This is a genomic window from Micromonospora noduli (genome assembly GCF_003264365.1).
In the GTDB taxonomy this organism is placed as follows: Bacteria; Actinomycetota; Actinomycetes; order Mycobacteriales; family Micromonosporaceae; genus Micromonospora; species Micromonospora noduli.
This window is the reverse complement of record NZ_PYAK01000034.1, coordinates 1-55,220: the sequence shown is the minus strand read 5'-3', so window position 1 is coordinate 55,220 and position 55,220 is coordinate 1. Positions and strand designations below refer to the sequence as shown.

At 72.3% G+C, this 55,220-nt stretch carries 57 protein-coding genes (1 of these 57 running past the window's edge); 30 read left to right on the top strand and 27 right to left on the bottom strand.

All coding sequences use genetic code 11. The annotated features are described in order from the left end of the window. A protein-coding gene (locus GUI43_RS22715) for a GNAT family N-acetyltransferase (RefSeq protein WP_112583395.1) crosses the window boundary here: on the top strand, positions 1-63 show its final stretch. 225 nt of this gene lie to the left of the window's left edge; 63 of the gene's 288 nt are visible here — the last part of the coding sequence; the start codon falls outside the window, past its left edge; the stop codon is at positions 61-63. A 9-nt stretch (positions 64-72) separates the two neighbouring features. On the opposite strand, the gene GUI43_RS22710 is transcribed toward GUI43_RS22715, so the two are convergent. Then, positions 73-1,563, bottom strand: a complete 1,491-nt coding sequence (locus GUI43_RS22710) for a glycoside hydrolase family 3 protein (RefSeq protein WP_112583396.1) — start codon at positions 1,561-1,563, stop codon at positions 73-75. A 217-nt stretch (positions 1,564-1,780) separates the two neighbouring features. Between GUI43_RS22710 and GUI43_RS34960 the strand changes: the two genes are divergently transcribed. From GUI43_RS34960 to GUI43_RS22695, 4 genes are all read left to right on the top strand, one after another. Further along, a complete protein-coding gene (locus tag GUI43_RS34960) occupies positions 1,781-1,906 on the top strand; it encodes a hypothetical protein (protein WP_255750123.1) in 126 nt (41 codons plus the stop codon). 99 nt (positions 1,907-2,005) lie between these two features. Beyond that, positions 2,006-2,956, top strand: a complete 951-nt coding sequence (locus tag GUI43_RS22705) for a TIGR03557 family F420-dependent LLM class oxidoreductase (RefSeq protein ID WP_112583397.1) — start codon at positions 2,006-2,008, stop codon at positions 2,954-2,956. Positions 2,957-3,058: 102 nt separating this feature from the next. Further along, the gene (locus GUI43_RS22700; RefSeq protein ID WP_112583449.1) at positions 3,059-4,690 is read left to right on the top strand and encodes a RecQ family ATP-dependent DNA helicase; all 1,632 of its coding nucleotides are present in this window, start codon (positions 3,059-3,061) and stop codon (positions 4,688-4,690) included. A gap of 88 nt (positions 4,691-4,778) precedes the next feature. Then, entirely contained in the window at positions 4,779-5,282 is a 504-nt protein-coding gene (locus tag GUI43_RS22695; protein ID WP_091401689.1) for a hypothetical protein, read from the top strand. On the opposite strand, the gene GUI43_RS22690 is transcribed toward GUI43_RS22695, so the two are convergent. Further along, positions 5,272-6,861: an MFS transporter gene (locus GUI43_RS22690; RefSeq protein WP_112583398.1), complete on the bottom strand. Its 1,590-nt coding sequence runs from the start codon at positions 6,859-6,861 to the stop codon at positions 5,272-5,274. The two genes, GUI43_RS22695 and GUI43_RS22690, sit on opposite strands and share 11 nt — an antisense overlap. A gap of 82 nt (positions 6,862-6,943) precedes the next feature. Between GUI43_RS22690 and GUI43_RS22685 the strand changes: the two genes are divergently transcribed. After that, positions 6,944-7,705 carry a TetR/AcrR family transcriptional regulator gene (locus GUI43_RS22685; protein ID WP_112699746.1) on the top strand — a complete coding sequence of 254 codons (762 nt, stop codon included), beginning with the start codon at positions 6,944-6,946 and terminating at the stop codon, positions 7,703-7,705. Positions 7,706-7,714: 9 nt separating this feature from the next. Continuing rightward, the gene (locus GUI43_RS22680) at positions 7,715-8,749 is read left to right on the top strand and encodes an AraC-like ligand-binding domain-containing protein (protein ID WP_112699745.1); all 1,035 of its coding nucleotides are present in this window, start codon (positions 7,715-7,717) and stop codon (positions 8,747-8,749) included. 155 nt (positions 8,750-8,904) lie between these two features. On the opposite strand, the gene GUI43_RS22675 is transcribed toward GUI43_RS22680, so the two are convergent. The 8 genes from GUI43_RS22675 to GUI43_RS22640 are packed head-to-tail and all read right to left on the bottom strand — an operon-like array spanning position 8,905 to position 17,583. Continuing rightward, positions 8,905-9,888, bottom strand: a complete 984-nt coding sequence (locus tag GUI43_RS22675) for a DNA topoisomerase IB (RefSeq protein WP_112583401.1) — start codon at positions 9,886-9,888, stop codon at positions 8,905-8,907. Then, a complete protein-coding gene (locus GUI43_RS22670; protein ID WP_112699744.1) occupies positions 9,872-10,825 on the bottom strand; it encodes a glycosyltransferase family 9 protein in 954 nt (317 codons plus the stop codon). The genes GUI43_RS22675 and GUI43_RS22670 overlap by 17 nt, the downstream gene beginning before the upstream one ends. After that, on the bottom strand, positions 10,822-11,523 hold the full coding sequence (locus GUI43_RS22665; protein WP_112583403.1) for an SDR family oxidoreductase: 702 nt from the start codon (positions 11,521-11,523) through the stop codon (positions 10,822-10,824). The genes GUI43_RS22670 and GUI43_RS22665 overlap by 4 nt, the downstream gene beginning before the upstream one ends. Further along, entirely contained in the window at positions 11,520-12,980 is a 1,461-nt protein-coding gene (locus tag GUI43_RS22660) for a PfkB family carbohydrate kinase (RefSeq protein WP_112699743.1), read from the bottom strand. The genes GUI43_RS22665 and GUI43_RS22660 overlap by 4 nt, the downstream gene beginning before the upstream one ends. Before the next feature lie 40 nt (positions 12,981-13,020). Continuing rightward, on the bottom strand, positions 13,021-13,737 hold the full coding sequence (locus GUI43_RS22655) for a D-sedoheptulose-7-phosphate isomerase (protein ID WP_112583450.1): 717 nt from the start codon (positions 13,735-13,737) through the stop codon (positions 13,021-13,023). Further along, positions 13,734-14,951, bottom strand: a complete 1,218-nt coding sequence (locus GUI43_RS22650; RefSeq protein WP_112699742.1) for a glycosyltransferase — start codon at positions 14,949-14,951, stop codon at positions 13,734-13,736. The genes GUI43_RS22655 and GUI43_RS22650 overlap by 4 nt, the downstream gene beginning before the upstream one ends. Then, entirely contained in the window at positions 14,936-15,910 is a 975-nt protein-coding gene (locus GUI43_RS22645; RefSeq protein WP_112699741.1) for a glycosyltransferase, read from the bottom strand. The genes GUI43_RS22650 and GUI43_RS22645 overlap by 16 nt, the downstream gene beginning before the upstream one ends. Further along, entirely contained in the window at positions 15,907-17,583 is a 1,677-nt protein-coding gene (locus GUI43_RS22640; protein WP_112602191.1) for an HAD-IIIA family hydrolase, read from the bottom strand. Before GUI43_RS22640 ends, GUI43_RS22645 begins: the two co-directional genes overlap by 4 nt. 174 nt (positions 17,584-17,757) lie before the next feature. Here GUI43_RS22640 and GUI43_RS22635 point away from each other — a divergent pair, with 174 nt between their 5' ends. From GUI43_RS22635 to GUI43_RS22625, 3 genes are all read left to right on the top strand, one after another. Continuing rightward, entirely contained in the window at positions 17,758-18,186 is a 429-nt protein-coding gene (locus GUI43_RS22635; RefSeq protein ID WP_341866358.1) for an SRPBCC family protein, read from the top strand. Continuing rightward, positions 18,183-19,184 (top strand): SDR family oxidoreductase, encoded by a 1,002-nt coding sequence (locus tag GUI43_RS22630; protein ID WP_112699740.1) that lies wholly within the window; start codon positions 18,183-18,185, stop codon positions 19,182-19,184. The genes GUI43_RS22635 and GUI43_RS22630 overlap by 4 nt, the downstream gene beginning before the upstream one ends. Before the next feature lie 147 nt (positions 19,185-19,331). Next, positions 19,332-20,099, top strand: a complete 768-nt coding sequence (locus tag GUI43_RS22625; RefSeq protein ID WP_091402208.1) for a polyprenol monophosphomannose synthase — start codon at positions 19,332-19,334, stop codon at positions 20,097-20,099. A 137-nt stretch (positions 20,100-20,236) separates the two neighbouring features. Here the strand turns inward: GUI43_RS22625 and GUI43_RS22620 are convergent, their stop codons facing one another. Then, positions 20,237-21,844 (bottom strand): phytoene desaturase family protein, encoded by a 1,608-nt coding sequence (locus GUI43_RS22620; protein ID WP_112583410.1) that lies wholly within the window; start codon positions 21,842-21,844, stop codon positions 20,237-20,239. A 72-nt stretch (positions 21,845-21,916) separates the two neighbouring features. Between GUI43_RS22620 and GUI43_RS22615 the strand changes: the two genes are divergently transcribed. Next, positions 21,917-23,350: an aldehyde dehydrogenase family protein gene (locus GUI43_RS22615; protein WP_112583411.1), complete on the top strand. Its 1,434-nt coding sequence runs from the start codon at positions 21,917-21,919 to the stop codon at positions 23,348-23,350. A 72-nt stretch (positions 23,351-23,422) separates the two neighbouring features. On the opposite strand, the gene GUI43_RS22610 is transcribed toward GUI43_RS22615, so the two are convergent. Continuing rightward, positions 23,423-23,824, bottom strand: a complete 402-nt coding sequence (locus GUI43_RS22610) for a ChaB family protein (protein WP_112583412.1) — start codon at positions 23,822-23,824, stop codon at positions 23,423-23,425. A gap of 175 nt (positions 23,825-23,999) precedes the next feature. Between GUI43_RS22610 and GUI43_RS22605 the strand changes: the two genes are divergently transcribed. The 4 genes from GUI43_RS22605 (at position 24,000) to GUI43_RS22590 (ending at position 26,389) form a co-directional block, all read left to right on the top strand. Next, a complete protein-coding gene (locus GUI43_RS22605) occupies positions 24,000-24,986 on the top strand; it encodes a YihY/virulence factor BrkB family protein (RefSeq protein WP_112699739.1) in 987 nt (328 codons plus the stop codon). A gap of 100 nt (positions 24,987-25,086) precedes the next feature. After that, a complete protein-coding gene (locus tag GUI43_RS22600; RefSeq protein ID WP_091401660.1) occupies positions 25,087-25,503 on the top strand; it encodes a DUF2795 domain-containing protein in 417 nt (138 codons plus the stop codon). Positions 25,504-25,555: 52 nt separating this feature from the next. After that, entirely contained in the window at positions 25,556-26,017 is a 462-nt protein-coding gene (locus tag GUI43_RS22595; RefSeq protein ID WP_112583414.1) for an SRPBCC family protein, read from the top strand. 108 nt (positions 26,018-26,125) lie between these two features. Further along, the gene (locus GUI43_RS22590) at positions 26,126-26,389 is read left to right on the top strand and encodes a hypothetical protein (RefSeq protein WP_112583415.1); all 264 of its coding nucleotides are present in this window, start codon (positions 26,126-26,128) and stop codon (positions 26,387-26,389) included. Here GUI43_RS22590 and GUI43_RS22585 read toward each other — a convergent pair. Further along, a complete protein-coding gene (locus tag GUI43_RS22585; protein WP_112699738.1) occupies positions 26,344-27,657 on the bottom strand; it encodes an MFS transporter in 1,314 nt (437 codons plus the stop codon). The genes GUI43_RS22590 and GUI43_RS22585 overlap by 46 nt on opposite strands. A gap of 158 nt (positions 27,658-27,815) precedes the next feature. On the opposite strand from GUI43_RS22585, the gene GUI43_RS22580 reads away from it, so the two are divergent. Then, positions 27,816-28,025 (top strand): hypothetical protein, encoded by a 210-nt coding sequence (locus GUI43_RS22580; protein ID WP_091401653.1) that lies wholly within the window; start codon positions 27,816-27,818, stop codon positions 28,023-28,025. Here GUI43_RS22580 and GUI43_RS22575 read toward each other — a convergent pair. After that, positions 28,022-28,471: a hypothetical protein gene (locus GUI43_RS22575; protein WP_112583417.1), complete on the bottom strand. Its 450-nt coding sequence runs from the start codon at positions 28,469-28,471 to the stop codon at positions 28,022-28,024. The two genes, GUI43_RS22580 and GUI43_RS22575, sit on opposite strands and share 4 nt — an antisense overlap. A gap of 162 nt (positions 28,472-28,633) precedes the next feature. Between GUI43_RS22575 and GUI43_RS22570 the strand changes: the two genes are divergently transcribed. Further along, the gene (locus GUI43_RS22570) at positions 28,634-28,987 is read left to right on the top strand and encodes a DUF6401 family natural product biosynthesis protein (RefSeq protein WP_112583451.1); all 354 of its coding nucleotides are present in this window, start codon (positions 28,634-28,636) and stop codon (positions 28,985-28,987) included. Between the two features lie 67 nt (positions 28,988-29,054). Here the strand turns inward: GUI43_RS22570 and GUI43_RS22565 are convergent, their stop codons facing one another. Then, on the bottom strand, positions 29,055-29,864 hold the full coding sequence (locus GUI43_RS22565; RefSeq protein ID WP_091401646.1) for a mechanosensitive ion channel family protein: 810 nt from the start codon (positions 29,862-29,864) through the stop codon (positions 29,055-29,057). A 198-nt stretch (positions 29,865-30,062) separates the two neighbouring features. On the opposite strand from GUI43_RS22565, the gene GUI43_RS22560 reads away from it, so the two are divergent. The 3 genes from GUI43_RS22560 to GUI43_RS22550 all read left to right on the top strand — a co-directional run bounded on the left by GUI43_RS22560 (position 30,063) and on the right by GUI43_RS22550 (position 34,308). Further along, positions 30,063-32,201, top strand: a complete 2,139-nt coding sequence (locus tag GUI43_RS22560; RefSeq protein ID WP_112699737.1) for an ATP-binding SpoIIE family protein phosphatase — start codon at positions 30,063-30,065, stop codon at positions 32,199-32,201. A 25-nt stretch (positions 32,202-32,226) separates the two neighbouring features. After that, a complete protein-coding gene (locus GUI43_RS22555; protein ID WP_112583419.1) occupies positions 32,227-32,904 on the top strand; it encodes an HAD family hydrolase in 678 nt (225 codons plus the stop codon). 108 nt (positions 32,905-33,012) lie between these two features. After that, positions 33,013-34,308, top strand: coding sequence for a cation:proton antiporter domain-containing protein (locus tag GUI43_RS22550; RefSeq protein ID WP_112699736.1), 1,296 nt, complete (start codon positions 33,013-33,015; stop codon positions 34,306-34,308). A 9-nt stretch (positions 34,309-34,317) separates the two neighbouring features. On the opposite strand, the gene GUI43_RS22545 is transcribed toward GUI43_RS22550, so the two are convergent. Beyond that, the gene (locus GUI43_RS22545; protein WP_167457732.1) at positions 34,318-35,256 is read right to left on the bottom strand and encodes an NAD(P)/FAD-dependent oxidoreductase; all 939 of its coding nucleotides are present in this window, start codon (positions 35,254-35,256) and stop codon (positions 34,318-34,320) included. 104 nt (positions 35,257-35,360) lie between these two features. On the opposite strand from GUI43_RS22545, the gene GUI43_RS22540 reads away from it, so the two are divergent. Next, on the top strand, positions 35,361-35,579 hold the full coding sequence (locus GUI43_RS22540; RefSeq protein WP_091402204.1) for a DUF3072 domain-containing protein: 219 nt from the start codon (positions 35,361-35,363) through the stop codon (positions 35,577-35,579). A 109-nt stretch (positions 35,580-35,688) separates the two neighbouring features. On the opposite strand, the gene GUI43_RS22535 is transcribed toward GUI43_RS22540, so the two are convergent. The 3 genes from GUI43_RS22535 to GUI43_RS22525 form a co-directional block, all read right to left on the bottom strand. Beyond that, a complete protein-coding gene (locus GUI43_RS22535) occupies positions 35,689-36,189 on the bottom strand; it encodes a metallophosphoesterase family protein (RefSeq protein WP_112699735.1) in 501 nt (166 codons plus the stop codon). A 131-nt stretch (positions 36,190-36,320) separates the two neighbouring features. Next, positions 36,321-39,197, bottom strand: a complete 2,877-nt coding sequence (locus GUI43_RS22530) for a ricin-type beta-trefoil lectin domain protein (RefSeq protein ID WP_211326747.1) — start codon at positions 39,195-39,197, stop codon at positions 36,321-36,323. Positions 39,198-39,350: 153 nt separating this feature from the next. Further along, positions 39,351-41,183 (bottom strand): glycoside hydrolase family 15 protein, encoded by a 1,833-nt coding sequence (locus GUI43_RS22525; RefSeq protein ID WP_112583424.1) that lies wholly within the window; start codon positions 41,181-41,183, stop codon positions 39,351-39,353. Positions 41,184-41,294: 111 nt separating this feature from the next. Here GUI43_RS22525 and GUI43_RS22520 point away from each other — a divergent pair, with 111 nt between their 5' ends. Further along, positions 41,295-41,882, top strand: coding sequence for a YflT domain-containing protein (locus tag GUI43_RS22520; RefSeq protein ID WP_112583425.1), 588 nt, complete (start codon positions 41,295-41,297; stop codon positions 41,880-41,882). A 47-nt stretch (positions 41,883-41,929) separates the two neighbouring features. Here GUI43_RS22520 and GUI43_RS22515 read toward each other — a convergent pair whose 3' ends face one another. Both GUI43_RS22515 and GUI43_RS22510 read right to left on the bottom strand, forming a co-directional pair. Further along, a complete protein-coding gene (locus GUI43_RS22515; protein WP_112602183.1) occupies positions 41,930-42,517 on the bottom strand; it encodes a DUF1684 domain-containing protein in 588 nt (195 codons plus the stop codon). 33 nt (positions 42,518-42,550) lie between these two features. Then, complete coding sequence (locus GUI43_RS22510; protein ID WP_112583427.1) at positions 42,551-43,120, bottom strand: TetR/AcrR family transcriptional regulator; 570 nt, start codon at positions 43,118-43,120, stop codon at positions 42,551-42,553. A 60-nt stretch (positions 43,121-43,180) separates the two neighbouring features. Between GUI43_RS22510 and GUI43_RS22505 the strand changes: the two genes are divergently transcribed. After that, positions 43,181-43,669, top strand: coding sequence for an FBP domain-containing protein (locus tag GUI43_RS22505; protein ID WP_112583428.1), 489 nt, complete (start codon positions 43,181-43,183; stop codon positions 43,667-43,669). 61 nt (positions 43,670-43,730) lie between these two features. On the opposite strand, the gene GUI43_RS22500 is transcribed toward GUI43_RS22505, so the two are convergent. Further along, positions 43,731-44,264, bottom strand: a complete 534-nt coding sequence (locus tag GUI43_RS22500; protein ID WP_112699733.1) for a GNAT family N-acetyltransferase — start codon at positions 44,262-44,264, stop codon at positions 43,731-43,733. Positions 44,265-44,421: 157 nt separating this feature from the next. Here GUI43_RS22500 and GUI43_RS22495 point away from each other — a divergent pair, with 157 nt between their 5' ends. Further along, on the top strand, positions 44,422-44,904 hold the full coding sequence (locus GUI43_RS22495) for a MarR family winged helix-turn-helix transcriptional regulator (protein ID WP_112583452.1): 483 nt from the start codon (positions 44,422-44,424) through the stop codon (positions 44,902-44,904). A 10-nt stretch (positions 44,905-44,914) separates the two neighbouring features. Further along, on the top strand, positions 44,915-45,901 hold the full coding sequence (locus tag GUI43_RS22490; RefSeq protein WP_112699732.1) for a pirin family protein: 987 nt from the start codon (positions 44,915-44,917) through the stop codon (positions 45,899-45,901). 64 nt (positions 45,902-45,965) lie between these two features. On the opposite strand, the gene GUI43_RS34955 is transcribed toward GUI43_RS22490, so the two are convergent. Further along, on the bottom strand, positions 45,966-46,094 hold the full coding sequence (locus GUI43_RS34955; RefSeq protein ID WP_256441970.1) for a hypothetical protein: 129 nt from the start codon (positions 46,092-46,094) through the stop codon (positions 45,966-45,968). Positions 46,095-46,227: 133 nt separating this feature from the next. On the opposite strand from GUI43_RS34955, the gene GUI43_RS22485 reads away from it, so the two are divergent. Then, positions 46,228-47,817 (top strand): phospholipase D family protein, encoded by a 1,590-nt coding sequence (locus GUI43_RS22485; protein ID WP_112699731.1) that lies wholly within the window; start codon positions 46,228-46,230, stop codon positions 47,815-47,817. On the opposite strand, the gene GUI43_RS22480 is transcribed toward GUI43_RS22485, so the two are convergent. Beyond that, positions 47,766-48,515, bottom strand: a complete 750-nt coding sequence (locus tag GUI43_RS22480) for a hypothetical protein (protein WP_112583453.1) — start codon at positions 48,513-48,515, stop codon at positions 47,766-47,768. The two genes, GUI43_RS22485 and GUI43_RS22480, sit on opposite strands and share 52 nt — an antisense overlap. Before the next feature lie 388 nt (positions 48,516-48,903). Between GUI43_RS22480 and GUI43_RS22475 the strand changes: the two genes are divergently transcribed. Further along, positions 48,904-49,728: a SigB/SigF/SigG family RNA polymerase sigma factor gene (locus tag GUI43_RS22475; protein WP_091401616.1), complete on the top strand. Its 825-nt coding sequence runs from the start codon at positions 48,904-48,906 to the stop codon at positions 49,726-49,728. Between the two features lie 105 nt (positions 49,729-49,833). On the opposite strand, the gene GUI43_RS22470 is transcribed toward GUI43_RS22475, so the two are convergent. Genes GUI43_RS22470 through GUI43_RS22460 form a run of 3 tightly spaced genes read right to left on the bottom strand, consistent with a single transcriptional unit; the run spans position 49,834 to position 52,605 of the window. Next, complete coding sequence (locus GUI43_RS22470) at positions 49,834-50,424, bottom strand: GNAT family N-acetyltransferase (protein ID WP_112583432.1); 591 nt, start codon at positions 50,422-50,424, stop codon at positions 49,834-49,836. Continuing rightward, positions 50,421-51,932, bottom strand: a complete 1,512-nt coding sequence (locus tag GUI43_RS22465; protein WP_112583433.1) for an APC family permease — start codon at positions 51,930-51,932, stop codon at positions 50,421-50,423. Before GUI43_RS22465 ends, GUI43_RS22470 begins: the two co-directional genes overlap by 4 nt. 46 nt (positions 51,933-51,978) lie before the next feature. Beyond that, the gene (locus tag GUI43_RS22460) at positions 51,979-52,605 is read right to left on the bottom strand and encodes a GOLPH3/VPS74 family protein (RefSeq protein WP_112602179.1); all 627 of its coding nucleotides are present in this window, start codon (positions 52,603-52,605) and stop codon (positions 51,979-51,981) included. A 183-nt stretch (positions 52,606-52,788) separates the two neighbouring features. On the opposite strand from GUI43_RS22460, the gene GUI43_RS22455 reads away from it, so the two are divergent. The 3 genes from GUI43_RS22455 to GUI43_RS22445 all read left to right on the top strand — a co-directional run. Further along, on the top strand, positions 52,789-53,613 hold the full coding sequence (locus GUI43_RS22455; RefSeq protein ID WP_258397738.1) for a helix-turn-helix domain-containing protein: 825 nt from the start codon (positions 52,789-52,791) through the stop codon (positions 53,611-53,613). A 41-nt stretch (positions 53,614-53,654) separates the two neighbouring features. Then, complete coding sequence (locus GUI43_RS22450) at positions 53,655-53,855, top strand: DUF397 domain-containing protein (RefSeq protein ID WP_112583435.1); 201 nt, start codon at positions 53,655-53,657, stop codon at positions 53,853-53,855. A 28-nt stretch (positions 53,856-53,883) separates the two neighbouring features. Continuing rightward, on the top strand, positions 53,884-55,220 hold a 1,337-nt coding region (locus GUI43_RS22445), incomplete at its 3' end, for a helicase-related protein (protein ID WP_283016240.1).

Here is a 55,220-nt window from a genome sequence, read left to right as displayed (position 1 = left end):
TTCATGTCCGCGTTCATCGACAAGCACCCCGAGTACGCCGACCTGGTCGCCGACCTCCCGTAGGGCGGGCCGTCAGCGGGCGCCGGTGAGCACCTCGGCGGCAGCCTGTCCACTGGCCCGGGTGGCGCCGTGGGTGGCCAGGTGCACCGCCCCGTTGACCAGCTCGGGCACGCCCAGCTCGACCACGACGGCGTCCGGCCGGGCGGCCAACGCGCGGTGCACGGCGGCGCGCATCCAGTCGTGCCGATGCTGGTCGCGGACAACCAGGACCAGCGGGCGGCTGCCGGCACCGGCGCCCGGGTCAGCCGGCACATCGGGTTCGGCGTAGCGGACCGTGCTGGTGCCGGGCAGCAGCTCGGTCAGCGGTCCGCCGATGCCCCACGGGGTCTCGGCGCCGATGGCGATGTTGCGCAGCGGCTCGAACTCGACGACGTGTGCCGCGCGGGTCAGGGGCAGCGCGACCGTCGTGCCCGGGGCGGCGGTGACCCGGACGGCCCGACGGGCGGCGACCAGACCGACGTCGGTGGCGGCGCGCGCTCCGGCCGAGCCGGCGCTGCGGGCGGCCACCGTCCAGGCGGCGAGTTGACCGACGCGCTTGGCGGCCTCGGCGAGGCGTTCCTCGGGCAGTTCACCGGAGACGACGGCGGCCACGATGGCGTCGCGCAGCTCGCGGGCGGCCTGTTCGTCGGCCCGTTCGCCGCCGATGCAGATGGCGTCGGCCCCGGCAGCGAGTGCGCGGACCGTCGCCCCGGCGAAGCCGTACCGGTCGGCGACCGCGCGCATCTCCACCGCGTCGGTGACCACCACGCCGGAGAAGCCCAGCTCGTCGCGGAGCAACCCGCCCAGGATGCGCTGACTCAGCGTCGCTGGCAGGTGCGGGTCGAGGGCGGGCACCAGCAGGTGACCGGTCATCACCGCCTGCACGCCGGCGGCCACGGCGGCGCGGAACGGGGCCAGTTCGCAGGCGTCCAGCCGGTCCCGGTCGGCGGTGATCCGGGGCAGGTCGTGGTGTGAGTCGACACGGGTGTCGCCGTGTCCGGGGAAGTGTTTGGCGCAGGCCGCGACGCCGCCGGCCTGGAGCCCGCGAACCCAGGCGGCGGTGTGCCGCGCGACCAGCACCGGGTCGGCACCGAAGGAACGGACGCCGATCACCGGGTTCGCCGGATTGGAGTTGACGTCGGCGTCCGGGGCGTAGTTCAGGGTGATTCCCGCCGTGGCCAGCTCGGCGCCGAGGTCCCGGGCGACGGCTTCGGTCAGCTCCGGGTCGTCGACAGCGCCGAGGGCGAAGTTGCCGGGCCGGGAGCTGCCGTGCACCGACTCCAGTCGGGTGACGTCGCCGGCCTCCTCGTCGATCGCCACGATGACGTCCGGCCGTTCCGCACGCAGCGTCGCGGTGAGCGCGGCCACCTGCTCGGTGTCGACGACGTTGCGGGCGAAGAGCACCACCGAGCCGAGACCCTCGCCGAGCCAGCGGCACACCCATGGTGGTGGGGTGGTGCCGACGAAGCCGGGTTGCAGGACGGCGGCGGCGAGCGCCGAGAGGTGCCCGTTGGCAGTGGTCACTCCGCCCCCTCGCAGTGATCGATGTCGATCACCGGCGACGGTGCGCCCCCGTCGACCCGCTGGTTGCGCTCGCTCATGCGGCCCCCGTACCCCATCTCTCGCGCGCCCTCGGCGCACCGCCACCGGCAGGCGGTCCTGCCATGGTCACACTGAGCGATTCAATAGTCAATAAACCTTACAGTTGCCTGGCGGCCCGCTCTCCGGGGAGAGTGCGGGGATGGATCCCGTCCTGCTGGCCGACGCGACGAGCCCGGCCGACATCCCCGGCGTACGCCTGCTCGGCCTGGTGGTCGGCGCCCTGCTGCTCCTCGCCGCGATCCGGGCGATGTTCGGTCGACGCTGAGCGACCGCGCCGATCCGGGCCCGACGGGCCGGGTGTGGTCGACCGCGACCGGGGTACGGCTCTCCCCATCAGCAGGTTCGCGTGCCGAAGGGGTAAGCCATGAAGATCGGTTATTTCCTGTCCAGTGAGGAGTTCACGCCAGCCGAGTTGCTGGAGCAGGCGCGCGGCGCCGAACGGGCCGGCTTCGAGGCGCTGTGGATCTCCGACCACTACCACCCCTGGGTGGACGCACAGGGCCAGAGCCCGTTCGTCTGGTCGATGATCGGCGCGCTCAGCCAGGTCTGTTCGCTGCCGGTGACCACGGCGGTGACCTGCCCGACAGTGCGGATCCACCCAGCCGTGATCGCTCAGGCGGCGGCGACCAGCGCGGTGCTGCACGGTGGGCGGTTCGTGCTCGGCGTCGGCACCGGCGAGGCGCTCAACGAGCACATCTTCGGCGACGCCTGGCCGCAGGCCGACGTCCGGCTGGAGATGCTGGAGGAGGCCGTCGAGGTGCTGCGCGCGCTGTGGGGCGGCGGCTTCGTCAACCACCACGGCAAGCACTACACAGTGGAGCAGGCCCGGATCTACACGCTGCCCGACACTCCCCCGCCGATCTACGTCTCCGGCTTCGGGCCGAAGTCCATCGACCTGGCCGCGCGGATCGGTGACGGCTACGTGAGCACCATGCCCGACGGCGAGATGGTCCGGCGCTTCCGCGAGAACGGCGGCGGCGACAAGCCGTGCCAGGCCGGCTTCAAGGCGGCGTACGCCGACAGCGAGGACGAGGGCATGCGCATCGCGTACGAGCGCTGGCCGAACGCGGGGGTGCCGGGTGAGCTGTCCCAGGTGCTCCCCTCACCGCGCCACTTCGAGCAGGCCGCCGAGCTGGTCAAGCCGGAGATGGTCAGGGACGCGTTCGTCTGCGGCAACAGCGTCGACGCGCACCTGGAGATGATCGACAAGTACGCCAAGGCCGGCTTCGACGAGGTGTACGTGGCCAACACCGGCCCGCACTACCAGGGTCTGTTCGACCTCTACCAGCGCGAGGTCCTGCCCCGGCTGCGCTGAGTAGCGGATCGGCGAGCCGCCGTCGCGGGCATGGCGGGTGCCCCGCCTGTGATCGTCCGAACGCGTTTCGGCGGTCACGGGCTCGGGTACCTCCGGCCCTCGATGAAACTGTCCACGCACTCGATGACGTTGCGCCGCGCGGCCCGCAGCCTTTTCGGCTGGAAGGCGCTACGGCCCAACCAACTGGCCGCCATGCGCGCCGTGATGAAGCGGCGAGACGCCCTGGTGGTGTTGCCCACCGGAGCCGGCAAGTCGGCGATCTACCAGATCCCGGCCAGCCTGATCCCCGGCCCCACCGTGGTGATCTCCCCACTGCTGGCCCTTCAGCAGGACCAGATCGCCTCCCTCAACGAGCGGCAACGCCCGGAGCTGCGGGCGGTGCGGATCAGCTCGAACGAGTCGCCCACCCAGCAGGCCGAGGCGATCACCGAGATCCGCGAGGGCCGGGCGGAGTTCCTCTTCATCACCCCGGAACAGCTCAGCAACCCGGACCGGATGGCCGAGGTCGCCGAGCTGAAGCCAGCCCTGGTGGCGATCGACGAGGCGCACTGCATCTCGGCGTGGGGGCACGACTTCCGCCCCGACTACCTGGCGCTCGGGCACCTCATCGACGGCATCGGTCGGCCGCCGGTGGTCGCGCTGACCGCCACCGCCTCCCCTCCGGTACGCGACGACATCATCGCCCGGCTGCGGCTGCGCGACCCGGAGGTGGTGGTCTCCGGGCTGGACCGGCCGAACCTGTTCGTCGAGGTAGCGCACTGCCCCACCGAGGACTACCGGTGGCGGCGACTGATCGCGCTGCTGAGCGACGACGAGCGACCCGGGATCATCTACGTGCCCACCCGCCGTGCCGCCGAGGAGCTGGCCACCCGGTTGACCGACGCCGGCTACCCGGCGCAGTTCTACCACGGTGGGATGGCGGCCGGCGCACGCCACGAACTGCACGAGGCGTTCCTTGCCGACCAGGTGCCGATCATGGTGGCGACCTCGGCGTTCGGCATGGGCATCGACAAGCCGAACATCGCCTGGGTGGTGCACATGGCGCTGCCCGACTCGCCGGACAGCTACTTCCAGGAGATCGGCCGGGCCGGCCGCGACGGGCAACCGGCCCGGGTGCTGCTGCTCTGGCAGGCCGAGGACGTCGGCCTGCAACGGTTCTTCAGCGGCGGCCTGCCCGACGTCGACGAGCTGCGCGACCTGGCCGCGCTGCTGCGCAAGAAGCCGGCCACCAAGACCGAGCTGCGCGAGACCACCGGCCTCGGGCCGCGCAAGCTGGGCCAGTACCTCTCCCTGTTGGAGCAGGTCGGTGCGGCCGAGCCGCGCGCCCGGCAGCGCATCGGCGCGCCCCGTTACTCCCCCGCCCCGACCGACGCCGCCGCGGCGGCGCTGGCCGAGGCGGAGCGCCAGCAGACGGTGACCCGGTCCCGCACCGACATGATGCGGGCCTTCGCCGAGACCACCGCCTGCCGTGGGCAGACGTTGCTGGCCTACTTCGGCGAGCAGATGACGCAGGTCTGCGGCCACTGCGACAACTGCCACAACGGCACCAGCGTGGCCGACCAGGGCGCGGTCGGGCCGTTCCCGGTGCACAGCCAGGTGCGGCACCCGGAGTGGGGGTCCGGCATGGTGCTCTCCTACGAGGAGGACAAGATGACCGTTCTCTTCGAGGAGGTCGGGTACAAGACGTTGTCGGTGCGCGTGGTGTCCGAACAGGGCCTGCTGACCCTGGACTAGCCTGACCCGGGTGCCGCTTTCGGGCCCGGTGGATCGAGCAAGCAGAGCACCGATTGACCAAGCAGAGCAGGGCGGAAGGGGCATTGCCGTGATCGAGCAGCCGGCGTACACCGGTTTCGGTTTCTCCGACGGGGAGTGGGGGTTGCTTGTCGGCCTGCCGCAGTCGGTGCTGACCGCGGCGAGCGCCGCCGAGTCCGACGGCACCCGCCGGACCATGGCGGAGAACGCGGCCGGGTTGGAGACCATCGCCGCCGGCCGGGAGTCGGCCAGCCCGCTGGTCGCCGCCGTGGCCGGGGAGATCGTCACCCGGGTCGGTGACCCGGACACCGGCGAGGAGTTGCCGGTCATCGCGCCCTCCGACCCCGGGGCGTACATCGACGACGTGCTGCTGCGGGCCGGCGAGGCCGGCGCGTTGCTGGCGGCGCGGGTCGACGAGGGTGAGGCTGGCGCGTACAAGCACTGGCTCGTGAAGATCGCCGAGCAGGTGGTGGGCGCCGCGTCCAGCGGTGGGCTGCTGGGCATCGGTGGCGAGTCGGTCAGCGACTCCGAGCGGCGTTTCCGCGACCGGCTCGCGCACGTGCTCATCGACTGATCGACGACAACGAGGTATCGGCCGGACCGGTCGGCTCGACGGCCAGCGCCGTGGGGTCGGCCGGTCGGACGCCGCGCAGCGCGAGAAGCGCGGTGACCCCGCCGAGCAGCATCACCACCATGGCGGCGTACGCGGCCAGGTGCAGCCCGTCGGTGAACGCGACGCCGGCGGCGTGCCGCACCGCGTCAGCCAGCTCCGCCGGCAGCCCTTGGGCGACCGCGAGCGCACCACCCAGGGTCTCCCGGGCCACGGCGGTGGTGTCGGCGGGCAGCCCGGCCGGCAGTCCGTCGACGATCTCGCGGCGGTAGACCGCCGCGCCCACGCTGCCCAGGATCGCCATTCCCAGCGCACCGCCCAGCTCGCTACTGGACTCGGTCAGCGCCGACGCGACACCCGCCTGCTCGGGCGGCGCCGCGCCGAGGACCAGCTCGGTGACGAGGGACATCACCATCACCAGGCCGCCCGCGTAGACACTGGCGCCGACGAGCAGCAGCCACAGCGGCGTCTCCGGGGTGACCTGGGTCAACACCACGAAGCCGACCACTGCGATGCCGAACCCCGCACCGATCAGGTACGCCCGTTCGACGCGCTGGGCCAGGGCGGCCGCGGCCGGCGCGACTCCGCCCACGGCGAGGGACGGCACGAGGCTCCACAGCGCCGCCCGTAGCGGGCTCAGGCCGAGCACCAGTTGAAGGTGCTGGGTGGTGAAGATGGCGAAGCCGACGATGGCGAACATCGCCAGCAGGTTGACCGCGAGCGACCCGGCGAAGCCGCGACGGCGGAACAACGCAAGGTCGACCATCGGGTACGCCCTGGTCCGCTGCCGGTGCAGGAAGAGCGCCCCCACCAGCAGACCGGCGACGATGGCGAGGACCCGCACCGGGCTGAGGCCGTCGCGGGCCATCTCCTTGATGCCGTAGATCACCGGCAGCAGCGCGCCGAGCGACAGTGCCGCGCTGATCAGGTCGAACCGCCCGGTCGCCGGGTTGCGGAACTCGGGCACCAGGAGCGGCACAAGCAGGAGCAGCATCAGCATCGCCGGGATGTTGATCAGGAAGATCGAGCCCCACCAGAAGTGCTCCAGCAGGATCCCGCTGAGCACCGGGCCGATGGCGATGCCACCGGTGAGGGTGGCGGTCCAGATGCCGATGGCGGTCCCGCGCTGCTTGGCGTCGTGGAACATGTTGCGCACCAGGGCGAGCGTCGAGGGCATCAGGGTAGCCCCACCGACGCCGAGCACCGCACGCGCGGCGATCAGCGTCGCGGTGCTGTCGGCGTACGCGGCCAGCAGCGACGCCGCGCCGAACGCGGTGGCGCCGATCAACAGGAGCCGGCGTCGGCCGATCCGGTCACCCAGAGCGCCCATGGTGATGAGCAGCCCGGCCAGCACGAAGCCGTAGATGTCGAAGATCCAGAGCTGTTCAGTGGCGGTGGGACGCAACTCCGCGCTGATGAACGGGACGGCGAAGTAGAGCACCGACACGTCCATCGAGACCAGGAGCAGCGGCAGCATCAGCACCGTGAGCCCGATCCACTCCCGTCGGCCCGCTCGCGGTGCCGGTGTGGTGGTGATCGTCATGGTCAGTTCCTTTTCTGCGTAGGGCGTACGCTGTTATGCGTAGACCATACGCAGAACTAGGATGGCGGGGCAAGGAGGAAATGTGGCGGCGAAGACAGACGGCAGCGGTCCGGTAATCCCAGCGGCCATCGAGAGCGCGTGGGGGCTGCGGGAGCGGCCACCCAAGGGCCCCCGGCCGGGAATGAGCGTGCCCGCCATCGTGGACGCCGCCGTACGCGTGGCCGACGCCGACGGCCTCGCGGCCGTCTCGATGAGCCGGGTGGCCAAGGAGTTGGGCGCCGCGACCATGGCCCTCTACCGGTACGTCGGCTCGAAGGACGAGCTGCTGATGCTCATGGTCGACACCGGGTACGGCCCCTCCCCCGGCCCACCCGCCCCGGAGGACGACTGGCGCGCCGGCCTCACCCGGTGGGCCTGGGCCGAGCACAAGGTGCTGCGGCAACGGTCCTGGCTGCTGCACGTGCCGATCAGCGGCCCACCGATCACCCCGCAGCAGCTCGGTTGGATGGAGGACGGGCTGCGCTGCCTCGACGGCACCACCCTCGGCGAGGGCGAGAAGATGTCGGTGCTCCTGCTGATCACCGGGTACGTCCGCAACGAGGCCACCCTCACCTCGCAGATCGCCGAGGGCAGCCGGGCCGCCGGCGTCGACCCCAGCGAGATGATGCCGGCGTACGGTCGACTGGTGGCCCGGCTCATCGACCCGGCCCGTTTCCCCGCGCTGCACCGGGTACTGAGCGCCGGTGTGCTCTACCAGGACGACGACCCCGACGACGAGTTCGTCTTCGGCCTGGACCGGATCCTCGACGGCGTCGAGGCGCTGATCCAACGCCGGGCGGGCTGAGGGAGCCCCATGCTGCCGAGAGACATCATCGACACCACCGTCCTGCCACCCGGCGAACGGTTCGGCATGTGGCTGGACCTGGTCGCACGCACCTCGGTGCCGCTGCGCATCCAGTCCGCGCACAGCGACGACTTCGCCGCCCGCGCCAATTTCATCGCGCTCGGCCCGATCCAACTGGCGCAGTACGAATACCCGTCCCTGGACGCCACCCGGACCCCGAAGCTGGTCCGTCAGTCCGACCCGGAGCTGTACATCCTCGCCCTCACCACCGGCGGCATCGGCACGTCCAGCCAGGACGGTCGCCGCAGCGAGATCCTGGCCGGCGAGTTCACCTTCTACGACGGGTCCCGCCCGCACGACGTCTGCCACCACGCCACCGAGCCGGACCGGGACCAGGCCACCTCGATCGTCACGATGATCCCGCACGCCGCCCTGCCCCTACCGCCGCAGCGGATGGCCGCGCTCTACGGCGGCCGGATGTCCGGCAGCGAGGGGATCGGGGCGCTGCTGGCGCAGTTCCTGCTCCAGGTGACCGGGCACCCCGAGCAGTACCATGCCGCCGACGCCAGCCGGCTCGGCGCGGTGGGGCTCGACCTGGCCACCACAATGCTCGGCCGGCACCTCGTCGCCGAGGACGCCGTGCCCACCGAGGTCCGCCGCCGGGCGCTGCTCACCCAGGTGCAGTCGTACATCCACCGCCACCTCGGCGAGGCGACACTCGGCCCGCAGGTCGTGGCCGACGCCCACCACATCTCGGTGCGGTCCCTGCACCGGTTGTTCGAGGCCGAGGACGTCACTGTGGCGTCGTACATCCGGGATCTGCGGCTGGCCCGGTGCCGGCGCGACCTGGCCGACCCGGCGCTGCGCACGCAGCCCGTGCAGACCGTGGCGGCGCGGTGGGGTTTTTCCGACAAGGCCCACTTCAGCCGGGTATTCCGGGCCGCGTACGGCACCACCCCGCAGGAACACCGCGACAGTGGTTCGGATTTGGCGCGGATCGTCAACCGCCAGGCGTCCACGGTCAACTCGCTGCCGGCAGACTGACACCAACGCGGCCGGCCGCCACCTGGTGGGCCGCCAACGGGGGCCGTGGCGAGGCGCCCGCCGCGCGAGCGGCGGGCGGCCGCCCGGTGGCGCCCCACTGACGCCCGAGGCTCCGGCTCCGTCGCGCTTCCCCCCAGAACCGCCGACGGGGCCGGTCAGGCCCCCTCCAGCAGCTTCAGGACGACCTGCTCCGCCTCCTCGCGAGGCGCCTGCGGGTCCACCGACGCCACCACCCCGTCGTGGTAGAGGTCGACCACCCGGGGGTCCACGTACGACGCGCGAGCCACCGTCGGCGTGTTGCCCAGCAGCTCCGCCACCTCACGCATCACGGCGACCACCGCCTTCCGCCGGGCGGTCATCGAGCGGGCCGGGCCGACGGTGGCCAACTCGGTGGCCGCGAGCACTGTGGCGTGCCAGGTACGGAAGTCCTTCGCGGTCATCTCCCCACCGCTGGCGTCGCGCAGGTAGCCGTTGACCTCGTCGCTGCGCACGTCGCGCCACTCCCGGCCGTCCCAGTAGCCGAACAGCCGCTCCGCCCGTCGCCGACGACGGCGCAGATCCACCAGCACCTGGCACAGCTCCGGGTCCTCGATCCGGCGTACCTGCTCGATGCCTCCCTTCGCCGGAAACACGAACACCACGCAGCCGCGCCGGGACCGGGCATGCTCGGGGCGCAGGGTCGCCACCCCGTACGTCGGGTCGTCGCCGTTCGCGTACTGGTCGCTGCCGACCCGGAACATCCCCATGTCCAGCAGTCGGGTCACCGTCGCCAGCACCCGGTCCCGGCCCAGCCCACGGCCGTCAAGGTCGCGCCCCACGCGCTCGCGCAGCGCCGGCAGCCGCCGGGCCACCTCCAGCATGTGGTCGAACTTCGCCTCGTCCTGCTTCTCCCGCCACCGCGGGTGGTAGATGTACTGCTTTCGCCCGGCCGCGTCGATCCCGATCGCCTGGATGTGCCCGTTCGGGTGCGGCGCGATCCACACGTCCTGCCAGGCCGGCGGGATGACCAACTCCCGCAGCCGGGCCAGGACATCCGGATCCCGCACCGGAGCCCCGGACTGGTCGACGAAGAGCCAACCCCGTCCGCGCCGACGCCGTCCGTACCCCGGTCGACCCGGGTCGCTACGCCGCAACCGCACCGGAGACCCGCACCACCCTCTCCACCTCGGCCACGGCGGCCAGCACCTCGTCAAGGCGCAGAGCCGCCATCGTCGGGTGGCTTCCTACCCCGTCCCACCTGGGCCAATCCGCCTCGCCGGCCCAGAGCACCCGGTGCCGCGGCCGATCCGGTGGAGGCCCCCAGTGCGCCGGTGGCACCGGCCCGAAGAGGACGACCGACGGGGTGCCGTACCCGGTGGCCAGGTGGGCGACCCCGGTATCCCCGCTGACCACCAGCCGGGCGTCGGCCACCAGCGCGGCGAGCGCGCCGAGGTCGGTCCTGCCGGCCAGCACGGCGTCCGAGCTCAGGCCCGCCGCCTCCGCCACCCGGGCCGCCAACGCCCGTTCGTCGGCCGAGCCGGTGAGCAGCACCCGGTGCCCCTGGTCGGTCAGCGCCCGGGCCAGCGCGGCGAACCGCTCGGCGGGCCACCGCTTGGCCGGGATCTTGCTGCCCGGGTGCAGCACTGTGACACCGCTGGGCAGCCCCGCCGCCCCGGGCCGACGCAGGCTGAGGTCGGCGCGGTCGGCCGGGATGTCGTACCAGGACAGCAGCCGGCACCACCGGTCCACCTCGTGCTCGTCGACGGCCCAGCGCGGGCCGTCGGCGCAGCCGGCGTCCGGGCTGGCGAAGGCGAGCAGCCGACCGGGCCGGGTTGCCGCGAGCAGCCGGTGCGACTGCGGGCCGCGCCCGTGCAGGTTGACCGCGACCCGCGGGGCCGACCCCACCCGGAGAGGGCGATCCAGCCCGGCGGTGTCCACCAGCCGGTCGACGCCACCGACCAGGTCGACCAGCGGGGCCAGCCAGCCGGGCGCGGCGAGCGCCAGCTCCCGCGACGGGTACGCGGCCCGCAGCGCCCGCAGCGCGGGCACCGCGGTCACCAGATCGCCGACGCCGAGGGCGCGCAGCACGAGGATCACGGGTACGAGGTCTCCTGCTCGGCGCAGACCACCATCTCGCGCACCGCGCAACCGGGCGGCTGGTTGAGCGCGAACATGATCGCGGCAGCGGTGTCGGCGGGCTCGTTGAGGTTCGCGTCCGGCCCCGGCTTGTACTGCGGGTCACGTTCGTCGAAGAACGCGGTACGCATCCCACCCGGAATGAGCAGGGTGACGCCGACCTGACCGGCCAGCTCGGCGGCGAGGGCTCGGGTGAACCCCACCACGCCGAACTTCGCCGCGCAGTACGCGGTGGCGTCACTGACCGCCTTGACGCCCAGGGTTGAGGCGACGGTGACGATGCGGCCCCGGGAGGTCAGCAGGAACGGCAGCGCGGCCCGGATCACCGCCGCGGTGGCCAGCAGGTCGACGGCGACGATCCGGTCCCAGGTCTCCCCCGGCAGGTCGCCGAGTCGACCCGGCACGTCCGTGCCGGCGGCGGTCACCACCGCGTCCAGGCCACCGGCCTGCTCGGCGAGGTGCTGGGTGGCCACCTCGGCGGCTCGCGTGTCGGCCAGGTCGCACTCGGTCCAGGACACCCCGTCGGCCGGCGGTTGCCGGTCCAGCACGAGCGGTCGGCCACCGGAGGCGGCCACCGCGGCGACCACCGCCGCGCCGAGGCCGCTGGCGCCGCCGGTGACCAGGACGGTGGGCCCGGCGCCGGGCCGCGTGGCGGTCATCGGGTCCGCTCCGCGAGCGTGCGGACGATCAGGTCGGTGGTGGAACGACCGTCCAGGTAGGGCACCACCACGGTGTTCCCACCCCAGCGGCGCAGGACCTCCGCCTCCGGCAGGGTGACGCTCGCGTCCCCACCGCCGGTGGCGTAGTCGCCGCCCTTGACCCACACGTCGGGGCGTACCCAGGACAGCGCCGTCTCCGGGGTCGGCTCGTCGAAGATGAGGACCGCGTCGACGCAGCTCAGGGCGGCCAGCAGTCGGCTGCGGTCAGCTTCGGACTGCACCGGCCGATCCGGCCCCTTCAACCCGGCCACGCTGGCGTCGGAGTTCAGGCAGACGATGAGGCAGTCGCCGAGCTGCCGCGCCGCCTCCAGGGTGGCCACGTGCCCGGCGTGCAGCAGGTCGAAGCAACCGCCGGTCGCCACCACAGTGCCACCCGCGGCGTGTACCTCACCCAGGAGCGTGGCGACAGCTGCGACTCCCACCCGGTCGGCCACCGCACCACCTCGTGGTGCCGGCTGGAGGGCTCGCGGCCCCGGCGCACTCCTGGCCCGCACCGTAGGCGCCGATGGAGGCAGCACCGTAGCCACTCCCCCACCGGCCACGTACGCGGACGCCTCGGCGACCGCCACCTGCACCGCCTCGGAGACCAGCGCGCCCTGGGCCAGTGCGAGGCTGGCCGCCGCCGCGAACCGGTCGCCGGCACCGCAGGTGTCCCCCTCGGCGCTACCCGGCGTCGGCACCACCAGCGGCGTGGACCCGGCGTGGCAGAGCAGCGCACCGTCGCCGCCCAGCGTCACAGCGACCGCGCCGGCGCGCCAGCGCCGTCGTAGCCCCTGGGCGCCGCGGGACGCGGTGGCAAGTCGGGAGGCCCCGGGCAGCGCGGGGACCAGCTCGCGCACCTCGGACTCGTTCGGGGTGGCCAGGTGTACGCCGGGCACGGCTGCCGGGCCGCGCGGATGCGGGTCCCACACCACCGGTGCGCGGGTGGCGGCCAACGCGTCGCGCAGCGCGGGCTGCCGGGCCACCCCCCGGCCGTAGTCGCTGACCAGCACCGCCGACGCCGCGGCGATCACCCGGAGCACCTCGTCGGAGGGCTGACCCGGCTCCCCGGACGCCCCGCCCCGGTCGTGGCGCAGCAGCACCCGCCCCCGGGCCCGCAGCCGGATCTTCTCCGGCGTCGCACCGGAGAGGGCCAGGGGATACACCTGCACGCCGGCGGCGGCGAGCAGCGCGCTCAGCCGGGCCCCGCCGGCGTCGTCGGCGAGCGCGGTCACCAGCACCACCTCGGCGCCCTGCGCGGCGGCGAACACCGCCGCCAACCCGGCGCCCCCCGGTCGGTCGGTGGCCACGGTCTCGTCGAGCACCGGCACCGGGGAATCCGGGCAGAGCCGGTTCACCACACCTTCCACATCCCGGTCGAGCAGGGTGTCCCCGAGCACCACCACCGGTCCCCTCACGCTTGCCTCCTCATCGTCACGCGTCGACCTGCTGTCCGACTCACGCGTCGACCTGCTGTCCGGGCCCGCCGTCGAGCACCACCTCGACCCCGGTGCGTACCGGCGCGGAAGGCAGCCGACCGGCCGGTGCGGGCTCCCCGGGCCCGGGGTGGACGACCGCCGGATCGGCGACTGCCGCCAGCGCGGCGGGCAACTCCTGTTCGAGGTACTCGCAGAGCAGATGACTGGTCACCAGGTGCAGCTCCTGGACGACCTGGGTGTCCGGGGACGCGACGGCCAGCACGTCGTCGCAGGCGTCGGCGAGCGGATTGGGCGCGGTGCCGGTGAGCGCCCAGGTGGTCACCCCGACGTCGCGGGCGGCCTGCGCGGCGGCGACCAGGTTGGGGCTGGTTCCGCTGGTGCTCAGCAACAGCAGGATGTCGCCCGGGCGGCCGTGGGCGCGCACCTGGCGGGCGTACACGTCGGTGTAGCCGTAGTCGTTGGCGATGGCGGTGAGCGCGCTCGTCTCGGCGTGCAACGCGATCGCGGACAGCGGCTGGCGGTCGTCGTGCAGCTTGCCCACCAGCTCGGCGGTGAGGTGCTGGGCCTCCGCGGCGCTGCCGCCGTTGCCGGCCACCAGCAGGCGCCCCCCGGCGGCCAGCCGGTGGGCCAGGTCCGCGCCCCAGCGCGCCAGCTGTCGCTCACACCGTCGGTACGGCACCAGCGCCGCGGCGAGATTCGTCAGGTGGGTGTCGAGCAGGCTGCCCGTCGGCATCAGGCCACCACCCGGGTCGGCCGGCGCACGGCGGCCACCTCGCTGTAGACCTCGACCAGCCGCTCGGCGGTGGCCGCCCACGAGTACCGCTCCCGGGCCCGCTCACGCGCCGCCGTCGCGTACGCGAAACGCCTGATCCGGTCGTCGAGCAGCCCCTGGATCGCGGTGGCCAGGGCGTGCGGGTCCCGGGCCGGCACGAGGTCACCGGTCGTCCCGTCGACCACTGTGTCCCGGATGCCGCCCACTGCCGTGCCGACGACCGGAACCCCACAGGCCATCGCCTCCAGCGGGGTCAACCCGAACGGCTCGTACCAGGGCGCCGCGACCAGCAGGTCCGCCGAGCGGTACCAGCGGCCCATCTCCTCCCGGGGCACCGCGCCGACCAGGTGCACCCGATCGGCAACCCCGCACGACTCCGCGAGGGCCCGCAGCCGCCGGGCGTACGGGTCGGTCTCCAACAGCCCCTCGGGCGGGCCGCCGACGACCACGCACTCGGCGTCCGGGACCAACGCCATCGCGCGGATCACGGTCTGGAAGCCCTTGCGCTCGACCAGCCGACCCACGGTGAGGATGCGGGCCCGCCCCGGTTCCCGGTCGGCGGCCGGTCCGAGCGGGGCGAAGGTGGCGAGGTTGACCCCGGAGGGCACCACTGTCATCCGGGACCGGGGCACACCCATCCGGACCAGTTCGCCCACCTCGTCGCGGCACTGCGCGACGATCCGGTCCACCGAGCGGCCCAGCTCCCGCTCGTAGGAGACCCGTCGGGCCGGGCTGGTGTCCTGCACACCCTGGTAGCGGCGCTTCACAGTGCCCAGCGCGTGGTACGTCTGCACCACCGGCACCCCGGTCTGCCGGCCGGCGCTCAGCCCGGCCAGGCCGCTCATCCAGAAGTGCGCGTGGATCACCTCGGGCACCCAGTCGCCGCCGCGCCACCGCTCGATCAGCCAGTTGCTGAACTCCCGCATGTGCGGCAGCAGCGCGTCCTTGGCCACCGGCTCGGCCGGGCCGGCCGGCACGTGCACCACGTCGTACCCGTCCGGGCTGCGGACGGTCACCGGCAGGTCGGGCGCGTCGCGGCGGGTGTAGACCCGCACCTCGTGCCCGGCGGCGGCGAGCGCGGCGGACAGCTCCGCGACGTGGGTGTTCTGGCCGCCGGCATCCTCCCCTCCGAGGACGGCGAGCGGGCTGGCGTGCTCCGAGATCATCGCGATCCGCATACTTCCTCCTCCAGCAGCCGGTCCCAGTCAGCGAGGAAACGGTCGAGGCCGTACCTGTCGCGCGCGGCGGTTCGCGCCGCCGCTCCGGCCTGCCGCGCGGTAGCCGGTTCGGCGATGAACCGGCGGGCGGCGTCGAGCAGGGTGTCGGTCCGGGTGGCGAGCGCCCCCGCCTCCGGGGGCACCGCCATCACCGCCTCGGTGGTGGCGAGCGCGACGACCGGCATGCCGATCGCCATCGCCTCGATGAGGCTGAGCCCGAGGGAGGTCCACCGGCACAGATGCAGGTACGCCCGCCGGCGAGCCAGTTCGGTGTGCATCCGCTCCTGGGGCACGTCATCGTGGCTGGTCAGCCGGTCGGCGGGCAGCCCGAGGTGGTCGGCCAGGCCGGCGACGCCCATGCCGAAGACGTCCAGCGGCGCGATCTCGGCGAACTGGGGCAGCAGGTCGGTGCCGGTGACCCGACCTCGCCGTACCGGCTCGTTGATCACCACGGCGAGTCGGTCCAGCTCCCCGGTGTAGGACGCGGAGGGAGCGACGATGCCGTGGTCGACCACTGTGGAGCGCGTGGCGCCGGTGTCCCAGAAGATCTGGTTGAACCCGGTGACGTGGGCGATGAGCAGGTCGTCGCGGTCGGCCATCGGGTGGCGGGTGTTCGGCACGTCGCCCTTGGGGGTGTTGTGCTCGACGTAGATCGCCGGAAGGTCGCGACCGGGGCGGCGACGAAGCCACTGCTCGGCCCGGTCGATCTCCTCGGGGCGTTGCAGGATGACCAGGTCGACGTCAGCGCTCGGCAACTCCCCCGGGCTGACCTCGACAGCGCTGTCCGGCCACGGGTAGGTGCGGGCCCGGCCGAGGCCGTACGGGCCGCGGTCGGGTGTGGTGGGAATCAGGTAGCGATGGCTGCCGTGCACGAACGACGTGGTCCAGGAGCCGTGCACGTGCCAGAGCAGGATGTTCATCGGCCGCCACCACCGCTGACGGCGAGAGTTCGCAGCGCGTCGACCACGTCGCCCGGGTCGACGCCGCTGAGGCAGGGGTGCCCGGGGACCGGGCAACTGGCCGCCCGGGTGTCCCGGCAGGGAGCGGCGGCGTCGCCGAGCCGGACGGTCGGCACCCGGTAGGGCCCCCACTGGCCGAACGGGACGGTCGGCGCGAAGAGACTCACCACCGGCACACCGGCGGCGGCCGCCAGGTGCGCGGGCCCGGTGTTGCCCACCACCACCGCGCTGGCGTCCGCGACGATAGCGGCCAGCCCGGCCAGGTCGGTGCGGCCGCCCAGGTCGGTGCCGCCGGCCGCGGCGACCCGGGCGGTGACCGCGCGCTCGTCCGGGCCGCCGGTCACCAGCACCCGGTGCCCGGCGTCGGCCAGCGCCCCGACGATCCGGGTGGCCACCTCGGGCGGGCAGGCCCGGCTCGACGCGGCCGACCCGGGGTGCAGCACCACGTACCCCGGATCGCCGAGGTCGGCCGGGCGCGGCGGCACGGCGTCTCGGCGCAGCCGCAGGACCGGTTCGTCGCCGTGGGGCAGCCGGTGGCCGGCGGCGGCGGCCAGGGAAAGGGCACGTTCGGGTTCGGGGACGCCCACCGGCACCCGGTGCCGGATGTCCAGCAGCGAGCCCGGATAGTCGTCGCTGATCGCCGCGATCCGGTGGACCCCCGCCATCCGCAACAGCAGCGCCAGCGGCAGGGCGGACTGGTGGAACGAGGTGAACACCACCGCCTGGTCCGCGCCGACCGCACCCAGCCGCGCGGACAGGCTCCGCATGGCCTCCGGGTCGACCGGCCCCGGCGCGGGGTCGATCCACGGCAGCGGATGCTCGATGATCTCGTCGACGCCGGGCAACAGGTCGGCGGCGGCCCGACCACGCGGCCCGCACAGCAGCACCACCCGCTCCGCTCCAGCCGCGACGGCGCGGATCGCCGGGCCGGTGACCAGCACGTCACCCGCCGAATCCGAGCGGACCACGAGCGCCGTCCGTACCGGTTCGGTGGTCGGGGTCGAGGGCTGCACAGCCTGTTGGCGGCGCAGGATCTCCGCCACCGCCGCCGGCAGATCGGTGGCCACCCACCCGGCGGCGACGACCTCCTCCGGCCGGGTCACCGGGGTGGGCACCAGCACCCCCGCGGCCCCGGCGGCCATGGCGGCGCCGACGTCCCGGCCGATGTCGCCCACGAGTACGCAGCGGGACGGCGTCGTGCCCAACTCTCGGGCGGCGGCGTACACCAGGCCCGGCGCCGGCTTGCGGCAGTCACAGCCGTCGGCGTCGTCGTGCGGGCAGACCAGCCACGCGTCGAACCGGCCCAGCAACTCCTCGACGCGGGCGTGCACGGCCCGCATCTGCTCACCGGTGAAGTAACCCCGGGCCAGGCCCGACTGGTTCGTGACGACCGCCAGCCGCAGCCCGGCCGCGCGCAGCCGGTCCAGCGCCGCCCGAGCGCCCGGCACCGGCCGCACCTTCTCCGGGTCGCCGTTGTACGGCACGTCCTCGATCAGGGTGCCGTCGCGGTCCAGCAGCACCGCGTCGTAGAGCACCGCTCGGGGGCTTGCGACAGACCCGGAACCGGCGCGGTCAGCAGCGGCGTACACCTGGGCTGACCTGCGCTGATACGGATCCTCCTGGTCCTGTCGCACAGCCGGCGGGTTCCCTGCGCCCCGAGGAGTAAACGTCGTCGTGGAGGCGGTGGGCCAGCGCCGCCAGCGATGCCCCGGGTCGGCCTTACCCGCCGTCTGAGAGAAGCTAACCAGGTCAGCCGTTAGCCCGTGCCGTGCTCCGGGTATGGGATACCGGTGGCGATTGTGGAGAAAGTGATTGACGCTTCCCCGCAGCAGGTGTTCGACGTGCTCGCGGACGGATGGACGTACAGCGACTGGGTGGTCGGCACGACACACGTACGCGACGTGGACGACGCCTGGCCCCGGGTGGGCAGCCAACTGCACCACAAGGCCGGGCCGTGGCCGTTCTCCTTGCAGGACGCCTCGACGGTGCTGGTCTGCGAACCGCCGCACCGGCTCGTGCTGAAGGCCGGTCTCTGGCCGGCCGGCGAGGCGATCGTGGCCTTCACGCTGGAGCCGGTCGGCGAGAACGCCACCCGCATCCGGATCGGGGAGGATTTCGCCGCCGGCCCGCTGCGCTGGGTCCGCAACAAGGTCAACGATCTGGTGCTGCACCTGCGTAACCGGGAGACCCTGGACCGCCTCGCCGACATCGCCACCCGGCAGAAGGGGTCACCGTGACGCAGACCGTGGTGGTGACCGGGGCGAGCGCCGGCGTCGGTCGGGCCGTCGCCCACGCGTACGCGGCGCGCGGCGCCCGGCTGGCGCTGCTGGCCCGGGGCGAGGCGGGTCTGGTCGCCGCCGAGCGGGAGTGCCGACTGCGCGGCGCGACCGACGTGCGGGTGTACCGGGTCGACGTGGCCGACGCGGGCGCGGTGCAGCAGGCCGCCGACGACGTGGTGCACCGGTGGGGCGGCATCGACGTGTGGATCAACAACGCGATGGCGTCGGTGTTCGCGCCGGCCTGGGAGATCCCGGCTCGCGAGTTCCGTCGGGTCACCGAGGTCACCTACCTGGGCACGGTGCACGGCACCCTCGCCGCGCTGCGGCACATGCGGGCGCACGGGCGGGGCACGATCGTGCAGGTGGGCTCGGCGTTGGCTTATCGGGGGATCCCGCTGCAGTCGGCGTACTGCGCCAGCAAGCACGCCGTCCAGGGGTTCAACGACTCGCTGCGCGCCGAGCTGCTGCACGACTGCCCGGGGGTGAAGTTGTCAATGGTGCAGCTGCCCGCGGTCAACACGCCGCAGTTCTCCTGGGTCCGCACCCGGCTGCCCCGGCATCCGCAACCGGTACCGCCGATCTTCACTCCGGAGCTGGCCGCCCGGGCCATCGTCTGGGCCGCCGACCGTGGCACCAGGGAGCTGAACGTGGGTGGCCCGACCTGGCAGGCCCGGGTGGGCGACGCCCTGTTCCCCGGCCTGCTGGACCGCAAGCTGGCCCGCGACGGCTACGACAGCCAGCAGACCGGCGAGAAGATCGATCCGGCGACCTGGCGGGACAATCTGGATCACCCCGGCGATGCGGACACGGACCGGGGCACGGCGGGCGTGTTCCGCGAACAGGCGCGGGACCGTTCCGCGGCACTGTGGGTGGGCACGCACAAACCAGCGCTCTCCGGTGTCGCGATCGCCGTCGCAGCGCTCGCCCTCAACGCGGTCGCTCGCCGTCGTCGTTGACCAGCGAGCCTCTGACCAGGGCTTCGACGCCTGCGCACGGTGGGTGGCGAGGGTCCGCAACTCCCGGAAGGGGTGCCTCCCTCAGACCGAATGCGGGAACTAGATACCCTTTCCATGACCCTTGTCCGCAAACCGAGGATGACCGACATGATCAAGCCGGTGCAGTTGCCGACGCCGTGGCGGGACGCACGCCTGACCGTCGTGGTGCCCACGTACAACGAGGCGGGCAACCTCCCGGCGCTGGTCGAGCGGCTGCTCGCGCTGCCGCTGCCGGGGCTGCGCATCCTCGTCGCCGATGACAACTCCCCCGACGGCACCGGGGAGGTGGCCGACAAGCTGGCCATCGAGCACCCCGACCGGATCGAGGTGGTGCACCGCGCCGGCAAGGAGGGCCTCGGCCGGGCGTACGTGGACGGGATGACCCGGGCGATCGAGGGCGGCGCCGAGTACGTGGCGCAGATGGACGCCGACCTCTCGCACCCGCCCGAGGCGCTGCCGGGGATGCTCGGCGCGCTGCTCTCCACCCAGGCCAGTGTGGTGATCGGTTCCCGGTACGTCCCCGGCGGCGAGCTGGACGAGAACTGGCCGCTCTACCGCCGGGCGCTCAGTGGCTGGGCCAACCTTTACGTGCACACCCTGCTACGGGTACGTATCCGGGACCTGACCGCCGGCTTCAAGATCTGGCAGGCCGAAGCCCTGCGCGACATCGACCTGGAGCGGGTGCAGTCCAACGGCTACAGCTTCCAGGTGGAGATGCACTACCTCGCCACCAAGCTGGGGCACACCATCCTGGAGGTGCCGATCCGCTTCGAGGAGCGGCGCGACGGCGTCTCCAAGATGACCACCGCGACCAAGGTGGAGAGCGCGCTCATGCCCTTCCGCCTCCGCAGCAAACACCGCAACATCACCCGCTAACCCTCCCCCCTCTCCCCTCCTCTCCCCCCACCCCGCCTGGGTGATCAAGAGGTTTGCGTCAGATCCGCCGACGCTGGCGACGCAAACCTCTTGATCACCGGGAGCCGTGGGGGTGGGGGTGGGGGTGGGGGTGGGAATTAGTCGGGGTAGATGGCGCGGTGGGCGGTGGAGATGGCTGCGGCGTAGGCGCGGCCGGTGAGCGCGCGGTCGCGGGCCAGCGCGGCGCGGGCCGCGTTCGCGCCCGGTGCGCCGTGCACACCGCCGCCGGGGTGCGCCGACGCGCTGGCCAGGAAGAGCCGGTCCACCGGGGTGTCCGCCCGGCCCAGGCCAGGGATCGGGCGCAGGAAGAGCTGCTGGTACGCGGCGGCGGTCCCGCCGCCGAGCGCGCCACCGACCAGGCTCGGATTGCCCTTCTCCAGGTCGGCCGGCCCGGCCACGTGTCGGCCCACGATGAGGCTCCGGAAACCCGGGGCCGCCGCCTCCAGCACGTCCTCCATCCGCTGCACGTGCCCGGCGATCTCCTCGGCCCGCCAGTTCCGCCGGAACGGCAGATGGGTGTACGACCAGAGCGACTCGGTGCCCGGAGGGGAGTGGCTCGGGTCCGCCACCGACATCTGCCCGACCAGCAGGAACGGGTCGCGGGGCAGCTCGCCACGGGCCAACTCGCTGGCGTAGTGGGTGAGCCCGTTCAGGTCCGCGCCGAGGTGCACGGTGCCGGCGCCGGCCACCTGCCGGTTCGTCCAGGGCACCGGCGCGGAGAGCGCCCAGTCCACCTTCAGCGTGGAACCGTCCCACCGGAAGTGCGCCAGGTCCTCCACCAGCCGGGACGGCAGTGCCGCCGCGCCGACCAGGTCGAGGTAGAGCGCCGGCGCCGGCACGTCGGCGAGCACGGCCCTCCGGGCCCGCCACAGCCCGCCGCCGACGGTCCGGACCCCCATCGCCCGGCCCCGGGCGGTGAGCACCCGATCGGCTCGGGCACCGTAGATGATCGTCCCGCCGAGCCCCTGTAGCCGATCCACCAGCGCGTTGGTGATCTGCTGCGCGCCTCCGTCGGGCACCGGCCAGCCGACCTGCTGGCCGAGCATGGCCAGCAGCCAGCCGTACACCCCGGAGCCGGCCTCCTCCGGGGAGAGGTCGGTGTGCAGGGCACAGCCGGCCAGCAGGGCCGGCCCGCCGGGACCGTCGAAGAGTTCGTCGCCAAGTTTGCGGACCGGCACGACCAGGCGCCGCGCGAGTCGCAGCGCGCCGGCGACGCGCAACCGACGCAGGAGGCCCAGCCCGCCGCGTACCGGTGGGAACGGCGAGGTGATCGCCTCCAGCATTGGGTCGGCCACGTCGAGCCAGTCGGTGTACGCGTTGAGCCAGCGCTTACCGTCCCCAGGGGCGAACTGCTCCAGCGACGCTGCCGTGACGTCCGGGTCCCGGTTGATCACCGCGGCTCGACCGTCCGGCAGCAGGTGCGCCAGCACGTCCGGCGAGTGCCGCCAGGACAGCCCGTGTCGACCCAGGTCCAGGCCGCCCAGCACGGGCGAGGCGTACCCGAGGGGGTAGAAAGAGCTGTAGAGGTCGCTGAGGTAGCCGGGTGCGGTGACCTCGGCGGAGCGGACCGCGCCGCCGGGCACCGCTGTCGCCTCCAGCACCACCACGTCCCAGCCGGCGTCGGCCAGCAGGTTGGCCGCCACCAGGCCGTTGTGCCCGGCGCCGACGATGACGGCGTCCGCGCTCTGCGCGGTGGTGGTTGTCATCGGATCCGCCTACCCGGCGCGCAACCGGGCGAAACGCGTTTGCCTCGTCGAGGCCGGGGCATCCAACGCCGCATGTACACGGTTGCGCAGCTGGTGGGCGGAGTGTGGGGTGCGGGCGGCGACGGCGGCGAACTGGTGGTGCGTGATCCGGCGGACGACGCGCCGGTGAGCACGGTGCCGGTGGCCACTGCCGACGAGGTGGGCAAGGCGACCCAGGCGGCCCGCAACGCGGCGGCCCAGTGGGCGGCGACCGCTCCTGCGGAACGCGCGGCGGCGCTGCACCGGGCCGCGGACGCGGTGGAGGCGGTCATCGAGGAGTTGGCGGCGGCGGTCACCGCGGAGATGGGCAAGCCGTTGGCGGACGCCCGCGGCGGCGTCGAGGCGGGGATCGGCACCCTGCGACAGTATGCGGAACTGGCACCGCTGCGTGGCGGGCGCACGCTGAACGGCGAAACCGACGCGCTGGACTTCCTGACCCCGCAGCCACGCGGGGTGGTCGCGGCGATCACCCCCTGGAACGACCCGGTGGCGGTCTCTTGTGGACTGCTCGGCGCGGCCCTGGTGACCGGGAACGTGGTGCTCTACAAGCCGAGCGAACGGACACCGGCGACGGGTTGGCTGCTGGCCCGAGCACTGGACCAGGCGCTGCCGGCCGGGGTGTTGTCGCTGCTCACCGGCGGCCCGGAGGTGGGTGCGGCACTGGCGGCGCAGGACGTCGACGTGGTGGCCCACGTGGGTTCCACAGCGACCGGGCGGGCGATCGCCGCCGCGGCGGCCCGCACCGGCGCGAAGGTGCTCCTGGAGAACGGCGGCAGTGACCCGTTGATCGTGGATGCGGGCGTCGACCCGGAGTGGGCGGCGGAGCAGGCCGCGCTCGGCGCGTTCGCCAACGCCGGGCAGATCTGCGTGGCGGTGGAGCGGCTCTACGTGCACCGGGAGGTGGCCGACGACTTCGTGGCCGCGCTGGTACGCCGCGCCGGAGCCCTACGGGTCGGACCGGGCCGGGACCCGGGCACCGAGCTGGGCCCGCTGGTCGACCGGCGGCACCGGGACCACGTGCACGGGCAGGTGGCGGCCGCGGTGGCGGACGGCGCACGGGTGCGGGTGGGCGGCGAGGTGCCGGACGGGCCGGGGGCGTTCTACCCGGCCACCGTCGTCACCGACTGCCGCCACGACATGCCGCTGGTCCGGGAGGAGACCTTCGGGCCGGTCGCCCCGGTGGTGGTGGTCGACTCGTTCGACGAGGCGCTGCGCTGCGCTGCGGACTCCCCGTACGGGCTGGCCGCAACGGTGTTGACCCCGTCGATGAGTCACGCGCAGCGGGCGTGGCGGGAGCTGCCCGTGGGCACGGTCAAGGTCAACGCGGTGTTCGGGGGTGCGCCGGGGGGTGCCGCGCATCCGCGCCGGGCCAGCGGGCAGGGCTTCGGGTACGGCCCGGAGCTGCTGGACGAGTTCACCGCCACGAAGGCGGTGCACATCGAGGCGCCCGGCGGCGGGCACTGGTGAACGGTACGGGCGGACGCAGGGGTGGCGCGTCCGCCCGTACCGCGTCGGTTGTGCTCCGGTGTGCGGCCGCGGTCAGTCGCCGCGGGCCTTGCGGGTGGCGCGGTCGTTGGCCTTCTCGATGGCCGTGACCAGCTCCGGTTTGGTCATGCCGGACCGCCCGGGCACGTCGAGTTTGCGGGCCACCGACATCAGGTGGTCCTTGGTGGCGTTGGCGTCCACGCCACCGGCTGTGGGGGCCCGCCGTTCCGGCCCGCCACCGGCGGCCTGCTGGTCGCTGGGGCCCTTGCGGCCCTTCGGCTCCCAGTGGTCGCCCACCTTCTCGAACTCATGCTTCACGGCGGCGAAGGCGGTGCGGTGCGACCGCTCCCCCTCGCCGTAGGTCTCGACCGCCGAGTCGTGCGTCTTCTCCCATGTGCGCTGCGCCTTCTCCGGGGAGCGTCGCAGCGTGCTGGGCAGGTCTTCGCGCCCGGGCATCTCGTCCTCCTCCGTGTCGACACTGTCACTGTGACCGTTCCCCGGTGACCGGGCGGCAAACCGTAGCGACGCCGCCCGGTACCGCGTGGGTTTGTCGATTTCACCATCCGGGTACCGCCGGGCCAGGCCAGACCGGACGACCGGTCATCCGGCGGCCGGGGCGCAGGGAGCGGGCATGACGACCACGGAGCCCGATACGACGCTCGACGGCACACCGGACACGCGGGTGCCCCGACGGATGCGGCAGTTGAGCTGGCGGACCTGGCGCGGGGTGCTGGTTCGCAGCGTGCAGAACTTCGTCAACGACAACTGCTCCGACTGGGCCGCCGCGCTGACGTACTACGGGGTGCTGGCGCTCTTTCCGTCCGCCATCGTGGTGGTGGCGCTGGTCGGTCTGGTCTCCGACGGGGAGCGGACCCTGGACACGGTGGTCGACCTGGCCAACCAAGTGGGCGCCGGGTCGGTGCTGACAAACGACGAGGGTGGCGTGGTCGGGGTGATCCGGACCGTGGTGCTCGACCAGAGCAACCCCAAGCTGCTGCTGAGCTTCGGCCTGCTCGGCGCGCTCTGGTCCGCGTCGGGTTTCATCGGTGCCTTCACCCGAGCCTCGAACGCCGTCTACGGGGTGACCGAGGGCCGCCCGGTCTGGAGGCTTCGACCGCTACAGATCGGCCTGGCGGCGATCACGCTGGTGCTGCTCGCGGTGGTCGCCCTCGGCCTGATCGTCAGTGGGCCGGTCACCGATGCGGTCGGCGACCTGATCAACGCCGGCGGCCTGGCCCGCACGACGTGGAGCGTGGCGAAGTGGCCGGTCCTCGCCATGATCATGATGGTGCTGCTGTCCCTGCTGTTCTGGATCGCGCCGAACGTGCGTCAGCCCCGGTTCCGCTGGCTCACCCCGGGCGGCGCGGTGGCCCTGATCTCCTGGGCGGCGGCCTCCTTCGGCTTCGGCCTCTACGTGGCCAACTTCGGCTCGTACAACACCACCTACGGCAGCCTCGGAGCGGCCATCGCGTTCCTGGTCTGGCTCTACCTGTCCAACTCGGCGCTGATGCTGGGTGTGCAGATCAACTCCGAGGTGCAGCGCGGACGGCAGTTGCAGGCCGGCGACCCGGACCCGGACGAGCCGGTGCTGCCGCCCCGCAAGCCCGCCGACGAGTGAGGTCCCGTTCGGTCGTGTTGTCCGGTTCGCCGACGGGCCGGGGGCCGGTTCGCGGCCCGGTGCCGGTTTACCGCGCCGGGTGCCGGGTAGCGCAGAAGGCATGGAGCGTGGCAACAGCAAGCACGGACCGAGGATCGACGAACAGATGAGTCAGGAGGTCAGCGGCCTCGTACAGGGGCCGGGGACCGGTGGCTCTCGGGTCGACGAGTTCCGGGTGCCCGAACCGGCCGGTGAGGACCAGCCGGAGGTGAGCACCGTCCCGGCGGGTGAGACGCGCACCGGCGCCCCGAAGGGCATGAGCTCCACGGACGTCGAGCAGCGCAGCCGGCTCGGCCGGTTCATCTCGATGAGCGCGCTGCCGGGCGACCGTCTGGTGCTCATTGCCAGCGCTCGTGAGAACGAGGCGCCGGACGACATCGTGGCGGCGCTGGAACGGCTGCCCGAGGGCACCGTCTACCAGACGGTCTCCGAGGTGTGGGCCGCGCTGGGCAACAAGAACGAGACAACTCGCTGGTGATCAGGATCGCCCCCGATCCGGCAATCCACCGGCGACTGAAGGAGGTTCCCCGATGAGTGGCGTTACCGAACATGTGGACGTTTCCGTACCCGTACGCACCGCGTACGACCAGTGGACGCAGTTCGAGGAGTTCCCCGAGTTCATGGAGGGTGTGCAGGAGGTCCGGCAGCTCTCCGACACGATGACCCACTGGACTGTGGACATCGCCGGGGTGAAGCGCGAGTTCGACGCCGAGATCACCGAGCAGCTGCCCGACGAGCGCGTCGCTTGGCGCTCCACCGGCGGCACCCAGCAGGCCGGTGTGGTGACCTTCCACCGGCTCGACGAGGACAAGACCCGCGTCACCCTGCAGCTTGAGTTCGAGCCGCACGGGGTGGTCGAGCAGGCCGGTGACAAGCTCGGCATCGTCGACCGGCGGGCCAAGAGCGACCTGGAGCGGTTCAAGACCTTCATCGAGCGACGCGGTCAGGAGACCGGTGCCTGGCGCGGGTCGGTGGACCGTCCGCAGCCGTGACCTGAGCAGTGACACCGATGGCCGCCAGAATCCTGGCGGCCATCGCCGTGTCTCAGCCTTGTCGCACGCCACCGTTTGCGATCATCGCGCCCGGGTACCGCTCAAGACATGACCGACGACAGCATCAGGGTGTGGCGGGACGAGGAGCGGATTCCGCTGGAAGAGCTGGAGCAGGCCGTGGCCGGCTCCAGCCTCGACGGGCAGGCCGACGACGTGACCGGCAACGACGCGGGGGAAGAGGCGACGTTCGGCCACGGGCCGGCAGCGGACGACCGGAAGGGGCAGGCCCAGGGCAACAGCCGGGAGGACACCGACCCGGAGCGCCGCTACCGCCCGTCCACCACCGGGCGGACCGGTCCGGACGCGGGCTGACCCTCCCGGCCGGGCTGAGTGGGCGCCGGCTGCCCGGTGGGCCGGCCGGTCGAGCGACGGTCGCCCCACTCGTACAGCGCGATCAGCGCCAGCGCGAGCACCAGCAGGGCCGAGCCCAGCACCTGCACCGAGGTGTTGCCGATCAGCACGCCCAGCCCGGCCGGGACGAGCGCCGCACCGACGCCCGCGGCGCCGATCTGCAGCCCGATGGCCCGGTCCGCGTGCGCCGCGCCGACCCGTTCGGCGGTGGTGAGGGTGAGCAGCGGAAACACCGGCGCGGCGGCGAAACCGACAACGACCAGGCCGAGCACCGCCAGCAGGGCCGGCCCGGGAACGGCGATCAGCGCCGCGCCGACGGCCATTCCGGCAAGGCTGACGCGCAGCACCAGCCCCGCCCCCAGGCGCTCGGCCACCAGACCCTGCACGACCCGGCCGATGAAGAGGCTGCCCCAGTACGCGGAGACGCAGCCGCCGGCCAACGCCGCGCTGAGCCCGCGCCCCTCGGTCAGCAGCAGGAACGCCCACAGCCCGGCGGACACCTCGATCGCCACGTACAGCACGAAGGCGAGCGTTCCCGACCAGACCGCCGGCAGCCGCAGCGTGGCCCGAACCGGGACGCGGACGGCCGACGTCGGCCCGGCCTGGATGGCGGCACCGGCCTCGGTGGGCACCGGGGCGTCGGCCTCGGTGCTGCCCGGGGCGCCGCGGTGCCAGGCCCGCACGGTGAGCGCGAACGCGGCGGCGAGGACGAGTTGGGCGGCGGCCACGATGCCGTACCCCCAACGCCAGGCGAGCCCGGCGCTCAGCACCGCGGTCATGATCAGTGGACCGATGGCCACGCCGAGGCCGAAGAAGGCGTGCAACCAGTTCATGTGGCGGGGTCCGAAGGCCCCGGCGGCGTACGCGTTGAGCCCGGAGTCGACCGCACCGGAGCCGAGCCCGAGCAGCAGCGCACAGCCCACCAGCACCGCCAGCACGGGGCTCACCGAGTAGCCGGTCAGCGCCAGGCTGGCCAGCAGGGTGCTGCCGGCGAGCAGGGCGCCCACGCCGACCCGGGCCAGAGTGAAGCCGGCCAGCACGCTGGAGGTGAGATAGCCGACGGTGCCGGCGGTGAGCACCCACCCGACCGCCTCGGTCGGCACGTCGAAGTCACCCCGGATCGAGGGCCAGCTGACGCCGAGCAGGCCGTCGGGCAGGCCGAGACTGACGAACGCGAGGTAGGACAGCAGGAGCAGTGCGGCGCGAGGACGCGCGGGCGGGGTGGACACGAGACACCATCCTGCCGCAGGGGCACCCTAGCGCCGTCGGCACCCGATCGCCCTCGGCGCAAAGAAGTCGTGTCCGTACGGTCGAGAAAACGGACAGCTCATCCAGAATCGGCCGATCGGAGGACGGCAAGCCGGCCGGTTCGCGTAAGAATTTCGGGATGCATCAAGGCTCCGGAATCCTCTCCACGCGTCAGCGCCGGCTCGCCTGGCTCGGCTTCCTGCTCGCCGCGCTCCAGGCGCCCGTGTCCGCCTGGCTCGTCGCCGACGAGTCGTGGCTGTTCAGCCTCTGCGTCGCGCTGATGGTGGCCACCGTGATCATCGCTGACGACGCGGCACGGCGTCGCCCGGCCAACGCGACAAGCGACTAGCCTCCGCCGCCCGGCCGGGCCTCGTGGCCCGGCCGGCCCCGGCTACGGCGGCGTTCCTTCATCTCCGCCTCGTAGAGGTGGCGCCGCCCACCCACCAACTCGTCGCGGGCCTGCTGGTCCAACTCCCGGAACAGCGCGTGGTAACCGTCGTCGAAGTCCTCGACGATCTGAAACGTCCACCGTCCGGCGATGACGTTGCGGCCACGCAGCTCCGTGGCGATCCGGTCGGCGAGATGCGGATGCCCGGCGGCGCGAAACTGCTCCACCGCGTCGTCGAGCATCAGGTCGGCATGGCCGATCAACTGGTGCACCGAGTAGAGGTGCCCCCGGGCCCGCTCCACACACTCCAGGGCCTCGCTGAGCTTGCCGAGCGCGGCGACAGTAGCGTCGCTGACGCCGTCCGGCCGCCGGTGCCGCTCGTCGGGTCCGTCCGCCTGCTGTCCCATCCGTGCCTCCGTGCCGGGTGCCGTCGTCCGTGGGTGTTCTCCTGCTGCCCCGTCTGTGCCGGATCAATCCCCCAGGTCAGCGGCGTCCGCCCCAGTGGGGCAGCTGACATCCGCCGAGTGGCCGAGGTCGACACTGTCACCGGTCGGTTAGCCTCGGTCACCATGCGTGTGCCGTTCAACCGGGTCGCCTCCCGTACCGCCGTCGACTCGGCGCGGTCCACCCTGGCCGCCCTCACCGTCTCCGTGGGCACTGTCGGGCTCGCCGCCGCCGCCGCGCGACCGGGGCTGCTGGCCCTCGTCGACCAGCATGCGGCGGCCGTCCGGGACAGCCTCGACGGGGACCGCACGCCGCTGACCTCCGCGGCGCTCGCCGGCTACGCCGAGGGGGTGCGTGCCGCCGCCCTGGAGCACGGGTGGACGCCGCCCAGCGGGCCGGTGGACTGGAGCCACCCGGAGTGGCTGCTCACCCGGCTGGTCGCGGTCTGCGCGCTGGCTCGCGCACTCGACCGGCACTGACACGCGAGGGAGGGCGCCCCGCGTCGTCCGCGGAACACCCTCCGACCCGTCGTGCCGTTCCGCCCCGCTACGAGCGGTACTGCTGGGCTTCGTCCACCCGAGGCATGGCCTGGGTGCGGTCACCCCCGCGGTCGGCCATCTGCCGCTCCACGTCGCTACGCCCGGCTGACGTGGCCTGACGTTGCTGCTGCACCGCCCGAGCCTCCTGGGCCGCCCGGTCCAGCCAGCCGTCCCAGCGCTTCTGCATCGGCTTCACGAGACCACCGCCGACGCCGACGATCAGGATGCCGGCCACCGTGGCGAGCACCGCGATCAGCACCGGGGTGGTCACAGTGGTGGCGATACCCACCTGGTTCAGGGCGGCGATCACACCGAGCGCGATGATGAAGATCGCCGTCAGGTCGGCCAGGACCTTGCCGTACGAGAGCCCTCCCAACGCCCCGGTGACCAGATCCCGGACAGCGTTGGCGATCGCGGCCGCCACCACCACGATGACGATCGCGATGAACGCGCGCGGCAGCCAGGACACCACGCCGCTGATCAGGTCACTGATCGCGTTGGGCCCCCAGACTCCGAAGGCGAACTGCAGCGTGAACAGCAGTACGGCGTAGTACGCCAGTCTGGCCAGAATGTCGCTGGCGTCGTACTTCGTTCTCTCCAGGGCCCGTTTGATGCCACCGCGTTCGACCGCCTGGTCGAAACGCACCCGTTCCAGCACCGTATCCACGATCTTGAGGACGGCTCTGGCGATGAGCCAGCCGACCACGAGGATGACGATGAAGGCCACTGCCTTCGGGATGAAGAGCAGCACCGACCTCCAGGTGTCGGCGATGGCATCGCCGATGTCGGCCTGCCGGACCGCGAGGGTTTTCAGCATGATGTCCCTCCTGTCGCATGGACTGCGCCGGGCGCATACCCGGCAACCGGTCCGGCACTCCGCGCAGCGTGCGGCGTTTTTCCCGACAGACCTCCGGACAGGGGCCGTGAACTGCCCGAACAGCCACCGCAACGGACGCGGCCACGGCCCGCCGCCATGGTCGGATGCCTTTCCCGGTCGGCCGACTAGGCTGCGAACATGCCAGGAACGGTCGGGCGGGTCCCCACGCCAGCAACTCCGGGCCCGGACGCACCCACCGGGTCCGGCCCGGGTGTCGGCGCGCTCGCCCACGACTGGGCCAGCACCCCGCTGGGCCCGGCCGACGGCTGGGATGTCGCCCTCCAGGCCGTGGTGGAGCTGGTCCTCGCCTCGCCGATGCCGATGGCCCTGGCGTACGGCGACGACCTCGTCCTGCTCTACAACGCCGGCTACGCCGAGCTGCTGGGCACCAAGCACCCGAGCGCCCTCGGTCGTCCGGCCTCCGAGGTGTTCGCGGAGATCTGGGCGCTGCCCGGCGTCGGTGCGGTGATCGAGCGCTGCTACCGGCAGGGCGAGGCCTTCCTGGAGAAGGAGTCCACCCTGCCGCTGGTCCGGGGGCACTCCGCGACGGTGGAACAGGCGGTCTTCACCCGGGGCTACTCACCGGTGCGCGACAGCGCAGGTCACATCGTCGGCGTGTTGACGGTCGCGGCCGAGACCACCCACGTCACCGAGCAGTTGCAGAGCCTCAGCGAGGTGGCCGCGGCGCTCGCCGGCACCCTCACCCTCGACGACGTGGCCCGGGTGGCGCTGCGGTACGCGATCACCACGTTCGACCCCGACCAGGCCTCGTTCGCTGTCGACGAGGGCGGCGGTGGCTGGCGCATGGTGCGTCGGGTTCGTGGCGAGTTGTTGGACGAGGCCGACGAGCGGCTTCCCCCGCTCTGGCGGCGCGCACCGGCGGACTGGTCGGCCCCGGTGGTGCAGGCGGCCCGCTCCGGCGCCCCGTCGTTCACCCGCGACGGGCAGCCGCTGCGGGACACCGCCGTGGACCGCCACGACCAGAAGATCCGGGCGATGGCGGCCCTGCCGCTGGGCACCTCGGTGATCCGCGGCGGGCTGGCGGTCGGCTACCAGGTCCCGCACACCTGGTCTCCCGCCGAGCGGGCGCTGCTGGCCGCCTCGGCGGAGCTGATCGGCCAGGCCGCGGAGCGGGCCCGCCGGTTCGAGACCCAGCACGGCACGGCCCAACTGTTGCAGCGCAGCATGTTGCCGGAGCACCTGCCGGATCTGCCCCGGTTGCGGATCGCGGCCCGCTACGACCCGGGCGTGGACGGCAACGCGGCCGGCGGTGACTTCTACGATGCGTTCCTGCTGCCCAACGGCTCGCTCGGCGTGGTGCTGGGCGACGTCGCCGGTCACGACGTGCAGGCCGCCGCGCGGATGGGGCAGGTCCGGGCCGCGCTGCGCGCCCTGGCCCTGGCCGACCCGACGCCCGCTGCGGTCCTGGGCGGCCTGGACCGGCTGGTGACCAGCCTCGGCGTGGAGGCCGGCACCCACGAGCTGTTCGTCACAGTGGCGTTCGGGGTGATCGACGCGGAGCGGCGGGAGCTGACCCTGTCCAGCGCGGGGCACCCCGCGCCGCTGATCCGCCGCGGCGACCCGGATGGTCGGTTCCACGCCGAGTACGTCGACGTCCCGGCCGGGCCGCCGCTGGGGTTGGGCGGCCGGCCGGGCACCACTACCGTCCCGTTCCGCCCCGGCGACACCCTGCTGCTGTTCAGCGACGGGGTGGTGGAGCGTCGCCGGCAGAGCCTGAGCGCCGGGCTGGCCACCCTGAGCGACGCCATCGCCAAGGCCGGCAGCGGCGACCCACGGGCACTCTGCGCGGTGGCCACCGCGGCGGTCCCGGGCGGCACGGAGGACGACGTGGCCGTGCTGGCGGTCGAGCACGCGCTCAAACCGAGTCGTTCGGCGAGCATGGAGGTGCCCGCCGAGCCGACCGCGCCCAGCCGGGTCCGGCACTGGCTGACCGGCCAGCTCACCGAGTGGCAGGTGCCCGAGTCGGTGATCGGGGCGGCGGTGCTCTGCACCAGCGAGCTGACCACCAACGCGTTGCTGCACGCCGGCACGGCCGCCCGGGTGGAGATTGACCTCAGCGCCGAGCGGCTGCTCGTCTCGGTCGCGGATTCCGGCACCCGGGGCACCGTGACCCGGGCCCGTACCGACACGTTGAGCAGTCGCGGGCGCGGCCTGGGCCTGATCGAGGAACTCAGCGACGCCTGGGGCACCGACCCGTCGGTCCGGGGCTCCACGGTCTGGTTCGAGATCCTCACGCCGCCGGCCGCGCATCCCTGAACCGCCCGAGGGTAGGAGGACGCCCATGGCTACCGACCGGCCCGCCGGGGTCCTCTTCGATGTCGACGGCACCCTTGTCGACACCACCTATCTGCACACCGTGAGCTGGTGGGAGGCGTTACGCCAGACCGATCAGCCGGTGCCGATGGCGGTGGTGCACCGTTCGATCGGGATGGGATCGGACAAACTCCTGGATCATCTCCTCGGCCCGGAGCGGGACCGCGACGCCGACTCGAAGCTGCGCGACGCGCACGACACCCTCTACGCCGAGTACTGGGAACGGCTCACGCCACTACCCCGGGCGGCCGACCTGTTGCGTGCCTGCGCCGAGCGGGGGTTGCGGGTCGTGCTGGCCACGTCCGCCTCGGAACCCGAGGTGGGCGCGCTTCGTCGGGCGCTGGCCGCCGATGACGTGATCGACACGATCACCTCCTCCGCGGACGCCCAGCAGAGCAAGCCGGCACCGGACATCCTTGTCGCCGCGTTGGAGCAGTCCGGGTTGGCCGCCGAGCGGGTGGTCTTCGTCGGCGACTCGGTGTGGGACGTCGCCGCGGCCGGGAAGCTGAACATTCCATGTGTGGGCCTGACCTGCGGTGGCACCAGCCGCGGCGAGCTCGCCGGCGCGGGTGCCGTGTCGGTGTACGACGACCCGGCCGCGCTGTTGCACGAGTTGGCGGACTCGCCGCTCAGCCGACCCCGGTGAGGATCACTCGGGTCCACCGGCGCGGACGCGCATAGCCGGAGCCCTTGCGGGGCAAGGACTGTCACCACCTGCCCGCGCCTCGCGGGTGCGGCCAGAAAGGGTGGTGCCGTGGAGCCGGTAGATGTGGCGTTCGCGCTGGTGGGCCTGGGCGCCCTGCTGGCGGGCATCCTGCCGCGGGTGCTGGAGCGGCGCCCGCTGTCCATGCCGATCGCCTTCCTCGCCCTCGGCATGCTGGTGTTCCTGCTGCCGGTCGGGCTGCCGTCACCGGACCCCCTGGCCCACCCGGAGCTGACCACCCACCTCACCGAGATCGGGGTGATCGTCGCGCTGATGGGCGCCGGGCTGAAGATTGACCGGCCGTTGAGTTGGCGGCGGTGGTCGTCCACCTGGCGACTGCTGGCGATCGCGATGCCCCTGTGCATCGCGGCGGTGGCAGTGCTCGGCTGGTGGTGGGCGGGGCTGGTGCCGGCCGCCGCGCTGTTGTTGGGCGCCGCGCTGGCGCCCACCGACCCGGTGCTCGCCGCCGACGTGCAGGTCGGCGAGCCGACCGACGTGGAGGATTCCGAGGACGAGGTCCGCTTCGCGCTGACCTCGGAGGCCGGCCTGAACGACGGGCTGGCGTTCCCGTTCGTCTACGCGGCCATCGCCATCGCCTCGACCAGCCTCGCCCCGAGCGACTGGTTGGCCGAGTGGTTCACAGTGGACGTGCTCTGGAAGATCAGCATCGGCGTCGGCGGTGGGCTGCTCATCGGCTGGCTGCTCGGCAAGCTGTTCTTCCGCGCGCCCAGTGACCTGCGGTTGGCCCGGCACGCCGAGGGCTTCCTGGCGCTGGCCGCCACGTTCCTGGCGTACGGGCTGGTGGAGGTGGTCGGCGGGTACGGCTTCCTGGCGGTGTTCGTGGCCGCCCGGGCCATTCGGGCCGCTGAGCGGACCCACGAGTTCCACTCGGTGCTGCACGACTTCGCCGAGCAGGTCGAACGGCTGCTCACCCTGGTGCTGTTGCTGCTGCTCGGCGGCGCGATCGTGGGTGGTCTGCTGGGCCCACTGACCTGGCCGGCGGCCGCCGTCGGGCTGGCGCTGGTGTTCCTGGTGCGGCCGCTGATCGGCTGGTTGTCGTTGCGTGGCGCACCGGGACGCCCGGCCGAGCACTGGGTCATCTCGTTGTTCGGCATTCGCGGCGTCGGCTCGTTCTACTACCTCGCCTACGCCACCACCAAGGCCGACTTCCCGCAGGCCGAGCTGCTCTGGGCGACCGTCGGGCTGGTGGTGCTCGTCTCCGTCGTGGTGCACGGCGTCGCGGCGACCCCGGTCATGCAGTTGCTGGACCGGGAGGGAGAGCGGACCTCCGACCCGGCCGAGCGGGACGCCGACGCTCGGCCGGTCGCGGCAGCCGGACACGCCTGAGCGGGTGACTCAGGCCAGGCGGGCGGCCAGTGCACGGCCCAGGTCCCGGCCGGAGCGCCAGGCGCTCTGCACCCGGGGCTTGCCGAACGCGTCGCCGGCCAGGCCGATTCCGTCGGCGTCGAGGTGGTGGGTGGCGCCGCCGGCGTCGCTGGTCGGCTTCGCGTACGTCCAACGGTGCACGTGCACGTCGACGGCCTGCTCGGGCAGCCCGAGCAGGTCCCGGACGGCCTGTTCGATCGCCGGGCCGGCCCCGGTGGGTTGGGCCAGGTGCCCGGCCGCGAACTCAGGCACTGTGTGCGCGACCAGCACCGGCGCGCCGTCACCGCGCCGGTCACCGTCGTCGCAGACGAGGTTGAGGACCGGATGCTCGTTGACGAACGCACCCCGGAAGTCCGGCCAGCGCCGGGTCGGGAAGCGCAGCACCGCGGCCAGCGACGGCGACCAGCGTTGCGCCTGTACGACCCGGGTGGCGTCGGTCAGGGCCGGGTCGAGCAGCAGGGCGGCCTGCGGACCCGGCATGGCCAGGGCGACCGCCGCACACGACTGCCCGTCGACGACCGGGCCGGGTTCCACCGTGAGCACCAGCCGGTCGACGGTCACCGGCACCGAGCCGGCCAGGTGCTCGACCAACGAGCGCAGCCCACGGGGGGCGGCGAAGCGCATCGGCCCGGGCACCTCGTGGTTGCCACTCCGGTCGTACGCCTGGAAGGTGTCGGTCCATTCGCGGACCAGCCCGGCGGCGCGCCACTGCTCGACCAGTGCGGCGAAGTCCGGGTCGGTGGCGGTGAAGTAGGCGGCGCCGATGTCCGCGGGCCGGCCCTGGAAGCGTTTGCTGGCCATCCGGCCACCGCAGACGTGCCCCCGCTCCCGGATCTGCACCGGCACCCCGGCCCGGGTCAACTCGACCGCACAGGCCACCCCGGCGATGCCCGCCCCGACCACCACCACGCTCGACCGGTCCTCCGTCATCAGATGATCGTAGGTGGCGGCGTTCGGGCATGAACCACTGATGATCGGGGTACTGGCACACCTGTTCGAAAGAAAGGGTGATGATGATGACGGACCGCCGCACCGAGCAGGCCGACCAGAACGCCGCGATCAAGGACCCGGACGAGTGGGTCACCGGGGATGAGCCGCCGACCGCCGCCCAGGAGTCCTACCTGAGCACGCTTGCCCGGGAAGCCCACGCCGACCTCCCGGACGACCTGACCAAGGCCGAGGCGTCCAAGCGCATCGACGAGCTTCAGGCCGAAACGGGCCGAGGCCAGTAACCCCGACCCCCTCACCCGCGATCTTGCACTTCCTGTCACGACAAAAGGGCACGCGAGGCGCAAATCGTCGTCAGCAGGTGCAAGATCGCGGGTGAGGGGCGGGGTGGGGTCAGGGGCGGGGCAGGCGATGCAGCTGGACCTCGGTGAGGATGCCGGCGTGCACCTCGGCCGTGAGGTAGGTGGCGTGGGGTTGGGAGCGGCGGTCGGTGGGTGAGCCCGGGTTGAGCAGGCGCAGCCCACCGGTTGCCTCGGTGTCCCAGGGGATGTGCGAATGCCCGAACACCAGCAGGTCGACATCGGGAAAGCGGGCCGCGCACCGCTTCTCCCGGCCGGTCCGGGGCCCGGTCTCGTGCACCACCGCGACCCGCAGTCCGTCGAGCTCGACCCGGGCCACCTCCGGCAGCCGGGCGCGCAGCGCCGGGCCGTCGTTGTTGCCGTACACCCCGATCAGTCGGCGCGATCGCGCGGTCATGGCGTCGAGCAGGGCCTCGTCCACCCAGTCGCCGGCGTGCACCACCAGGTCGGCCGCCTCGATGGCCGCCCAGAGTGGCCCGGGTAGGTCCCGGGCCCGCTTCGGTACGTGGGTGTCCGCCGTGAGCACCAGCCGCATACCCGGCATTGTCCCCCGAGTCCCGGCCGCCCACCCGGGGGACGTGGGTGGACGGCCGGGCTCCGCCTCCGCCGCCCGGCCCCGTGCGTCATCGACGCTCGGGTACGGGTGCCGAGCCGGTCAGGGGGCGGTCACGGCAGGGTCCAGCGTTGCGCCCCGGTGCCGTTGCAGGTCCAGATCCGCAGTTGCCGACCGTCGGTGAGGTCCGAGTTGGGGATGTCCAGGCACCGTCCGGACTGGGGGTTGCGCAGGCTGCCGTCCGGCTGGGCGGCCCACTGCTGGGCCCCGCTGCCGTTGCAGTCGTAGAGCTGCACGAGAGTGCCGTCGGTGGTGCCGCTCGCCTTCACGTCCAGGCACTTGGCGAGCCCCCGCACCGTACCGTCGCCGGGCAGGGACCAGCGCTGGGCGGCGGTGCCGTTGCAGGTCCAGGTCTGCACCTTGGTGCCGTTCGCGGTCTGGCTGGAGGCGATGTCCGCGCACTTGCCGAGGGCCTTGACCTCACCGGTGCGCGCCCCGCCGGTGCCGACGCCAGGGCCGGTGAAGGTGTAGCTGTCCACGTCCAGCAACGCCCCGCTGCCGCCGGTGACGACCAGGTACAGGTCGTGGGTGCCGTCGTCCGGCTTGGTCACAGTGGCACTCAGCTCGGTGTAGTTGTCCCAGCCGCCGGTGTTCGGCACCGCGATCCGGGCGACCTCGGTGCCGGTCGGTGAGTCGTACCGGAAGGAAATGGTGCCGCCGGGGCCGCCGGAGGAGACCCGGGCCCGGACGCCGGTGATCCCCTTGAGGCTCACCGCGTGGTGCCGGACGCTCTCGCCGTTCTGGACGTCACCCAGCCGCTTGCCACCCTCGGCCGCCGCCTGGTCGATCACCTTGGGGCCGTTGAGTTGGACGAAGTGCTCGGCCTGCCACTGTTTCGGGTAGAGGCTGATCTCCTGCTCACCGGTGAGTGCGGCGGAGCCGGTCGCGCCGCGATCGGTGTAGCTGCCCCGCAGGACGAAGAACAGCACCGAGTCGGGGCCGGCGTGCACCGGGCCGGTGTTGAAGGTCGCGCCGCAGCCGGTCCCCTCCCCCTCCTCGTGGGCGTGCTCCTGATGGCCCAGCGCGGCCCGGACGACCACCGCCGAGCAGGCCGGCGTGCCGTCCTGCGGGTCACTGGCCGTGGCGCCCACCGCCAGGTCCTGTCCCCAGTCGAAGAGCCCGCCGGCGGGCAGGCCGGTCAACGTGACAGTCGGCCGGTTGTTGCCGACCACCACCGACACCACAGTGGTGGCGCTGCGGCCGGTGCCGTCGTTGACGGTGAGCCGGGCGCTGTAGCTGCCGTTGGCGGAGTACGTGAAGGACGGGTTCGCGGCGGTCGAGTCGGTGCTGCCGTTGTTGGTGAAGTCCCACGCGTACGTCAGCGGGTCGCCGTCCGGGTCAGAGCTGCCGGCGCTGGAGAAGGTCACCGAGAGGGGGGCCAGTCCGTTGTCCCGGTTGACGGTGGCCTTGGCTACCGGCGATCGGCCACCCTGGACGTAGTTGATTTTGTAGAGACCGGCGTCGACCGCGCCGGAGAAGTAGCCGCTGCCGTACTCCAGCAGGTAGAGCGAGCCGTCCGGGCCGAACTGCCAGTCGATCGGGTGGACGAGTTTCATGCCGGCGAGCACCGGCTCGATGACGGTCGGCGCCCCGGTGGACGGGTTGCCGTTGTCGAACTGGACCTCCTTGATCCAGTTGCGGCAGTACTCGGAGATCAGCCACTTGTTGTCGTAGTAGGCCGGCCACTTCACGTCCGAGACGAGGTTCGGGTCGTAGTGGTAGACCTCGACGTGGTTGGGCGACCCGCACCCACCCGGGTTGTCCAGCGCCGGCCAGTCCTCACTGCCGCCGTGCTGCTCCCAGACCAGCGCCGGTTTCGTCGGCGGGAGCTGCTGGACCCCCGTGTTGCGGGGTGAGTTGTTGACCGGGCCGGTCGAGCCGCCGCAGGGAAACCAGGCACGCGGTGTGGCGGTGGCGAAGTCCCAGTCGTTGTAGGCGACGTTGGGGCCGCCGCAGTACGGCCAGCCGTAGTTGCCGGGCCCGTTGGCCCGGTTGAACTCGTCGTAGGCCGCCGGGCCACGGTTGGCGAGGTCGGTGCCGGCATCCGGGCCGACCTCGCCCCAGTAGAGGGTGTTGTTGGCCTTGCGGTCCACCCAGATCCGGTACGGGTTGCGCACGCCCATCACGTAGATCTCCGGCCGCGTTCGCGCGGTGCCGGCGGCGAAGAGGTTGCCGGTGGGGACGGTGTAGCTGCCGTCGTTCTCCGGGTGGATCCGGTTGATCTTGCCGCGCAGGTCGTTGGTGTTGCCCGAGGTGCGCTGGGCGTCGTACTGGGCGTTACGGTTCGTCCGCTCGTCGATCGGGGCCATCCCGGCTGAGTCGCCGCCGGAGTTGGTGTTGTCGCCGACGGCGAAGTACAGGTTGCCGGCCGTGTCCCAGCTCATCGAGCCGGCCGAGTGGCAGCAGAGATCGCGTTCGGTGGGCCACTCGATCAGCACGTCCTCGCTGCCCGGGTCGAGCAGCAGAGTGGACGGGTTGAAGGTGAACCGACTGATCCGGTTGACCAGTGGGGTGACCTTGGGCGAGTAGAAGAGGTAGACCCAGCGATTGCTCGCGAAGCTCGGGTGCACTGTGATGCCGATCAGGCCGTCCTCGAAGCGGGCGTCCAGTGGCAGGGTCAGCGCGACCGTGGTGGACCTGGTCGCCGGGTTGTAGAGGCGGACCTGACCACCGGCGCTGCTGGTGCCCCGGTTGATGTAGAAGACCTTGCCGTCTGGTGCGACGGCCAGTTCGATCGGTTCGCCCATGGAGAGGCCGCCGTCGAGGGCGACCTTCTCGAAACCGATGGTGGCGGGCGGGGCGAGGGCGGCGGCCTGGGCCGGGGACGCGGCGGCCGGTGGAACGCTTGCCTGTGGAACGAGGCAGAGGGTGACCAGGACGGTGAGCAGTGTGGTGGCGCTGACGAGCCGTCGACGCAGAGTGCGGGACACGAGACCTCCAGCTGTCCGGGGGATCTCGGTGCCGCTCCCGCCGACTGGAGGAGCACCGCGGTGTTTCCCGGACATTAACGTCTTTCACTGGAAGGCGATAGAACTTCGCGTCATCGGATCGAAAGTTGTCAAGATTTACACGAAAGTACGGGCTCAGCGACGCGTCGGAGTGAAGTGCGCCGGGGGCATCCCGCAATCGCGCAACGTCGGGTCCTGCTCGACGTCGGTGAGCACACCGGCGGCATTGATGAGGCCGATGTGCGAGAACGCCTGCGGGAAGTTGCCCAACTGCTCCCCGGTCTGCTGGTCGATCTGCTCGGCGAACAGGCCAAGGTCGTTGACCCGACCAGCCAGATCGCGAAACAACTCGTGCGCCCGCTCCCGCTCGCCGCCCAACGCCAGGCAACTCACCAACCAGAACGAACAGATGACGAAGCCCGCCGGGTCGCCGTCCCAGCGCCGCAGCAGGCCGTCGTGCGACAGCCGCCGCTCCACCGCGCGGACCGTCGAGCGCATCCGCGGGTCATCGGCACGCAGAAAACCCACCAGCGGCATCACCAGCACCGACGCGTCCAGCTCGTCGGAATCAAAAATCCCGGTGTACGACTGGAGCCGGTCGCTCCACCCCCGCTCGAGGATCGCCGCGCGCACCTCGTCCCGGGCCGCCGTCCAGCGGGCCAGGTCCTGCGGCCCGCCGAGCTGGTCGCCGAAGCGGACCGCCCGGTCCAGCGCTACCCAGCACTCCACCTTCGAGGACACGTGGTGGTGTTGCACCCCACGCTCCTCCCACATCCCCGCGTCCGGCTGTTTCCAGTCCTGCTCGGCCTGATCGGCGAGCACCCGGAGCAGGTGGTAGACGTCCGGGTCGAACGGTTCCAGCTGGTCGCGCATCAGCCAGGCGGCGTCCATGGCCGCGCCGTAGATGTCGTTCTGCCGCTGCCGCCATGCGTCGTTGCCGGTCACCACCGGCGGGCTGTCGCGGTAACCGCCGAGCTGGTCCAGCCGATGTTCGGTGAGGTCCCGCTCCCCCAGCACCCCGTACATGATGGGCACCGGCTGGTCGCCGATTCGGCCCATCGCCCGGCCCAACCAGGCGAACTGCCGCCGCACCTCGTCGAAGCACGCCGACCGCCACAGCGCCCGCAGCGTGTGGCTGAAGTCGCGCACCCAGACGTAGCGGTAGTCGTAGTTGCGGTCCCCGCCGAGCTTCTCCGGCAGCGAGGTGGTCACCGAGGCCACCACCGCGCCGCTGGGCCGGTACGTCATGCCCTGCACCACCAGCCCGCTGCGCCGCACCTCCTCGGCGTAGAAGCCCTTGTACTCGTGCTCGTCGGCCCAGGACCGCCAGCCTGCGACGGTGTCGGCGATCGTCTGGTCGGCGTCCGGTACCTCCGGCAGTGGTGCGTCGTAGGTCGGGGCGTACCCGAGACTGAAGTTGTGGGTCGTGCCGGCGCGGACGGTGAACGTCGCTGCGGCATCGCCGTCGTCGCCGCACGCCAACCGCACGCTGCTGCGGAAGGTGAGCCGCACGGCCCCGGCGATGGCCTCAAGCATGTCCTCACGCTCGACCAGGTACGCGGTGGTGCGCCCGTACTCGAAGCGCGGACGGTAGTGCACCCGCATCGGCACCGCACCGGAGAGTCCCTGCACGCTACGGACCAGCACCTGCGGTGGGTGCATCCCTATGTCGTGACCTCGCGAGCCGGGCTCGAAGGCGAGCGCATCGGTGAGCGCGACCTCCCCCTGCGCGGTACGGAAGACGGTCCGCAGGACCAGGGTGTCCTCCAGGTAGCTCCGTTCGACAGTGAAATCGACCTCCGGTCGGATCGACCAGTGCCCTGCGCCCTCGTCGAGCAGCCGCCCGAACACCGACGGGGCGTCGAACCGGCCAGGGCACCACCAGTTCACCGAGCCCGAGGCGTCCACCAGCGCCGCGGTGCGGCCGTCGGCGAGGAACCCGTAGTCGCTGATCTGTCCGCTCTCCACCTGACTGCCTACCCGGGCAGTCCGCGCCCATTCCCCTCCTGTCCGGCGGTGGAGACCGCGTTACCGGTCGGCCTGGACGGGAACGCGGCGAGCTGACGAGGGAGGATGCTCATGACGTCAGCTTCGGAGCCGACCGCCGCCTGGCGGTCCGGCACACAGGGTGGCGACCTGCTTCCATCCGGGCCGGCCGGCCGCCTGTCGTCCCCGGGCGGGGACGGCCACGGGCCGGAGGCCGGCCCGCCGACCGTGACGATCGGCTCGTACCAGGACTATCCGACCGCGCAGCGGGTCGTCGACTACCTGGCCGACAACCGCTTTCCGGTGGAGCACAGCGCCATCGTCGGCACCAACCTCACCCTGGTGGAGACGGTGCTCGGGCGAATGACCACCGGTCGAGCCGGTCTGCTCGGCGCCGGTACCGGCGCCTGGTTCGGGCTCTTCATCGGCCTGTTGTTCGGCATCTTCACCGTCGGCAACTGGCTGGCGGTGATCCTGGTCGGGCTGGTCATCGGTGCGATCTGGGGTGCCGTGTTCGGTGCGGTCGCGCACGCCATGACGGGCGGCCAGCGCGACTTCACCTCGGCCAGCTCACTGCGCGCCGGCCAGTACGCGGTGACAGTCGACGCGCAGCTCGCCGACCAGGCGCGGCAGCTGCTCGGTCGGATGCAGATGTCGGGACGGGCGGCCACCAACGGCTGAGCGACGACCGGCCGCCCGCCCCGGCAGCACTCGGGGCGGGCGGCCGTTCAGTCGTGGTACGTCAGCTCGCCGGCGCGCAGCGGCACATCGACCCGGTTCTCCGGTGGTGCCAGCGGGCAGGCCCAGCGGTCGTCGTAGGCGCAGCTCGGGTTGTAGAGGTAGTTCGCGTCCAGCCGGACCCGGTCGCCGGGCAGTAGCTCGACGCCCCGGCCGAAGGTGCCCTTCACCGTGTCGGTGAGGTACCGGCCTCCGCCGTAGCTCTCCCGACCGCAGGTGCCGTCGCGCAGCGGAACGAACAGCCCGCCCCCGTACGCCTCGATCCACCACAGGGTCAGCGGCCCCCAGGACGTCTCGGCAACCGCCACCCGCCGGTACGCGACCACCCCGTCCGGGCCACCGGTGTCGATGCGCAGCTCACCGCTGGCCGACCGCAGGGGCGCCTCGACCACGGCCTCGGGGTTGGGCGGGAAGTAGCGCACCCCGGCGAAGTCGGACCTCTCCGCCACGGGGATCGGGCTCTGCGGATGGGTGGCGAAGAGTTCGTCGCGGCCGGCGCGGAAGCCGGCCAGGTCGACGTCGGACAGGTACAGCCGGGCCACCCGCTCCCGCCAGTCGGCCAACTCCAGATCATCCACACCACCGAGCCTATGCCGTGGCTCTGCGGCAGCTCAGCGCGACGGCCAGTTGGTGAGGACGGCGTCGAGGGCGTCCAGGGCGCGCGACCAGGAGTCGTCGGTGGGGCGCGGGGTGTGCCGGAAGCCGCCGGTCTTCTCCAGGCTCACGAACCCGTGGAACGTGCTGTGCATCATCCGCACCGCGTCGGTCTGGTCAGGCTCGGAGAGCCGGTAGCCGCGCAGGATCGCCCGGGTCATCTCGGCGTGCCGGACGCCCGCGCTCGCGGCGGCGGTCTCCGGGTCGAGGTCGATCTGCATGGCCGCGTAGCGGCCCGGGTGCTCTCGCGCGTAGTCGCGGTACGCGTTGGCGAACGCCACCAGCGCGTCCTTGCCGGCCCGGCCGGCGAGCGCGGCGGCGACCCGGTCGGCCAGCTCCGCCAGTGCCAGCAGGGCGATCCGGACCCGCAGTTCGTGTGCGTTCTTGAGGTGGAAGTACAGGCTGGCGTCCTTCACCCCGAACTGGCGCGCGAGCGCGGCGACTGTGACGTTCTCGACCCCCACCTCGTCGGCCAGCTCGGCCGCGGCCAGCGTCAGGCGCTCGACGGTCACCCCGGCACGTGCCATGCAGCACACTCCCAACCTAGCCGTAATAATCGCTTGCCTAAGAGGGCTAGGCTACTACCTATGTTGGTCCTGACCGAATCCGTCATCCGCGCGTCCTTCGTCAACTGCAGCAAGGGCGAGGCGAAGCGGCTGGCCGTACCGAATGATCTTGAAATGCGCCAGTGGGACGACCTCGACTTTCTCGGCTGGCGGGATCCCTCCGCCCCGCAGCGGGCCTACCTGGTCGCCGAGACCGACGGCAAGCTGGCCGGGGTGGTGCTGCGGGCCGCGAAGCACCAGATGGGGCGCGTGCGGCACAGCATGTGCTCGTTCTGCCTGACCACCCACCTCGGCGGTGGCGTCTCGTTGATGACCGCACCCAAGGCCGGCCCGAGCGGACGGCAGGGCGACTCCGTGGGCACGTACCTGTGCTCCGACCTGGCCTGCTCGCTGTACCTGCGCGGGAAGAAGCACGCCGGGCCCCCCGCGCCCGAGCCACTGCCCCTGCCGGAGCGGATCGAGCGCGTCAGGACCGCCCTCGCGACATTCCTCCGCAAGGTCACCGAGTGACGGTTCGAGACGACCTGCGCGGCCGGGGCCGGAGCGTGTTCGGACCCCGGTCCGCCTCCGGCTAACGGTCGGTGGCCAGGCGGGCGTGCAGGTGCTCGTCGTAGCGGCGGCCGTCGCCGTACCGGTACGACTCGCGCAGGGTCCCCTCGGCCGGGTAGCCGGCGCGGTCGGCGACCCGGCAGGACGCCGGGTTGGCCACCGCGTGACACAACTCCACCCGGTGCAGCCCGAGATCCGCGAACGCCCAGTCGGTGAGCCGGACGACGGCGCGCACCGCCACCTGACGCCCCCTCGCCGCGGGCACCGTCCAGTAGCCGATGGACGCGTCGCCGTCGTGGATGCGGTGCAGCGACACCGAGCCGAGCAGTTCGCCGTCGGCCGCCGCGGTGACCGCCATCGAGGCGTGGCCGCCGGTGGACCAGTCGGCCCGGCGACGCACCCAGAGCAGCGCGACCTCGTCGTCGATCGGGTCGCCGCCCTGCGGGTTCCACTGGGCGATCGCCGGGTCCCGGAGGGCGTCGCGCACCGCCGGAGCGTCCGCGTCTCGCCAGGGGCGCAGCAACAGGTCGGCGGCGGAGAGTTCCACGTGTTCCACGAGGCCGGAGTCTGGCACAACCTGCGGCCTGGGCGCCGCCGGATTAACGCGGGTTTCCTTCAAAGCTGCACGATCCAGCCGCCAGCGGGTGAGGAAGTGACGCAGGCGACGCTTAACGACATTACTTAAATTTTGAAAGAGTGCTATCGTCGTGGACATGACCGAGAGCCTGGACAGCACCCGAGAGGCCGCCTGGCGCGCCTACATCGAGGCCAGCCAGCGTCTCTACACGCAGTTGGAAGAGGATCTGCGGGTCGACAGCGACCTCAGCTTCGCCGACTACCACGTGCTGGTCCTGCTCTCCGAGGCGCCGGGGCAGCGGCTACGGATGGGCGAGTTGGCCAGCCGGTTGATCTTCTCGCCCAGCCGCCTCACCTACCAGGTCTCCTCCATGCAGCGTCGTGGCCTGGTCAGCAAGGAGCCCTGCCCGGACGACCGGCGCGGCAGCGAGGCGGTGCTCACCGCCGCCGGGCTGCTCGCCCTGCGGGAAGCCGCACCCCACCATCTGGCGTCGGTGCGCACGCATCTCATGGACGACCTCGACGATGCCGAGGTCGCCTGCCTCACCCGGGTCTTCGACCGGCTCGGCGAGCGCCTGCGGGCATCGCGGGTCAGCTCGACCACCCCCGCCTCACGCTAGGAGCCTCGACATGCCCGCGATCACCGTCGACAACGTTCTCGTCCTGCCCCGCCTGCCCCGCCTCGACGAGGCCGCCACGATCCGCCCGGTCCGCACGGTGACCACGGCGCCCAGCGGCTTCGAGGGTGAGGGCTTCCCGGTTCGTCGCGCCTTCGCCGGGGTGTCGACCACCGACCTGGACCCGTTCATTCACCTCGACCAGATGGGCGAGGTCGACTACGCGCCGGGCGAGCCCAAGGGCACCCCGTGGCACCCGCACCGCGGCTTCGAGACCGTCACCTACATCATCGACGGCGTCTTCGACCACCAGGACTCCAACGGTGGTGGCGGCACCATCACCGACGGCGACACCCAGTGGATGACGGCGGGCAGCGGCCTGCTGCACATCGAGGCGCCGCCGGAGCACCTGGTGATGAGCGGCGGGCTCTTCCACGGCACGCAACTGTGGGTCAACCTGCCCCGCTCGGCCAAGATGAACCCGCCCCGCTACCAGGACATCCGGGGTCGGGAGTCGGCGCTGCTCACCACGCCCGACGGCGGCGCGCTGATCCGGGTCATCGCCGGCGAGGTCGCCGGGCACCGCGGCCCGGGTTCGACCTTCACCCCGATCACCATCACGCACGTCACAGTGCAGCCGGGCGCGCAGGTCGACCTGCCCTGGCGGCCCGACTTCAACGCCCTGGTGTACGTGCTGGGCGGTCGCGGCACCGTCGGCACCGACCGGCGTCCGGTGCGTACCGGCCAGCTCGCGGTGCACGGCCCGGGTGACGCGCTGCGGTTCAGCGCCGACACCTCGCAGGACAGCAACACCGCGGCACTGGACCTCTACATCATGGGTGGTCAGCCGATCCGGGAGCCGGTGGCACAGTACGGCCCGTTCGTGATGAACACCCGGGACGAGCTGCTCAAGGCATTCGAGGACTTCAAGGCCGGCCGCCTCGGCGTGATCCCCACCGAGCGGCTCCCGCACACCGGCGGCCAGGGCACCCGGCCCTGACCACTGTCGACCGCTGGGTTCGGCGCCGACGCCTCCGGTTCACCCCGGGGGCGTCGGCGCCGCCTCAGGAGACCGCAAAAATCCCGGCGACGCCCAGAATCACCATCACCAACACCGCTACCAGCGCACCCCGTTCGCTCTCCACCGCCGGCTCGCGGTTCTCGGTCACGGGATTCGTCGTGTCGCGGGGCATGGTGTGGCCTCCTCGGCTGTTGTCGCGTCGCTTTTGATGGCGTTGGCCAGGTCACCGGTCGGGGGCCTGGCGTGCGGACCCGCGTCGGGGGTCCTACCGTGAGGACGTTGCCGACCTCCAGGGGGGCTGGACGGTGCCGTTGCAGGACTGGTTCCTCACCGCTGAGGAACGCGCCAACCCGGTCTCTGGCATACCCGTATGGACCACGGGAAACCTCGCCGAGCCGTTGATTCACGGTGCCGCTTACTTCGACCGGCTGGTCGGCGAGGTCGAGGCCCTGGGCCCCGGCGACCATCTGTTCTTCACCGACTGGCGGGGTGACCCGGACCAGCGGTTGCGCCCGGACGGTCCGACAGTGGCCCAGCTCTTCGCGCAGGCCGCGCAGCGCGGTGTGGTGGTCAAGGGGTTGATCTGGCGCTCGCACCTCGACGTCCTGGCGTACAGCGAGGCCGAGAACCGCGACCTCAGCGAGACGATCTCGGCCGCCGGTGGCGAGGTGCTGCTGGACCAACGGGTCCGGCGCGGCGGCTCGCACCATCAGAAGCTCGTGGTGCTGCGGCACCAGGGCGCGCCCGAGCGGGACGTCGCCTTCGCCGGCGGGATCGACCTGTGCCACAGCCGCCGCGACGACGCCGCGCACCACGGCGACCCGCAACCGGTGCAGATGTCCCCCCGGTACGGACCCAATCCGCCCTGGCACGACGTGCAGCTCGCGGTGCGCGGTCCGGTGGTCGGCGCGTTGGACACCCTGTTCCGGGAACGCTGGACCGACCCGATGCCGCTGGACTCGGAGAACCCGGTGGCCTACCTGCGGGACCGGCTGCGCGGCTCGGACCTGCGCCCCGACCCGCTGCCCGAACAGCCGGCCGATCCGCCGCCCTGCGGTCCGCACCAGATCCAGGTGCTGCGCACCTACCCCGCCGTCCGCCCGCGCTACTCGTTCGCACCGCACGGGGAGCGGACCGTGGCCCGGGGTTACACAAAGGCGGTACGCCGGGCCCGCCGGCTGATCTACCTGGAGGATCAGTACCTCTGGTCGGCCGAGGTCGCGGACCTGTTCGCGCACGCGCTGCGGGACAACCCGGACCTGCACCTGATCGCCGTCGTCCCCCGCCACCCGGACGTGGACGGCAGGCTGGCGTTGCCGCCGAACATGGTCGGGCGCGAGCAGGCGCTGTCACTGTGTGAGCAGGCCGCACCGGACCGGGTGCACGTGTTCGACGTGGAGAACCACGCCGGCGGCCCGGTCTACGTACACGCGAAGGTCTGCGTGATCGACGACGTCTGGGCCAGCGTGGGCAGCGACAACTTCAACCGGCGGTCCTGGACGCACGACAGCGAGTTGTCCTGCGCGGTGCTCGACGACACCCCCGACCAGCGGGAGCCCACCGACCCCGCTGGGCGGGGCGACGGCGCGCGGAGCTTCGCCCGGGACCTGCGACTGCGGCTGTGGCGCGAGCACCTGGACCGCGACCCGGACGGCGCGGACGACGCCGACCTGCTGGACCCGGCGGACGCCGTCGCGGCCGCCACGGCCGCCGCCGACGCGCTACAGCAGTGGTACGACGACGGCCAGGTGGGAGAACGGCCGCCCGGGCGGCTGCGCCCGCACCGCCCCGAACGGCTGCCGTGGTACACCCGGGCCTGGGCGCTGCCGATGTACCGGCTGGTCTACGACCCGGACGGCAGGCCGCTGCGGGCGAGGCTGGCCGGCACCTGGTGACGCGGTCGGGACGGCTCCGGCGCGGCGACCGCGTGCACGTGCAGCCCGCCGGGGTAGGCGAACGACGAGCGCGGTGAGTAGTAGCCGAAGCCGATGGTCAGCGGGTTGGCCGGGCGCAGCGCGTACATCGGGTGGCCGGGCTGGAGGAACTCCACCGACTCGATCTCGAACGGGGCGACCGGCTCGGCGACGAAGGGGTAGGCCGAGCTGAGCAACTGTCCGTCGCGCCGGGTGAAGTAGCGGTGGTGCCCACTGCTGATCACGTGACCGGTCTCCCCCACCCGACACCGGGCCCGGACCAACGGTGTGCCGTCGATCTCCGTCTCGGAGACCAGGTCCTCGCCGTTCACGTCGATCCGGGTGCGCCCGGCGAGCACCGGGGCGCCGCGGGCGAGGGCGTACTCACGGACCAGCCGGCTGGAGGCCACGTAGTGGGTCCACCAGCCACCGGCGTTGAGGCCGCCCGGCGCGTCGACGCCCAGCAGCGAGACGCCGAGGTAGGTCAGCGAGTACGCACCGAAGCCGGAGGTCTGCGTCTCGTCGTCGACGATGTACTGGTTGAGGAAGACCTGCCGGTCGGGGCGGGGGCAGAGCCCCGGCGGGACCAGCGCGGCGACCGCGTCGGGATCCGCCGGCAGCCAGCTGAAGTAGAGGGTGCGGCTGTTCACGACAAGCTGGGGAGCGGCTGGATCGAGCACGGTGCCTCCGAACCGGGTGTGTACACGCGACGCTACGGCCGGTCCCACCAGCGGGACAAGGACGGATAGTCGACACTCCTGGCGACTTGTCGGATTTCATGTTGACCAGTCGACGCGACCCGTGGGCCGATCGGCCGAGCCGGCCGACCGACCGGCGGTGGACCGGGCGGCGGACCGTAGCGACGACAACGGGTAAGGATCCTCACAACCACCCCAACTTCCGCGCCATTTGCCCCTTTTATTGCTCGACACACCTTAAGTACATCAACCTTTCGGCTAGATTTCCGGGAGACGATCAGGTTAAGGTGACTCCCGAACGGCCCATTGGAAGCTAAACCAAAGCGTCACGTCTTTTTCGTCAGCGGACGAGGTGCAGGGAGGACCACCCATGACCGCGCCAACGATCACCGAGCAGCCGAGCGCCGCCGTCAAGGCCACCACCAAGCTCGACCCGCGCGCTCTCACCGACAGCGCCGCCGATCTGCTCAACGCGATGGCGGCGCTGCCCGCCAACCACCCGTCGCGCGCCGCTCTGCGGGACCGGGCGATCGAGGCCTGGCTGCCGCTCGCCAACCACCTGGCCCACCGCTACAGCGGGCGCGGCGAGCCGAACGACGACCTGGCGCAGACCGCCGCGATCGGCCTGATCAAGGCCATCGACAAGTTCGACCCCGAGCGCGGTGTCGACTTCGCCGGTTACGCGATCCCCACCATCATCGGCGAGCTCAAGCGGCACTTCCGGGACCGCACCTGGGACATCCGGGTGCCCCGCCGGCTCCAGGAGCTGCGGCTGGCCATCTCCGACGCCAACAGCTCGCTCCTGCAGACCCTCGGCCGCTCGCCGACGGTCGCCGACATCGCCGCGCACCTCAAGCTCACCGAGGAAGAGGTGCTGGAGGGCCTGGAGGGCGCCCGCGCGTACAACGCGGTGTCGCTGTCCACCCCGACCGGCGACGGCGAGCGCGCCACCGAGCTGGGCGACATGCTCGGCGGCGAGGACAGCGAGTTCGAGCTGGCTGAGCTGCGGGTCGCCCTCGGCCCGGCGCTGGCCACCCTCGACGAGCGCGAGCAGAAGATCCTCACGCTGCGCTTCTACGGCAACCTGACCCAGTCGCAGATCGCCGACCAGATCGGTGTCTCGCAGATGCACGTCTCGCGGCTGCTGACCCGCGCGCTGACCAAGCTGCGCGGCCAGCTCGACGGCACGTACTGACCGGTTGACGCACGGAGGGCCGGGTCCATGGACCCGGCCCTCCGTGCTGTCACGTGAGCGTTACAGTGCGACCACGGGGCGTGCTGGTCGCGTCAACCAACCGGCTCAGTGCCCGACCGGCTCGCGCCACATCGGCCAGAACGGCGTTCCGTCGGGCACCCGGAACGGCTCGCCGGCCAGGTAGCCGTGCTTCGCGTACAGGTCCCGGCTGCGCGGGCTGCTCGCCTCCAGGTACGCCGGCATCCCGTTGGCGTCCAGCCAGGCGTGGTGGTGGCGCATCAGCGCGCTCCCCAAGCCCTGCCCCTGCCGGTCTGGCCGGGTCGCCAGGAACGCGAGGTGGTGGTGGTCCGGGTGCGGGTGGTTCGCCGCGAACAGCTCGTCGAGGTGCTGGAAACGGTCGGTCCACTCGCCGCAGGCGGCGGCCAGTCGGGCGTCGTAGTCCGCCGGCGGCGGCGCCGGCTGGCCGACCGACGGAAACCAGACCGCGACCGAGGCCCGGTCCGCTGTGGCGTGGACGATGCCGTGCCGCATCGCGTGCCCGACCAGGATCTCGAAGTCGCCGGCCAGTACCGCCTCCCGCTTGCTCGGGTCGGGGACCAGCCAGTACGTCACCTCCAGGATGGTGAACGCCTCGGCGATCCGACCCGCCACGAGGGTGGTCTCCTCCGGCCCTAGTTGCTCGATGACCACGCTCATCGGGTCACCTCCACGGCGGCTGGTGACTCCGGCTTGACGGCCGCCGCGGCGCTCGCGGCCCCCAGGCCGATCCGGGCGTACGTGTCCGGGCGGTTGCTGCGCAACAGCAGGGCCCAGCCGATGCCCAGCAGGGCGGCCACCGGGTACGCGGCGGGCAGCGCCCAGCGCAGCGTCGAGTCGGGCGCGACACCGAGCAGGTTGGCGAAGTTCGACACGGCCAACCAGATGATCACGAAGAGCGCGATGGTGGCCAGGCCGGGCGCGATGGCCCGTCGCCAGAGGTTCTCGCCCCCGGCGGAGCGGGCGAAGTAGGCGATCACCGCCACCGAGGTGGTGGCGATCAGCAGCAGGACACCGAAGCCGCCGGTGGTGCCGACCCAGAAGAAGAGCTGAACCACCGGATCCCAGCCGTTGACGGCGTACAGCAGGATGACCAGCAGTCCGAGGACGCTCTGCGCCACCGAGGCGGCCCGCGGCGCCCCGGTGCGGGCCGAGGTCTGCCCGAACACCGCCGGCAGCACGCGTTCCCGACCGAGCGCGAAGGTGTAGCGGGCCGTGGTGTTGTGGAACGAGATCATCGCGGCGAGCACCGAGGTCAGGAAGAGCACCTGCCCGATGGTGACCGCTGTGTCGCCGAGGTGCGCGGCGGCAAGGTTGAAGATGAGCCCGACGCTCTGCTCGCCGGCCTCGGCGACGATCTGGTCCTGCCCGACCGCGACGGTCATGGTCCAGGACGACAGCGCGTACAGCCCGGCGATGATCGCCACCGAGAGGTAGGTGGCCAGCGGCACCGTCCGCTTCGGGTCCTTGCTCTCCTCGCTGAAGACCACCGCCGACTCGAAGCCGACGAAGCCGAGGACGGCGAGCACCAGCACCGCGCCGACCCCCGGCACGAAGAGGTTGTCCGGTGAGAACGGGGCGAAGCTGACCCCACCCTCGGCAGGGTTGCCGAGTTGTCCCAGGTCGAAGACGAGGACCACCACGATCTCGGCGACCAGCAGCGCGGCCAGGACCATGCCGTTGAGGTCGACCCGGAGCAGGCCGAGCAGGCCAACCAACGCCCACGCCACCAGGGCCACGACGGCCCAGTGCGGGTGCCCGCCGAAGAGCCGGTCGAGCACCGGCTCGGCCGCCACGCCGATGGTGCCGTACAGCCCGACCTGCAACGCGTTGTACGCGATCAGCGCGACCCAGGCGGCGCCCACGCCGGCCGGTCGACCGAGACCACGGGAGACGTAGGCGTAGAAGGCGCCGGCGTTCTCCACCCGGCGGGACATCGCCACGTAACCCACCGAGAAGAGCGCGAGCACCGCGGCGATCAGCAGGAAGGCCAGCGGGATGCCGGTCACCCCGATGACGCCGTAGCCGGTGGTGACGACGCCGGCCACCACTGTCAGCGGCGCGGCGGCGGAGAGGACGAAGAAGATCACCGAGGGGATGCCGAGACGGCCTCGGGCCAGGGCTTCGGAGACGTTGCTGGGTCGGTCGACTGTCGATGTCGGGGGCATACGACTACTCCGATTGTCGAGGGGAGGGTTGGGGGTTACCGGGGGATCAGGGGATGCCGCGCAGCACGGCGGCGCCGACGGCGGCCTCGGTGTGCCCGACGAGTTCCTTGAGTGGTGCCGGCAGCGCGGGGATGAGGACGTTCAACCGGTGGTGCGCGCGGGGGCCGGCGCTCCACAGCACCTCGCGGGTCAGCCCCGCGGCCACGACCAGGCCGAGCAGCAGGGCGTCCGGCACGCCAGGTGGGTCCGGCCGGTCCAGCAGGGCCCGTAGCCGGGTGGCCGGCCAGGCCACCGCGTTGAGGTCGATCGGCAGGTAGCTGACCGTGGTACGCAGCAGCCGGCGGCTCTCCTGGCGGCGTAGCACCCCGGCGCGGGCCAACCGCTCCCCCACCGAGGTCGTGGCGCTCTGCGCCAGGAAGCTCAGCCAGGTGCGCAGCTCCCGGTGCTGGGACTCACCGACCAACTGGTCCAGCACTGTGTGCGCCAGGGCATCGGCCGGCGGACGTCGGTCGATGACGGTGATCTGCCCGGCCGTGACGGTGATGTGTCCATAAAGGATCAACTCGCCGAGGAGCCCGCCGGCCAGCCCGAGCCCGGTCGCCGCCGGGTGCAGTTTGGCCTTGCCGCGACTGTCGTTGTGTGCGATGAGGAAGAACTCGTCGGCGATGAGCAACGGTCCTCCCGCACAGGTGTGTCCACAGTGATCGCGACCGGGAAAGGATGCACCGACAGCTACTGCAACGCAACTCCCAGATTTGAAAGTTGCACTCCGTGCATCTGCGACCTGCGGATCTTGTCGTGGCAGACTCGGACGGTGACCGCCACTCCCGCCATCCGGCACGCCGCCAGCCCGACAGTGCGGCGACGCCGCATCGCCCGGGAACTCCGCCAACTTCGGGAACGCGCGGGCATGACCCTCGATGTGGCAGCCCGTCAGCTCGACATGTCGAAGAGCAACCTCTCCCGGATCGAGACCGCACAGATCGGCATCAAACCGCGCGACGTCCGGGCCGCTCTCGCGCTGTACGAGGTGACCGGTTCGGATGCCGAGGCGCTGATCGAGATCGCCCGGGGGGCACAGCAGCGCGGATGGTGGCAGAACTACAGCGACGTGCTCCCCGAGTGGTTCGAGTTCTACGTCGGGCTGGAGGCCGAGGCGGCGGCGCTGCGCACGTACGAGGCCGAGTCGGTGCCCGGGCTGCTGCAGACCGAGGCGTATGCCCGGGAGATCTTCCGGCGCACCGCCGGCGAGGACGGCCTGGAGCGCAAGGTCGCCGCCCGACTGCGCCGACAGGAGGTGCTGCGCCGCGAGGACCCTGTCGACCTGTCGGTGATCCTCAACGAGGCGGTGCTCCTGCGCCCGGTCGGCGGCACCGCGGTGATGGCCGAACAACTGGTCCACATGAGTCGGATCGCGCAACTACCCAACGTGACAATCCAGGTACTTCCATTCGCGGCTGGCGGGCATCCGGCCATGAGCACCCCGTACGTGATCCTCAACTTCGCCGACGCCGCCGACGCGTCCGTGGTTTACCTGGATAACCTCACGATGGGACTGGCTCTGGAGGAAGCCGATCATGTGCTCGGGTATAGCCTTCTGCACGAGGAGCTGTGCCGGATGGCGCTCGATCCGACGGCGTCGTTGACCCGTCTTGAGCATGCTTCTCGTAACTTTGCGTGACCGCTTCTGCGGCACGCCGACGCAGACGAGAGGTACCGCGGATGACGGCGTACGACCTGACCCGAGCGGACTGGCGCACCAGCACGCGCAGCAGCGGCAACGGCAACTGCGTGGAGGTCGCGACAGTCGACGGTCAGGTCGCCGTCCGGGACAGCAAGGACCGCTCCGGCCCGGTGCTCGCCTTCGGTGCGCCGGCCTGGCGGGCCTTCGTGCTCGGCGTCGGCGAGGTCCGTCGCTCCTGACGCACCCGTCCCGGTGCGAGACTGGGCCGTGCTCTCCGACGTAACAGTTGACCTGCCGGTCCGTCCGGTGCTGCCGGCGCTGGTCGCGGCACTCGACGCGGCCGGCGCCGGTGTGCTGGTGGCCCCGCCGGGCACCGGCAAGACCACCCTCGCGCCGCTGGCCGTGGCCGACCGGGTGACCGGTCGGGTGGTGATCGCCCAACCCCGCCGGGTGGCGGCCCGTGCCGCTGCCCGGCGCATGGCCGAGTTGCTCGGCGAACGGGTCGGTGAGCGGGTCGGCTACGCGGTACGCGGGGAGCGCCGGGTCGGCCCGGCCACCCGGATCGAGGTGGTCACCACCGGCCTGCTGGTCCGCCGGCTGCACCACGACCCGGAACTGCCCGGCACGGGTGCCGTGCTGCTCGACGAGTGCCACGAACGCCAACTCGACGCCGACCTCGCGCTGGCCTTCACCGTGGAGGCGCGCGCCACCCTCCGGCCGGACCTGTGGCTGCTGGCGATGTCGGCGACCCCGGACACCGACCGGTTCGCCGCGCTGCTGGGCGGGCCCACCCCGGCCCCGGTGGTACGGGCCGACTCGGCGTTGCACCCGGTGGAGCGGATCTGGGTGCCCCCGGCGCGCCCGATCGCCCCGCCCGGAGCCGGGCCGGTGGACCGGGCCCTGCTCGACCACGTGGCCGCCACCGTCCGGCGGGCGCTGCGCGAGCACGACGGCGACGTGCTCGTCTTCCTGCCCGGGGCCGGCGAGATCGCCGCGGTCACCGGCAGGCTGGCCGACCTGCGGGACGCGGTCGCGCTGCTGCCGCTGCACGGCCGTCAACGCGGCGCCGAGCAGGACGCCGCGCTTCGGCTTGCGGACCGACGGCGGGTGGTGCTGGCCACCGCGCTGGCCGAGACCAGTCTGACCGTCCCGGGCGTGCGGATCGTGGTGGACGCCGGGCTGTCCCGGGTGCCCCGGATCGATTTGGCCCGTGGGCTGGGCGCGCTGGTCACCGTGCCGGTCTCCCGCGCCGCCGCCACCCAGCGGGCCGGCCGGGCCGGCCGGGAGGCCCCCGGGTACGTCTACCGCTGCTGGTCGGCGGCGACCCACGAGCGGCTGCCCGCCCGTGCCGAGCCGGAGATCGCCACCGCCGATCTCACCGGCTTCGCGTTGGAGCTGGCCGCCTGGGGCCGACCGGACGGCGTCGGGCTCGCGTTGCCCGACGCGCCGCCGGCAGCCGCGATGACGGTGGCCCGGGACACCCTGGAGACCCTGGGCGCTGTCGACGCCGACGGTCGGATCACGGCGCGGGGGCGCTCGATCGCCGCCGCCGGGGCGCACCCACGGCTGGCCAGGGCGCTGCTCGACGGCGCCGGCCGGGTCGG

Bases quoted from the DNA above. Each gene is read 5' to 3' on its own strand.
- GUI43_RS34960 (WP_255750123.1), top strand. From the start codon at position 1,781: ATGGATCCCGTCCTGCTGGCCGACGCGACGAGCCCGGCCGACATCCCC.
- GUI43_RS22705 (WP_112583397.1), top strand. From the start codon at position 2,006: ATGAAGATCGGTTATTTCCTGTCCAGTGAGGAGTTCACGCCAGCCGAG.
- GUI43_RS22700 (WP_112583449.1), top strand. From the start codon at position 3,059: ATGAAACTGTCCACGCACTCGATGACGTTGCGCCGCGCGGCCCGCAGC.
- GUI43_RS22690 (WP_112583398.1), bottom strand. From the start codon at position 6,861: ATGACGATCACCACCACACCGGCACCGCGAGCGGGCCGACGGGAGTGG.
- GUI43_RS22680 (WP_112699745.1), top strand. From the start codon at position 7,715: ATGCTGCCGAGAGACATCATCGACACCACCGTCCTGCCACCCGGCGAA.
- GUI43_RS22665 (WP_112583403.1), bottom strand. From the start codon at position 11,523: ATGACCGCCACGCGGCCCGGCGCCGGGCCCACCGTCCTGGTCACCGGC.
- GUI43_RS22650 (WP_112699742.1), bottom strand. From the start codon at position 14,951: ATGCGGATCGCGATGATCTCGGAGCACGCCAGCCCGCTCGCCGTCCTC.
- GUI43_RS22645 (WP_112699741.1), bottom strand. From the start codon at position 15,910: ATGAACATCCTGCTCTGGCACGTGCACGGCTCCTGGACCACGTCGTTC.
- GUI43_RS22625 (WP_091402208.1), top strand. From the start codon at position 19,332: ATGATCAAGCCGGTGCAGTTGCCGACGCCGTGGCGGGACGCACGCCTG.
- GUI43_RS22620 (WP_112583410.1), bottom strand. From the start codon at position 21,844: ATGACAACCACCACCGCGCAGAGCGCGGACGCCGTCATCGTCGGCGCC.
- GUI43_RS22615 (WP_112583411.1), top strand. From the start codon at position 21,917: ATGTACACGGTTGCGCAGCTGGTGGGCGGAGTGTGGGGTGCGGGCGGC.
- GUI43_RS22610 (WP_112583412.1), bottom strand. From the start codon at position 23,824: ATGCCCGGGCGCGAAGACCTGCCCAGCACGCTGCGACGCTCCCCGGAG.
- GUI43_RS22605 (WP_112699739.1), top strand. From the start codon at position 24,000: ATGACGACCACGGAGCCCGATACGACGCTCGACGGCACACCGGACACG.
- GUI43_RS22600 (WP_091401660.1), top strand. From the start codon at position 25,087: ATGGAGCGTGGCAACAGCAAGCACGGACCGAGGATCGACGAACAGATG.
- GUI43_RS22595 (WP_112583414.1), top strand. From the start codon at position 25,556: ATGAGTGGCGTTACCGAACATGTGGACGTTTCCGTACCCGTACGCACC.
- GUI43_RS22590 (WP_112583415.1), top strand. From the start codon at position 26,126: ATGACCGACGACAGCATCAGGGTGTGGCGGGACGAGGAGCGGATTCCG.
- GUI43_RS22580 (WP_091401653.1), top strand. From the start codon at position 27,816: ATGCATCAAGGCTCCGGAATCCTCTCCACGCGTCAGCGCCGGCTCGCC.
- GUI43_RS22575 (WP_112583417.1), bottom strand. From the start codon at position 28,471: ATGGGACAGCAGGCGGACGGACCCGACGAGCGGCACCGGCGGCCGGAC.
- GUI43_RS22570 (WP_112583451.1), top strand. From the start codon at position 28,634: ATGCGTGTGCCGTTCAACCGGGTCGCCTCCCGTACCGCCGTCGACTCG.
- GUI43_RS22565 (WP_091401646.1), bottom strand. From the start codon at position 29,864: ATGCTGAAAACCCTCGCGGTCCGGCAGGCCGACATCGGCGATGCCATC.
- GUI43_RS22560 (WP_112699737.1), top strand. From the start codon at position 30,063: ATGCCAGGAACGGTCGGGCGGGTCCCCACGCCAGCAACTCCGGGCCCG.
- GUI43_RS22555 (WP_112583419.1), top strand. From the start codon at position 32,227: ATGGCTACCGACCGGCCCGCCGGGGTCCTCTTCGATGTCGACGGCACC.
- GUI43_RS22540 (WP_091402204.1), top strand. From the start codon at position 35,361: ATGATGACGGACCGCCGCACCGAGCAGGCCGACCAGAACGCCGCGATC.
- GUI43_RS22535 (WP_112699735.1), bottom strand. From the start codon at position 36,189: ATGCGGCTGGTGCTCACGGCGGACACCCACGTACCGAAGCGGGCCCGG.
- GUI43_RS22520 (WP_112583425.1), top strand. From the start codon at position 41,295: ATGACGTCAGCTTCGGAGCCGACCGCCGCCTGGCGGTCCGGCACACAG.
- GUI43_RS22510 (WP_112583427.1), bottom strand. From the start codon at position 43,120: ATGGCACGTGCCGGGGTGACCGTCGAGCGCCTGACGCTGGCCGCGGCC.
- GUI43_RS22505 (WP_112583428.1), top strand. From the start codon at position 43,181: ATGTTGGTCCTGACCGAATCCGTCATCCGCGCGTCCTTCGTCAACTGC.
- GUI43_RS22495 (WP_112583452.1), top strand. From the start codon at position 44,422: ATGACCGAGAGCCTGGACAGCACCCGAGAGGCCGCCTGGCGCGCCTAC.
- GUI43_RS22490 (WP_112699732.1), top strand. From the start codon at position 44,915: ATGCCCGCGATCACCGTCGACAACGTTCTCGTCCTGCCCCGCCTGCCC.
- GUI43_RS34955 (WP_256441970.1), bottom strand. From the start codon at position 46,094: ATGCCCCGCGACACGACGAATCCCGTGACCGAGAACCGCGAGCCGGCG.
- GUI43_RS22475 (WP_091401616.1), top strand. From the start codon at position 48,904: ATGACCGCGCCAACGATCACCGAGCAGCCGAGCGCCGCCGTCAAGGCC.
- GUI43_RS22470 (WP_112583432.1), bottom strand. From the start codon at position 50,424: ATGAGCGTGGTCATCGAGCAACTAGGGCCGGAGGAGACCACCCTCGTG.
- GUI43_RS22465 (WP_112583433.1), bottom strand. From the start codon at position 51,932: ATGCCCCCGACATCGACAGTCGACCGACCCAGCAACGTCTCCGAAGCC.
- GUI43_RS22450 (WP_112583435.1), top strand. From the start codon at position 53,655: ATGACGGCGTACGACCTGACCCGAGCGGACTGGCGCACCAGCACGCGC.